The sequence below is a fragment of the Bacillus sp. 11C genome (assembly GCF_055486375.1).
The window spans coordinates 1-57,671 of sequence record NZ_JBUPVZ010000001.1; the positions used below are offsets into that span (position 1 = coordinate 1).

A 57,671-nucleotide genomic window follows, 5' to 3' on the forward strand; every position below is an offset into this window, starting at 1 on the left:
TCTAATGTCGGATAACAACGATCCGTTTTCAAACTTGAAGGTGTTTTTTATTTGTCTCATTTTATGGGGTCAGTCCCCAGTGTGCAAAGCTTCTTTTTTATTTGCCTGTAAATGAATCCGGCTGCTCTTTCCGGTATCCGTAATGAAACAGCAATTCTTCCACAATCCGGCGGGAAGCCTCTCCATCGCCATACGGATTAGAAGCGTAGGACATTTTCTTGTACTCATCATCATCAGTTAACAGCTGTTTTGCCAGCTGATAAATGTTTTCTTCATCCGTCCCTGCAAGTTTCAGCGTTCCTGCTTCCACTCCTTCAGGGCGTTCCGTCGTATCGCGCAGCACAAGCACCGGTTTCCCGAGAGAAGGTGCTTCCTCCTGAACGCCGCCCGAATCTGTCAAAATGAAATGTGATTTTGCCGCAAAGTTATGGAAATCAATGACTTCTAAAGGGTCTATCAGATGTACTCTGTCAGAATCGCCAAAATGCTTCTGAGCCGCTTCCCGGACAACAGGATTCAGGTGCACAGGATAAACGACTTGTACATCGTTAAATTCCTCAACAATTCTGCGGATAGCCTTGAACATGTTTTCCATTGGCTCGCCCAGATTTTCCCGGCGATGCGCGGTCAGCAGAATCATTTTATCCTCGCCCACCTGATCGAGGACAGGATGTGAATAGCCGTCCCTCACCGTTGTGCGGAGTGCGTCAATCGCTGTATTGCCCGTTACAAAAATCGCGTCTGCTTTTTTATTTTCTTTTAATAAATTCTCTTTCGCCCGGCCTGTCGGCGCAAAATGCAAATCAGCAATCGCCCCTGTCATCTGGCGGTTGAGCTCTTCCGGAAACGGGGAATACTTATTCCCTGTACGGAGTCCGGCCTCCACATGGCCGACAGCAATTTGATGATAAAAAGCGGCAAGGCTTCCGGCAAAGGTCGTTGTCGTATCACCATGGACAAGCACAATATCAGGCTTGATGTCTTTGAACAGTTCATCCAATTTCACAAGCGCGTTGGACGTAATCTCTGCCAGTGTCTGCCGCTCCTTCATGATATTCAAATCGAAATCAGGCTTGATGTGAAACGCATCTAAAACCTGATCGAGCATCTGTCTATGCTGGGCAGTGACCGTCACATAGGAGTCTATTTCAGGATATTTTCTCAATTCAAGTACAAGCGGTGCCATCTTTATCGCTTCAGGCCTGGTCCCGAAGACGGTCATGACTTTTAGTTTTTTCATATTTGTCACCTTGTTTCTTTGTTTAACGGGCTGTCAGATAAAATTTTGATTGGTCTGATTGTATATATAGATCTACTTTCTTCTTTATTTTAAAGCACCATAGCTTTTTTTCAATATTTTTACTGCAAAAGTATACACTGACATCCTTTTTTGGAACCAATGTCGTCTTATATGAGTTAATGGATAAAACGATATTGGTGTTGTGTAAATGAGCAGGGGCAAATTTTTGTTCAACAAGATTCCGGTCTATCTGGATCACTGTGCCATCAGCGGAACTAATTTGTTTTTTAATTGGAATTAAAAACTCTTGGTTATTGAATTCCAGCAATAATAAAGACTGATTTGGGAAAAACAATTGGCTTCCAGGGAATACGAGCGTTAGATCCCCATCAGAATCACTCGTTCTGATTTCGACTTTCAAATCTTCCTGTTCTCTGATATCGACTGACAGATTATCGTATGTTTTTGTAAAATAAGGCCTTGCGCTAAAAGCATATTTTCCGTTATTCCCAATATATTTAGCATGCTTTGGATAGGGATATTTTTCTCTGCTGCTGCCAATTCGGGCGCGTTTTTTATATCCGTCAATCTCTGATTCAATAAAGAAGTCCCAAACACCCATATCTTCTTCATGAACTGCCAAATCAGTAAACTTCGTGAGAAATTCAAATTCGCCGTCCTTGGCATACAACGGAGAAATGATTTTTTCAGTTTTTCTAGCACGATGCACCCAGATGCCAGATAAAGTTTGCATATCTTGATGCTCTGGTTTTAAAGCCGAGTGGGTAACCGTTCCTTTTAATAATAAAGTGTTGTTCTTCATTTGAAATTCGCTCACGTAATGACTGATTTTGTTTCTGTCATCAATGATCCGTTCGTTCTCTGTTAAATGATACCGTATAAGGCTTGGGTAGTTTGCTATGATATGACCATTTTGAATAGACGTAAATTGAGTCATATTTTCTTTATCAGCTTCAAATTGCTTCAAACCCTTTAGATCATTACGACGTACAAAATATAATTTTAGCCGTGTATGAGAATGAACAAGTCTGTCAATTTCGCGCGGAATATTTCGTTCAACAAAATGATGAAGCTCTGTCATCCAATCTTGTTGTTCCTGCTCATCTTCTATTGTTACAGTAAAGTCCGTTGTTCTGGAAAAGTCAAAATGGCGATTTAAAAACTTGGCCATAAACTGTTTTTTGCCGGTATGGGATAGACGGCTCTCACAAATCATATTTATGATTACCTTCATAGCACCGTAGTAGCTTTGAGGCGCCACATATGCAAAGGTCATGTGCTCGCCGTCATGCTGTACAGCGTAGTAATAATCATAGTCGGCCAAGACAGAAATTTTGTCCGCTTCTAAATAAGCTTTCATGACAAACACCTGGTCCTCTGTGGCCTGTATATTTGAAGGAAAATATATGTCATGTTTTCTAAGCAGTGAAACTTTAAAAAGTTTTGTCGGGCCAATTGAGTAGACAAGCGGAGATTTAACAAGATCGGCCTCAGGTTTTGTTTCTTTAAAAATAGCTTGCGGAACCGCTCTGCCGTTTACACCGACCATTTTTCCAAGCACAATATCTGAATCGTGCTGCTGTGCAAATTGATACATTCTTTCAAACGCTTCAATTCCTAAATAATCATCGGAATCAATAAAAAAAATGTATTCACCATGGGCAGCACATATGGCTTGGTTTCTTGGTTCGCCTGGCCCTCCCGAGTTTTTCTTGCGTTCAATAACCGATATATTAGAATACTGTTCACTGTATTTTTTCAATATGGAAACCGTGGCATCCTGAGAACAATCATCTACACAAATAATTTCATACTCATGATTCGGCATGGTTTGTTGAACCAGACTATCCAGACAGCGGGAGATAAACTGTTCTGAGTTGTATGTGGGTACTGCTGCCGTAATTTTCAACCTGACACCTCTATCCTTATCCGCTTCTATTTCTTCACAAAAGCTCATATAATGAACAAACATGGTATAAAAATGTACTATCTCGTCATCTCAAATACTTCTTCCCATCTTTCAAACAATCGGTCTTCACTATATTCTGTATTCATTAAGTTCTTTGCATTTTTTCCATATTGAATGGCTTTCTCAGGGTTGTCGTACAAATAAATAATACTCTCAGCAAGCATTTCAATATGATCAGGCTCTACAAGCATGCCCGTTTCGTGTTCTTTTATGAGCTCTCTTGGGCTGTATTTCACATCAAAACTGATAACCGGGGTTGCGCATGAAAACGATTCACAAATAGCAAGGCTAAACCCCTCAAATTTTGATGTTAATAACGTCGCAAGCGCCTGCTGATAAAACGGAGCAGGATTTGCGATATAACCTTTTAAATGTACATTATCCAGCTTAAGATCATTGATCAATTGCTGGTATTGCTCGTGGCCGGGACCGCTGCCATAAATATTAAGGACAATTTCAGGGCGCGATTTTTTTACAATTTCCATTGCTTTTATAACCTTATCGATCCCTTTTTCCTCATGATATCTAGCCACCATGACAAATTCGTTTTTCTTTTTTTCATACGTTTTTAGCTTTTCAAGCCTTCTTGGAGCATGGGGAATAACAAAAATATTTTGGTCCGACTCAAAATCTTTCATAATATCTTCTTTTTGTTCATTCGTTAATACGATCAGCCCGTCATAATCTTTAATATGTTCCATCGCGTATTGATGATTTTTTCGGACATTGCTGCCTAACATATAGGGATAATCTAAATGATTTGAATGAACACAGTAATATCGTTTTGCCAATCCATCACGCATTTCATTTACTTTTGAAGCACTTCCGACACCATCACAGATGATAATCGGGTCCATTTCTTTTTCACATAGCTTCTCAAGCCAATGTGTATGAAACTTGTGCCTGTTTTTGAAAAATACAGCTTCTTTTTCCTCTCGTTCAAACAGCATAACTCCCTGACTGGCTCCCGTATTAAAATGGTACCATTCTGTTAAATAACAAAAACCGTCCGGTGCTGTGTAGTGAATTTGATTGATTTTTCCGCTTCTCGTATCGAATAACACCGTTTTATTTACATAATCGCCATGAAAGAATTCACGCTTTGTCATCTGCATATTTTCATTGAAATGATCTACATATAAAAGGTTACTCGATTCATCCCACTTCTTCTTTTTCATATATAAACCATTCTTGAAGTATTCCGTCTCTAATTTTTCCTCATTATGATAAACAGCATATGGTTCTTCAAAGCGATTGCGATTTTGTTCAGAATAGCTTTGCTGTGCATCTCCGACTTTTATATGCTTATGCTGGTTTTTATAGTCGTCATAAATATTGAGGATATTTACATCAGCATGCAGTCTTCCAGCGTTCTTCAGCTGTTTCTCAATCTGATCATAATTCTCTTTATAATCAAGTGTGACCAAATCGATTTTATGGCCGCGCTCCGCAAATGTAAAAGATCTTGACATCATAGAACTTGTAATGCCGCCTTTTTCAATGTCTATTTCATATATTAGTGAAAAGATCCTTCTCATTTTCAAGCTCCTTCTTCTGGTAAAACTTTCTCGCCTATTTTTTCACAAACAGCCGCTTCATTAATTTTCTCCGAAATCCCTCGGCTGTATGAACACACAAATGATTTTTTTCTTCTGCCAAAGTAATTTGCCAGCCTGAAATACTTTGTTCTGTTGTTGGAATTTCCTTCGGATCGGTTACTCGTACACTCGATGCAAAGAAGCTATTATCCCACTCAGAACAGAGATACAAATCTATCGTAGACAGCTGATCTAATACAGAATGAACATGAAGTGTGCCGCTTACAGTAAATATCAGCTCTTCCTCGCTGTTTACATTTGCGTTAAACGTAATTTCAGTGCCGCTCTTCTTATTTTTTAATTTCCAATACATTTTATGACGGCCAACAGAATGGGCAGGAACTTCGCCTTTAAATTCGACCTTGGCTGACAAATATAAGTCGGATTTTGATTGCCACTCTGCAGCTAACAGTTTAACATGCATATCTTTCAATTGATTATGAAAAGGCACCTGATCAATGAGTTTGTCCACAAAGCCTTTCCAGGTAAATGAGCCTTCAGAAACGTTATAAATAGTTGTGCGAGGCCCCGTTTTTTCAATTGTGTCATGATACCTCTTCAAAGAAGGAACCACGAAAGCATGAAGGCAGCTTATTTCCTTTTCAGGATTGTCCAATACCTCATTCGTCTCTATAAAACCTAAATACATAGAAGAATATTCAGCAGAAAGAGACTTCAATGTTTTATATACGCCCACTTCTGAGGTTAAGAATAAATATTCCGTCTCTTTTATCAAGCGGCTCAGAAATTCATAATAGAGTTCATTTTCTGAGTACAACACTTTGACTATATTGTCTTTTTCGTCAAAAATAATAATTTTTTCAGTTGTTCCGTTATTCTTATACCATTTGGTCATATAACAGGTGCCGTCTTTTCTTAAATAAAGATGCTGTTTCGGTTTGTTCGTTTCCAAGTCCATGTATATTAAGCTGTGTACATAGCCGAATAAATCGTATTCTTCCCTTTTAAACCTTTGCCTGTTTTCATTAAAGTAATCAATGACAGCAAGTTCTCCTGTTGCTGTAAACCTTTGATATTTGATATAACGTCCATTGTCGTAATAGCGGTAAATGGGCTTGTTCGGTTCTTGAATATATGTGAAACCTTCTTGTTCTATCGGATGCTTTATTTTAACTTTCTCAGGTTCTGGTCCTTTAAAGTAGCTGTACAAATTAATAACAGCAGCATCTTTAAAAGAAGAAGGCCCATTAGGCTCATGATGCAAAGTGACAATTTCCATTTGATAATTCCAAACAATTGTATTGATATTGAACTTTTTTGCAGTATGAAGTCCTGAACAAACATATGCTAATTGTGGGGTAGAAACTTTAGTCGTCATCTCTATTATTACCTTTCGAAAAAATTCGTACAGTTACAATTTCAGAACTACATTATATCATTTTTGCTGAGCTGTCTCTATACATGAAGAAGCGTCGTATCTCTGATACTTTTCGGTTCAGCGTAAAATGTTTTTTCTTCCTGTTGATGTTACTTTATAGTATTTCCTTGATATCAAAATCAATGAATTGACTCTTGTTTAATATTGGTTTTTCTTATATGATTAAATGTGTTTAACAGAATGAAAATAGGGTATTCATGAGAAAAGAAACTCAAACCTTTTAAATACTCAGCATTCAAAAAAGCTGAACCCTAAATCTGTTATTAAGGAAGGTGCTTTGACATTGAAAAAAGTACGTAAAGCCATCATCCCTGCCGCTGGTCTCGGAACGAGATTCTTGCCGGCAACGAAAGCAATGCCGAAAGAAATGCTCCCTATCGTTGATAAGCCTACCATTCAATACATAATCGAAGAAGCTGTCGAAGCTGGTATTGAGGATATTATTATCGTCACAGGTAAAAGCAAACGTGCGATTGAGGATCATTTTGATTACTCTCCTGAGCTCGAAAGAAACCTAGAGGAAAAAGGTAAAGTTGAGCTCCTTGAAAAAGTGAAAAAAGCTACGAATCTGGCTGATATCCACTATATCCGCCAAAAAGAGCCTAAGGGACTCGGGCACGCTGTCTGGTGCGCGCGTAACTTTATCGGTGATGAGCCGTTTGCGGTTCTGCTTGGAGACGATATTGTTCAAGCTGAAAAGCCTGGATTGCGCCAGTTAATGGATGAATACGAAAGAACGCTTTCCTCTATTATTGGTGTTCAGCAAGTGCCTGAAGAAGAAACACACCGCTACGGCATTATCGATCCGCTGACAAGCGAAGGCCGCCGTTATCAGGTGAAAAACTTCGTTGAGAAGCCGTCTAAGGGCACAGCTCCATCAAACCTTGCCATTTTAGGCCGTTACGTATTCACACCTGAGATCTTCATGTACTTAGAGGAGCAGCGGGTTGGAGCCGGCGGAGAAATCCAGCTGACAGACGCCATTCAAAAACTGAATGAAATTCAAAGAGTGTTTGCGTACGACTTTGAAGGCAAGCGTTATGATGTTGGTGAAAAGCTGGGCTTTATCACAACAACTCTTGAGTTTGCGATGCAGGATAAAGAGCTTCGCGATCAACTCGTTCCATTTATGGAAGGTTTACTAAACAAAGAAGAAATCTAAGCAAAAAGGCTATTGGACATTCATCCAATAGCCTTTTTTTATTTCGACATCAGTGTCAGCGTACGCTCTTCGTTATCAACTGCAAAAACCTGGTCATCTGTATTCACAAGAAAACGATTTTTGCTGCTGTCATACAATACATCACTATCACTTAAAGATAGTGACGCTGGAGTAACAGGAGAAATGTTGTGAAAGATAAGCTCAGAGGCTCTATCATTCTCCAGCACATAACTGATTTTTTCATAATCAAAATCCAGCGTTTTTCTGCCGTCAGCTGTATCTCCTTCAGTATATCCATTCAATTTCAATTGGATGTTGCTACTGCTGTCTCCCAGGAATTTCAGAAAGTATTCATAGGAAGATGCTGCATTTTGCGGGATATAAGGTGTAAAGGCAGCAGCCCGCAATTCAGCGTGTTTCACGTTTGTTGTCACAGCGCTCTTTTTCACAAAGTAAGACTGCCCGTCAAACTTAATTTTCGCTGCTTGTCTGCCTTTTGAATCTACCGTTACCTCGGTACCGAATGGCAATGTGACGCCCGCCTTATGCTTTAAATCCAGATCTTTATACAAGGACGCTTTTTCATCTGCGATAAACCCTTGCTTATTGACTGCTGTTAAGCGTTCCTCTGTCTTGCTCTTTGCATCGCCATGATGGTTCTTCGCTTCGTTTTGCGGAATAGCGCCAAACGAAACAATGGTACGAAGCGGGGTGTTAAAGAACATCGTTACCGCAGTAAAGACTGTCAGGATAGACAAAATAGTAATTTGAACTGTATTAGCCAGTGATTTCGGCTTTTTCTTCTTTTTGCGGAAACGGGCAAACACTTCAGGATCTTCTTTCTTCCGCTCTTCGGTTTGCTTTTTTTTATATGTTTCTTTTTCTTTTTTCGACAGCTTATTAAACCAGTCAATAAACGCTTTATACTCTTTGACAACCGTTTTTGTCTCATCAAACATACGAAGCTCGCCGTAGTGCATCCAAGCGACGCGGTCACACATCTTTTCAATCTGGCCGATGGAATGGCTGACAAAGAAAATGGTTTTTCCTTGCTTTTTAAACTCATTGATTCTGTCTACACACTTCTGATAAAACGTTTGGTCACCTACGGATAGCGCTTCGTCAATAATTAAAATGTCAGGGTCAATATGAACGGAAATCGCGAAACCGAGACGCGATTTCATACCGCTGGAATAGTTTTTAACCGGCTGATTAATAAAATCGCCAATCTCGGCAAATTCAACGATACTGTCATACATGTCATCAATTTCTTTATTCGTTAACCCCATCATCAAACACTTGAGCCGGACATTGTCCCGGCCCGTCAATTGATTATTTAAACCGGCCGCAATCGCAATCAGCGACGGCTGGCCGTTCATTTCAATTTCACCGCTGGTCGGCGGAATAATTTTAGCCAGCAGGTTAGACATGGTCGATTTTCCTGACCCGTTTATCCCTACAAAGCCGATTGTCTCTCCCTCATAAACGTCAAAGGAGACATTCCGCACAGCAAAAAAACCATTATCCTTAGCCGGAAAAAACAATCCTTTAATCTTGTCCGATTGTTTTTTATATAAATGATACTGCTTTGAAACATTTCGAAACGAAACTTTTAGTTTCATCGTACAATCTCCTTACGTATTAAAGAAAGTCAACAAACTTGTCTCTGAATTTCATATGCAGGACAGAACCTACTAACAATAAAAGGAAGGTGAACACCCAAAAATAAAGCGTGTATTTCATGTCTTGGAAGAACCATTGCCCGTCTAAAAATGTATTCCGGAACCCTTCTATCAGATAATAAATCGGGTTCAGCTTAAGCACTGGCAGAAGGTTCGGGTGATTTTTCCCAAGCTGCTCTGAAATATTCCAAAAAACCGGAAGTAAAAAGAACAACAATCTTGTTACAGATTGCAGCAAAAATTGATAGTCGCGTACCAGTACACTTATCGTCGAGTTAAACAAACTGAATGAAAACATAAAAATGATCATACAGGCTAAGTAGTAAATATATTGTATCCAATGTAAACTTGGATAAATTCCGTTAGTCAAAAGTACGATCAAAAAGATGCCCATCATCACAAAATAACTAAATAAATTTGAAGCTATCACAACAGAAGGCAGTGAACTGATCGGAAAATTCATCTTCGCGACCATATTAATCCGTTTAAACACACTGTTTGATCCATCAAGTATAGTTGGGCTAATAAAAAACCATGGAATCAAACCAGCCAGCATCCAAACAATAAAAGGCACTTCTCCGACACCCGTTAAAATTGGCTTACTGTTGCGAATCCCCATACCAAATACAAACCAGTACGCCAGCATTTGAATGAGAGGATTTAAAAACTGCCATAATACACCAAGATAATTCATCTGATACTGAGACTTTGTCTCATACGAAGCCAGACGCAAAATTAAAGGAAACGATGTCACTTGCTCTTTTACGATTCTTACTAATGCATTCATTATTTATCTTCCTTAGACTTAAATGATTTTTTGGATCTTTCGGTTAAAGAAATTTGAAAGCACCGGTGAATATTGTAACAGATAATAAGTTTTTTTTCACATCATAGCAGGTTTAAGGTCAGTAAAAAAATTCACATTTCATTTTCATTTAATTATAGCTATAGTAAACAAAAAAGTATTTCGAGATATTTGTCTCGAAATACTAACTACTGCTTTATTGTACCTCAATTTGAGAATAGACCTTTTTTAAAGGAGTTTTGTTTTTTTTGAATTCTTGCTCATGCAAAAGATTTTCCCACTTTGATCCTACAACTTCAAATGAGTATCTTTTCACATTTTCCTTAGCATTCCTACCCATTGATTTCCTCAAACTATCTTCTTTTATTATAGTAGTTAAAGATTCGGCTAGCTTGTCTACATCGTTTCTTTTGACTAATACCCCATCTTCACCATCTTTGATAATTTCAGCAGGACCAATACAAGAATAACTAACACAAGGAACCCCTACCGACATAGCTTCAATGATAACCATCCCAAATGATTCATTTCTTGAACTCAATGCATATATTGAGGAATTGGACATCTCCTTGATTATATTATCTGTTTTTGGCATTAAAAAAACATTATTATACAACTTCTTATCAAATATCATTTGACGTAATGAATCCTTCTCCACACCATCACCAAAAATCTTTAATTTCCATTCTGGATATTCTTGGGCCACTTTTTCAAATGCTTCAATCAATAGGTCAAACCCTTTTTCATGAACAAATCTCCCAGCAGCAATGACTGTTTTTTCGACAAGATTTGAGCTCTCTTTTGGCATGTGTGTTGCATTCTCTATTTTATATAAATCTGTGGAATGGTTATTTAGAAGGCGCTTATAATCATTAATCTCTGCATCAGTTAAACATGTTAGAGCATCCAGCTGTTTATAATACTTTCTGATTTTCGTTTGAATTGACTTTTCATACCCGCCAAAGTACTTATGCTCTTGGCCAATTTTAATGACATTACGATTAACAAATTTAGCAGCCAAGAAATTAAAAGATGGGATAGTCGTTATAAGTGCACCTTGATTAATTTCTGAAAGTTTTTTTAGAATTTTAAGATCTACAAATAAATTAAACATATGATATAGATCTTCATTTTTATCAATAAACACACTTGGTATCTTCATTAAAATTCTTTTAATGATTTTCTTGTATAAAGGAGTGTTTTTACCAAAGAGCTTTCCTCTTCTAGCATCAAATATTGGGTTTAGTTTAATCCTCTTGTCTATATCAAACATGGGTTTACCCCTAGTTCTTCTAACACTTATAATTTCAACATCATAGTTTTGGGCAGCTAAATAATTAGCTGTGTTGGCAACAGTCCTCACTGTACCACCCATGCCATAAATATTGTAAACCAAAAAAGTAATTTTCACTATATTTTCCTCCTTTCCTATTTAAGCATTTTTATTTGGTTATAAATACGTTCTGAATTTTGTTTATCCTGATACTTATAGAATTTCTTTGATTTCACTTTATATTTTTTCTCATACTTAAAATCATTTTCAATTTGCTTTTGAACGATTTCCAATAAGCTTTCATCTGTATAAGCTGTTTGACCGAATAGATCTGTTTTTAAATTTACATAAGACCCTCTGTAATGTAAATAGTCAGGTAAATCAAATTGATAGAAGACAACAGGCTTTTCCAGATAATTAAAATCAAAAGCTACGCTTGAATAATCCGTTATCATTAAAGAGCTTTCACTTACAAGACTTTTAACGCTCTCTTCTCCGACTTTTACTAATTTTATGTTTTTATGCAGATCTTTAAAATAATCACTATATTTTTTCTGCAGTTCTATATGCATAAAAAACTTCAATATAATATTCTTGTCTTCTAAAAGTTTATGCAATTTCTTATTATTTAAAAATCCACTGTAATTGAGATAGAATTCGGAACTTGCAAAGTCATCAATCCACTCTCTCCAAGTCGGAATAAGGAGTATTTGTTTGGAATTCACCATTTTACTGTTGTCAATCAATGTATCAAATCTCGATAGTCCTGTAACCATTATTTGATCTTTTTTAAAATTCATTTCCTTTACTAAAATGTGCTTTTCGTGATCAGATGAAACGACAAACTTTTTAATTTTACTGTTATATGATTTTCTATTAAAGCTCAATTTTTTCATTGCAATGATGCCATGCTGCAAATAGATGACTTCTTTTGGGTTTTCACTCATTTTATTATGAATGACACTGGGAATAACATCTCTTATACCATGACTTACAATTAAATATTTACTTAAATGATAAAATACGAGATGTTTAAAGCTGTCATAGGTTAAAATGTTTTTCGGATATTTCGAAATGTTATCAGGATTTTTATTATCTTCCTTACTTACATAATAGTATTTTTCTTGATTTTTATTTCGAACACAGTATTCAAAAAATGCAAACCCATTATCCTGCGCGACTTCTCCTAAATTCTCTCCAACAAACCACACTGGTTTATTAACAAAAGGTTTTAAAACTTTTGCAATTAGGCCTGCAATTAGAAACCTTATTTTTTCCGATTTCTTTTCAGTAGCCTTTATGTCTCTCATTTCTAGCTTTAAAAGAGCGTTTCTTTTATCAATAAAAGCAGACAAAAAGAGAGACTTATTAATTTTAATTGCACCAGATTTAAATGTTGACTTACTATTTATTAGTTTTAAATCTTTTATTTTTATTGATGACTCAACATACTTATTATTAATTAATAAACACAGACCGATATCGTATTGCATTTGTTTTTCCAAGCCATAACTTTCAACTTCGTTTTCACTTAATAAAAACACAAATTCTTTATAGTCTTGCTGCTCCCGTTCTAACGAAGGTTCAAGCAGAACAGAGCGGCTATTCTTATCTTTTAACTTCAAATATATTTTTTCGTATATCAAATTCTTTTTTTCAATAGCCAAATAAATTTCTATTTCTTTATTTTTGCTGATTATATCTGTGCATTCAGCGTTAATATATGAAGAAAAAACAAATGATAATTCATTTAATTGATTAAATTTGGGCTGTATTGAGAACGGTTTTATATCTTTAATTACAAACTCCGGATAAACATGAGATTGTGATTTGTCTAAAATATCGTCTAAGTTCGACTTCAGTTTTACAGCATATTCTTGATCCTTTACAAGAATTGAAATATAAAAATCAAAAATAAAATAATGATTCATTGCCTCTATATCTGTTTTCTTTATGTTAAGCCTGCTCTCAAAATGCCAACAAGAAGAAGTTTTTTCTAGGTTATTAATAAAATGAATTTTCTGCTCACTTTCATTAGCTAAAAAAACGTTTTTAATTTCAAATTCCTTATCTAAAACCTCTATAGAACCTTTAACTATTAAATCAACACCATCATGATGTATATAAGATATTTCTCCATAAATTGCTGAATCTTTTATTAGAACCGCTAAGTTGTTATCTAAAGTAGCATACATACGTGCTCTTTTTATGAATCCATTAGAATTGTAAATGGTTTTTGGCAGACTGATAAATTTACCCGTAGATTTATCATTTTCTGAATCAAATGATAATCTTTGACTTACTGTTAATCCATTTGTATCGAACTCTAGATAAACATCCCATATTCCATCAGTTTCAAAAAAGCGTTGTGTTAATAAAGGAACACTTACCTGTAAAAAGTCGTTATTATAATCTTTTTCCTGCAGACGAATTATGTGCTTATCTTCAGTTTTTCTATTGATAAAAACTAACTGTTTAATAAAAATCTGTTCGTCTTCATTTGGGGTAATTTCACAATTTAAATGAAGATCATTATTATCGATGCTTAAATGATGAATTTTAGTCTGAATTAACTGTTCATCAAATTTAGAAATGTGAATTAGCAATTCTTTATTTTGAGTCTGGAAAACATTATGAACAAAGAGTTGGCCATTTTCAGTAAACATCTCTTTTGTTTGTAATGCAGTATTAATATCAGTTTTTATTTTAACTGCAAACTGATATTTACCTACCTTAACTTCAGTATAAAAATACCAGTTCCCTTGATATAAAGGATAATCCTTCAGTGTTAAGGATATTTCAAAACTTGAGTCTTCTGAAAGTACTAAAGAGCTCTTCGGTATTATTAATTGTTCTTTTGTTGCTTCGTTTTCTAAATAACAATTTATGGATTTAACTGTGCTATTTAAAAACAAAAATGTATGAGATCCAATAAAAGTCGTGCAATTTGCTGACATTTGGACATTTTCTATTACAAAAGCCGATTCGGAAAGGCTTTTTTTATTTACGATTAAATTTCCATCCACTTGAGGAGCCAACTCTAGCACAGACCCGTCAATAACCAGTTTAAAAGTATCATTTAACTGATTTAGGATATCAATAAAAATTTCATCTCTATCTAAAATAAGCTTTAGTTTAAAAACTGTTTTATCAGAACAAGACTTAAGCTCATCTAATGGGATAACAACTTTCATAATGCCTTCATCGCTAAGTAAAGAGATGTTCGATAAGAGATCTATATGCCTGTTAGAAGTTGCAAGAACAACATTCTCTATCCTACTGAAAAAGTGATCATAAAAATCTTTTTTTTCACACTTCAGATCAAATAAGATATTTTCATTTTCAACTTTCACCTTTATTAAATATATGCCGTAGTCCATTAAGTCTCGCCTTTCTGTGCTTGCTGAATTATCTTTTATCCAAAAAGCTTTTTTACAACTCTCTTTGTTGACTCGCCTGCTTCTAAATAACAAAACTTGCTATGAAATTTCTGATATTTATCGTTAGTACTGTAAGCGAAATTTCCCACATCATCAACAGATTTAATAACTTCCTCTGTGGTCATCAATAACGGTCCAGGAGCTTCACTTTCAAAATTATAATAAAACCCTCTTAATTTATCTCTGTATATATCAATATCGGGAACAAAAAAGATAATAGGTTTCTTAAGTGACCCAAAATCAAAAAATACAGAAGAGTAATCAGTAATTAAGATATCTGAAACAAAATATAGTTCACGGATATCCTTATACATAGACAGGTCATATGCAAAATCTTCCAATCCCTCTAAATCAATAACATCAGCTACTAAATAATGCATACGAAGTATAACAACATATTCTTCACCTAGATGTTCTTTTAGTTTTCTCAAATTCAAATGTATATCGAACTTATAAGCGCCTTTTTTATGATATAAATTATCCCGCCAAGTAGGCGCATATAAAATTACTTTTTTATTTATATCTATACCAAGCTTTTGTTTTATATCATTTTTCTCGTCATTTGTTTTTGGCGAAAATAAATAATCATTTCTCGGATAACCAGTTTCTAAAATTTGTTTTTTAAATTGAAATGCTCGTTTAAAAATTTCAGTAGAATAGGCATTAGGAGAAATTAAAAAATCCCATTTGTCTGCTTCCTGCAGAAAATTCTGTTTATACTTTTCAGTTGTCGTTCCCGGCATGTGCACTTCGTCCATATCATTAGCAAGTTTTTTTAACGGAGTGCCGTGCCACGTTTGTATATACAGTGTGTTTTTGGGTTTTGGAATCCATAAAGGAAGCCGGCTGTTTGTAATCCAATATTTCGCTGTAGCCATGTACCAAGTCCACTTAAGAGAAAACCTTTTGATATATGGAGCATCGACGCCGTCTAACGCCGATAAATACCGCTTATCAATACTCCATATCAATTTATAATCATATTGATCTTTATTTTCCTGTAAATATTCGTAGATTGCTCGGGGGTTGCAGCTAAACTGTTTTCCAGAATAGCTTTCAAATAAAATTAGTTTGTTGTTTCTTGGCAGAAGAGCAAAAATCTTAAAAAGGACTGAATAGACCCTAATTAATGAACTTCTGCATTTTTTTAAAATAAAAGATTTCATCATGAACTCCTTAAAGAGTGAAAAATTTATATTTGCGCAAACAAGAAAAAAAGAAGCAACTGAAAATTACTTCAAGCCTCTTTTAGTTAGTGCTTCTATAAACTAGCCATGTCTTTTTTGATCTGGGTAGTTGAAATGCCTTCTGTTCTTGGAAGGTAAACGACCTCACAATAGTCCTTTAAGAAGTCAAACTTCCCTTCCCAGTCATCGCCGATGACAAATGTGTCGATTTTATACTTTTGAATATCTGAGATTTTTTGTTCCCAGTTTTTTTCGGGAATGACTTCGTTAACAAAATCGATCGTTTCTAAAATGAATTTTCGATGTTCAAATGAATGATGCGATTTTTTTTGTTTTTGAAGATTAAATTCATCTGTAGATAATCCTACAATTAAATAGTCACCCAGATCTCTCGCTCTTTCCAGCAGCTTCATATGTCCGTAGTGAAATAAATCAAATGTTCCGTACGTTATCACTTTCTTCATTAGATAACATCACCTTCCAAGCGTTTTCAACTGAGAGTAACAGAAAAAAACCAAAACCTTTAACAGATTGTTTATAATTTCGACATAATTTTCACGTACCTTTAATATTGAACAATAATAGCATAAGTTCCTATAAAAGTTAAGGCACTTTAAAAATGTCAATCACCAGCATTTTTTGGTATTACCGTTGTATTGATGTATAAAATTCACAGGACTAATGTCTCAACTATCCCCATTATAACAATTTTTCTTTTGCAGAAAAATTGATTCTTTTGTCACATTTTCAAGCGAAACGATTTTCTCTCTGCTGCGTCATTTATTCTGTACGCCCTCCCCATATTAATTCATCGTCAAAACGTGAAGGAATTGTAATGTGAATGTTAAAAGTTCCTAAAGATTTTTGTGGTAAGATAGAGTAAGATGTTTTCAGGCAAAGAGGCTTTAATGAAACTATACGAATGGCACGTGTTTTTTATAGACATATAGATGAAAAGGAGGGTTGGTTACGATGCAAACAAAACCCATTAATCAATTAGATTTTGTAGACGGTGAACTAACTTCATTTGTATCACATTTAGAAACGTCATACTTGGACCAAAATAGAGGTGCGTTCATCGTAACAGCGAATCCTGAAATCGGATTTGAAGCGATGCAGAATCCGCGTTATGAAGCGGTTCTTTCGTCTGCTGATTTTATTTTGCCGGATGGCATTGGTGTTGTGATGGTTTCGAAGTTAATCGGGAAGCCTCTTCAATCAAGAATTGCCGGTTATGATTTGTTTACGTCGCTGTTGGATAAAGCAAATCAAAAGAAAAAGCGGGTCTTCTTTTACGGTGCGGCTAAGCATGTCATTGCACAGACAATTGAGCGCGTCGAACGTGATTATCCAGGGATTGAAATTGCCGGATACTCTGACGGCTATGTGAAGGATCAACGTGAGGTGGCGGACCAGATTGCGGCCGCAAATCCAGATATGGTATTTGTCGCGTTAGGTTATCCTAATCAGGAGTTCTTTATCCATCAATACCGCCATTTATTCCCTCAGGCTGTTGCTGCAGGGCTGGGCGGAAGCTTTGATGTGTTCAGCGGCAATGTCAAAAGAGCGCCGTCATTTTTTATCCGTTTCCATCTTGAATGGATGTACAGGCTGATCACCAATCCTGCGCGCTGGAGAAGAATGCTGAGCATTCCTAAGTATGTTACAGCCGTGCTGAAGCATGAACGAGCTGCAGCAAAGCCGCAATATACGGGGCAGGTCAAAGATCAATCACGCCATCTGTAATCGGCCTTAAAGGAGCTATGGTATGTAATGAAATGCATGAATCTTTCGCTGAGCCCGAGGACAATCTGTGACAGCCCTTTTGAGCTGATGACAGATTGAAATCCTGGATTGCGTTATTTTATTATTTGTTCATCAAAACCATTGGCACATTGCTGTTGTGGGTCAAACCGGGCAATGAAGTGACGCTTCTGGTTTCCTTTCCAGATAATGCCCGTGCAATATTAAAGGAATACCAGAAGGGACACTTTTCATTTCCCATTCATGTGCTGCTGACCCAGCATGCCAAGTCGCTGGAAAAAGAATTTCCTTCGCTTACTGTTTCGGTTATTAACGAAAAACACCCGCTTCATATATGTAAAGCGGTCTTTTCTATGCTGAGCAGTAAGACTGTGATTGTTGATAACTATTTTATTTTGACGACCGTTCTGGCCAGCAGGCCTGAGATCGAGTGTATCCAAGTTTGGCATGCAAACGGAGCATTTAAGAGATTTGGGTTAAAGGACATCAACACACAGAACCGTTCGCGGTCTGATATAAGCCGTTTTCGCAAAGTGTATGCTTCATTTGACCGGATTGTCGTCGGTTCTGAACATATGGCTGACATATTCAAGGAATCTTTCGACATAAAAGGTGATCCATTTCTTCGGTTTGGTGTGCCTTTAACTGATGCTTACAATGAGACGCGGGAAAGCAGCAATGATCTTAAAAGCAAATATCATCTGCCAGCGGAGAAAAAAATTATACTGTATGCGCCGACCTTTAGGGACCGACAGTTCGAAAGTTTTTCTCTGCCGTTTTCAGAAAAGCAGCTGCAGCATGAATTAAAAGGAGAATATTTACTTGCGGTAAAACTTCATCCTGTTATGAAGCAATCTGCTGAATTACCTGAAGATAGTGCGTGTATAAAAGATGTGTCAGCTCTCCCTCTTGCAGACCTTTTGAAAATGAGCGATCTGTTAATATCGGATTATTCTTCTGTCCCTTTTGAATTCGCGCTGCTGGACAAACCCATTTTGTTTTATACGTATGATTTGGAGGCTTACAACAGAACCCGCGGTTTAATTCGGAATTATGCAGAGGTGATCCCCGGGGTTCCTTGCTGTGATTCTGGAATGCTCTTGGACCAGCTGAAAGATATGGACAAGCTCCAATCAGAAGTAGAGCGCTTTTCACGTGAATGGAATGAATACTCTAGAGGGAATGCCAGTAAACAGCTTTTAAGCTATATAAACGAGAAATTATACTGATCCCTATATATAATAGAGATGGGTATTGCAAATAATATGAAAACCTATAAAACATTATGAGTTGTAGTAAGGAAGGAGTCATTTTATGATTTATGCTGAGATTCTAGCCGGTGGAAAAGGTTCCCGCATGGGGAACGTCAATATGCCAAAACAGTTTTTGCCGTTAAATAAACGCCCTATTATCATTCATACGGTTGAAAAGTTTTTATTAAATGACCGTTTCGATAAGATTTTAATCGTTTCACCTAAAGAGTGGATTAACCATACAAAAGACATTTTAAAAAAATTCATCGGGCCTAATGATCGCCTGGTTGTCGTTGAAGGCGGCAGCGACCGTAATGAGTCTATTATGAGCGGCATCCGCTATATTGAAAAAGAATTCGGCATTCAGAATGATGACGTGATCATTACTCATGATTCTGTGCGTCCATTTCTGACTCATCGCATTATTGATGAAAATATTGATGCGGTTCTTCAATACGGTGCGGTCGATACTGTGATCTCTGCCATTGATACGATTATTGCTTCAGAAGACCAGGAATTCATTTCTGATATCCCTGTCCGCGATAACATGTACCAAGGGCAAACCCCGCAAAGCTTTCGGATCAGCAAATTGGTCGAGCTTTATAACAAGCTGTCAGATGAACAAAAAGCTGTCCTGACTGACGCATGTAAGATCTGTTCGTTAGCAGGTGAAAAAGTGAAGCTGGTCCGCGGTGAAGTCTTTAATATTAAAGTAACGACACCATATGACTTAAAAGTGGCTAATGCCATTTTACAGGAGCGAATTTCACAATGATTAATCAAACGTATCGTTTAGTTTCTGCCCGACAATTTGAAGTGACGTATAAAGATAAAGTTGTCCACTCAGATAAGGTCGTCATCCGGCCCACCCATTTATCCATCTGTGCTGCCGACCAGCGCTATTATACTGGTTCACGCGGCAAAGAAGCCATGGATAAAAAACTGCCGATGGCTCTCATCCATGAAGGAATCGGAAAAGTCATGTTTGATCCGACTGGCACATTTAAAGTCGGAACCCGGGTTGTTATGGTGCCGAATACACCGGTTGAAGAGCATGAGGTCATTGCGGAGAATTACCTGCGTTCTAGCAGGTTCCGTTCAAGCGGCTATGATGGATTTATGCAGGATTATATGTTCATGGCGCCGGATCGGCTCGTTGAACTTCCGGACAGCATTAATCCGCATGTCGCAGCTTTTACAGAGCTTATTACGATTGCAGTTCATGCGCTTTCCCGCTTTGAGCGTATGGCGCATAAGAAGCGTGACACATTCGGTGTATGGGGAGACGGAAATCTCGGATTTATCATGACGCTTCTTCTGAAGAAAAAATATCCGGACAGCAAAGTGTTTATTTTCGGAAAAACGCCTTACAAGCTTGATCATTTTTCTTTTGTTGACGCAGCATATCAAATTAACGACATTCCTGAGGATGTCAAAATCGACCATGCCTTTGAATGTGTAGGCGGACGCGGCAGTGAAAGCGCAATTGATCAGATCATTGCCCAAGTTCATCCCGAAGCGTGTGTAGCGCTCTTAGGCGTGTCAGAATACCCTGTTGAAATTGAAACGAGAATGGTGCTTGAAAAAGGAATTACGCTGATCGGCAGCAGCCGCAGCGGACGCGAGGATTTTGCCCGTACTGTCGACTTTTTAGCTCAATACCCTGAAGTCGTTGATTATTTAGAAACATTAGTAGGCGGACGCTTCCCAGTACGCAGTATTGAGGAAATTACTAACGCGTTTGAAGCAGATTTGACTTCATCTTGGGGAAAAACTGTTATTGAATGGGACATTTAAACAGTGAAAACATTCCTTACACGAGTCGTAAAAGGAGTATTCAGCACCTCTTATAAACTATTGAGCGCCTTATTGCCAGTACAGCACAACAAAGTTGTCATCGCTTCCTATCGTGAAGATCATTTAAGTGATAATTTTAAAGGTGTTTATGAAAAGCTGAAGCAAGATCCGTCTCTTCGCATCACCCTGCTTTTCCGCAAGATGGATAAGGGGCTGATCGGACGAGCTGCATATTTGCTTCATCTTTTCAGCTCGTTATATCACCTTGCCACATGTCGTGTGCTTTTGTTAGATGATTATTATTTTCCTTTGTATGTTGTGCCAAAACGCAAGGAAACTGTCGCCATCCAGCTTTGGCATGCTTGCGGTGCGTTTAAAAAATTCGGCTACAGCATTGCGGACAAGCCGTTCGGTCCTTCTTCTGATTACCTGAAGATTGTTCCCGTGCATTCTAACTATGATTATGCTGTTGTCAGTGCACCTGATGCCGTGCCGCATTTTGCCGAAGCTTTTCAAATGGAGCAAAAGCAGATTTTGCCGCTTGGCATTCCAAGAACGGATTACTTTTATCATAAGGATCATATTCGCCATGTACTGGATGAGTTTCATAGGGTTTATCCGGCACTTAAGCATAAGAAAAAGCTTTTGTATGCTCCTACTTTTAGAGGCAGCGGACATCATCAAGAGGGTGACGCTACCCCGCTTGATCTGCTACAATTAAAATCGGCGCTAAACCATAAAGATTATGTCGTGATGCTCCATCTTCATCCGTATATGCGCAAGCATGCGCACACGGAAGAGGATGATTTTGTGCTGGATTTAACCGATTCGTACTCTTTGTACGATTTGATGGCAATCTCCGATGGGCTGATAACCGATTATTCTTCAGTCATTTTCGAATACAGCCTGCTGAAACGTCCGATGTATTTTTACTGCCCGGATTTAGAAGACTACTTGGAAGAACGTGATTTCTACTATCCGTTTGAATCGTTTGTTCCCGGGCCGATTTCGAAAGATGTTCCATCGCTTGTACACGATATCGAGAGTGATCACGAGGCTGATACGAAGCGGATTGAGGCTTTTTCGCAAACATTTATTACCCATCAGGACGGCAAATCTTCAGAGCGAGTAGCCGATTTTATTTCATCATTTTTAACATCTGGTGCCGATTAGGAGAAAGTGAGGTACAAAGTGAAGCTGGCCAGAAAGATTAAGAACAGACTTTTCAGATCAAAAAAGAGAACGAAAACAGAAGATACATCTGTCATTGTCCATTCGACAGATAACAGGGTCTTTTCTCTTTTCGATAAAACCAAGCGAATTGAAGAAAACCAGCAAGTCCCTGTCAGAAAAATTTCTGAGTTTTCTTGGAATGGATCAATTCTTAAAATTGCGGGTTATATGTACATCAAGGGCCTGCCTCTTCAAAAAGAGGATCAGGTTCGAAAACGTTTATTATTGGTGAACAACGGTGTTTTATTTACAGCTGTTTCACTGCGGGATGTTCCGGTAGATCAGCTGTCAATTGATACTTCAAATGTGCCTGGGGGCTATAAGTGGGCAGGATTTTCACAGCAGATTAACTTTTCTAAGCTGATGAATGACAAGCCGCTTCCGCAGGGCGAGTATAAGCTGTTTCTAGAAATTGAAGCTGTAGATGACCAAAATGTAAAACATCAGGAAGTGCATACGGTCGGAAACGTCAGCAATTTCCTCTCTAATGATGTATATGCCACAAAAATGGAATTTCATTCTGCTAAAAAGCTGATGAAATTCAATTTAATTGTTAACTATGATGAGGGCGAAAAGACGATTAACTTGTCTTGCAACAAGCTGCAGGAAATTGATCCGAGCCTTTTGGAGCTGGATACTGGAAAAGAAGCGAACCGCTTATTGCGCAAGCTGAATACGAGCATATTCCATTTTGCTTATGATGTGTTCCGTCTGCTTCCGATTAAGTCAAATAAGATCGTCTTTGCTTCTGACAGCCGGCTTGATTTGACAGGAAACTTCGAATTTGTTTATGAAGAACTACTGAAGCGCGAAGAAAACTTTGATTTCAAGTTTTTCTTAAAGAGCAGCATTCGGGATAGAAAAAGCCTGTCTGAACTGATGTCTATGGCTTATCATTTTGCGACAAGCAAAATCATTTTTATAGATGATTTTTATCCGATTATTTATCCGCTAAAAATCCGTAAAAACGCGGACCTTGTCCAATTGTGGCATGCTGTCGGCGCCTTTAAGACATTCGGCTACAGTCGAATCGGGCTTCCGGGAGGACCGTCGCCGCATTCGAAAAACCATAGAAACTACACGAAAGTTATTGTCAGCTCTGAAAATATCCGAAAGCATTATGCAGAGGGCTTCGGCGTAGATATAGAGAACGTCATCGCTACTGGCGTACCGCGAACAGACTTTTTCTTTGATGAAGCGAAGAAGGCATTTGTAAAAGAACGTCTTTATACGGAATATCCGTTTCTGAAGGACAAGAAGGTCATTCTTTTTGCACCAACCTTCCGCGGAAACGGTCAGCAATCAGCCCATTACCCTTTTGAAGTGCTGGATTTTGACCGTCTGTATCATGAGTTAAAGGATGAATATATCTTCTTATTCAAAATTCATCCATTCGTTCGTAACGATGCCAATATCCCTTATCAGTACAGCGATTTCTTTTATGATTTCTCTTCTTTCAGGGAAATTAACGAGCTATTGCTAGTTACAGATGTTCTGATTACGGATTACTCTTCTGTATGCTTTGAGTATGCTTTATTAAATAAACCGATGATCTTCTTCAGCTATGATGTAGATGATTATATTCGCAAACGTGATTTTTATTACGATTACTTTGACTTTATTCCTGGTCCGCTTGCGAAAACGTCTGAGCAAATGATTTCGATCATTAAGGAAGAGAAGTATAACTTTGAGCAAATTGATTCATTTGTTCATTATTTCTTCGACGATCTTGACGGAAAAGCAAGTGAACGTGTGATCGATCAAATTGTCTTTCCTCAGGAAGAGGAGCCGTTAGACGATAAAGTCCTTAAAAGATAAAATGAAAACCACCTTTTGCGTCTGCAAAAGGTGGTTTTTTTATTGGTATTCCGGAACATCAAAGTAAAGCGTATAACCGTCCAGCAATGAATAAAGGCTGTACATGCGGTTTACTTGTTTGTACGCCCAGCCGATGTCGGTTGCGTATTGGTGTGCCGCTGTGGCTGACCATCTCATTTTGTATAGTGTGTCCTGGTTGTAGGCTGTGTTGTGAATATATGAAGAGCCTATGAATTTGGCCCCGCCGATAATGGCCGCTTCTGGTGTGAACCAGCCCTGCTCGTACGCATACTTGGCGCCGTAGTAATTCGGATTTCTGTCGTATGCGCCTATTCCGTACATGTTATATACAGTTTTTCCGTTATAAGTTAAGCCATTGGCTAAATCGGATGTTCCGTTTCCTGTTTCAAGAAGAGCGTGTGAGATTAAATAGAGCTCGTTGATGCCGTATTGTTTGGCGGCATCGATAAATGCCTTTGCTTTCCCTGTCAGAACGCCTTTACCCGCAAGCACTTTCTGATTGACTTCAGTGATGCTGAGCCCGGCTGCCTGTGACAGCTTAAGAAATTGGAAATAGTATTTGCTGTCTCTGGAAAAGTTATTCGGATCCACGTATTGAACCACTTCATCACTGCTTGCGTTTCGCCAGCCCAAATTGATTTTGGCCCAGCCGTTTGTCTGGCCGATGATTTTCACCTTATCGCCTTTTTTAAATTGGCCGATTACGTTCGTCGGGATGACTGCCGGCGTTGACCGGATATTCAGTACGTCAGCTGTGACTGTTGAAGTTGCTGTATGAATATAAGTGAGCGATACGTAAGCCGCCCCGTCTGTTTGCGGGCTTACTGTCATTTGTTTTTGGACCATATCACGAAGCGAGAGATTGTAATTTGTTTTCATGATTTGCGGCCCGTTTTTGATTTTTACGATAGATGATGTCCATCCGTATAATTGTTTCAGCTTCGCTGCTGCCGTAGCAGCTGCATCGTTACCTGTGAACTGTTCGTTTAAGCTGATTTTATAAAGGCGATTGGTCTTGGTTGTGTAATTCGGGCTTAAGCTTTGGGCTTTCAGATAGGTTACCCCATTGTTCAATGCTGTTTTGCTGCTGATCTGGGCTGTTACGATTTTGTATTGTGTATATGCCGTCTCGCCTGTTTTTGCTGTTGTGCCGGCGGCATTATTTTGTTTGAAAAACGCTAAAACACGGTCAATATCTTCTTTGCTGATGATGGCTTCAGTTATCATTTGATAGCTGCTCGCTGCGGTCTTACCGGTTTTCTGGCTTGTTGCTGATATGTGATTCGATTGAAAGAATGTAAGTGCTTGATTGGCTTTGGCTGTACCAAGCAGAGATTCAGTTGTGATTGTAAACGTGTTAGCAATTTGTTTTTTGATTGTTTTCGCAGATGCACTCAGCTGATGTTTTTTTAATATGTTCAAGCCCTTTGTCACTTTTGCTTGATCTGATGTTTCTTCTGAGATGAGCTGATATTGGTTTTCTGCTGTTGTTCCAGTTGCTTTTTTCGCTGCCTTTACTTTATTCTGAACAAAAAAGGCTGCGGCTTTGTTTGCCTGCTTCTCGCCTAAAATTTTTGCTGTCGTTATTTGATAGGCTGGAGATGTTGTCGTTTTTTTGATGCTGGATGATGTGCAGCGCCACTTTTTCTTTTTAAAGAAGGTGTCCACTTTTTGTAGCTGCTGTTTCGTTAAACCCTTCATATTCACAATATATGATGTGCTTTTGCCAACCTTTTGATAGCTGCCGGATACGCCGGTGTTTTTCTTGATTTGGCTAATGGCATCCTTGACTGTATTCAGCCCTTTGAAATAAGCTGATTGGACATTGTATGTCTCAGCAGTTGTTTTTTGATTGATTGGCTTGTAGCTTCCTGTAATACCCGTGGTTTGTTTCAATTGAGTTAATAGATTTTTGGCATTCGCTTCACCTGATACGGCGGCTGTAGTGAATGTATAATAGGCTTGTCCTTTCACCGTTTCTTTTAATGAAGCCTTAAGCCCCGATTCCTTTTGGAAGGCATTTTTGATCTGCTCTGCTTTGCTGTCTCCAACGATTGCGCCTGACTGAATGGTTGTCACAGACACCGTATGTGAGACGGGCTGATACGAGCTTTTAATTCCCGTTTGCTTAGCCAGACTCTGGATAAGCGCCTTCACTTTTGTCTCATCAGGGATTTCTGATGTTATGACGTTCACATAGGGCTGGGCTGTTCCGGATGCTTTTACAGTGCCAGACACTCCCGTCTCTTGTTTAAGCTTGGCCAGCAATGTGTTTGCCTGCTTTTCACCCGAAATGGCGCCAGAGGTGATGGTGACATACGGCTGTTTGCTTCCGACAGGACTTGACGTGCCTGAAATCGCTGTCTGTTTGGCGAGTCCACTCAGTATTGCTTTCGCTTCTGCTTCGCTATGAATGCCAGCAGCGGAAATTTGGTAGGTCGTTGTTGTGCCTGAAGCCTGATAAGAAGCATCCCAGCCAGTGTCTTTTTCCAGCTTGGCGGCTGCCTGTGCGGCTTGGCTTTCTGTACTGAACGTTTTAGCCGGTTCTACCTCATATATCGAGTAGTCCTTATAGGCAGCAGCCTGTGCGGCAGAACCGGATATGGAAAAAAAGGCAAGGGACGCGGCGGACAGAAGCATCGGTGCGATTAATCTCTTTTTCATTCCTTCTCCTCTTTCATATTCAATGAGTATATAAAACTAGTTTATTTATCGGCGCGCGTACACTTCATTTACAGGTGAATCCCTTCCATTTTTTCATAAAAAAAAACTTAATCTCGAAGTGAGATTAAGTTTACATATGAGACACGATCAGTGTACAAGTTCCTTTAATAGTAAAATCGGGCATTTGAGCGGGCAAGATCAAGTGATCGCCTTTTTTAAGCGGACATGTTTCGTCTTCATACATCAGCAAACCGCTTCCTTCAATCACGCTGCAAAGCAAGAAGGCTTCATCCTGAGACAGCTCAGCCTCGCCATTTATGTCCCATTTATATACCGAAAAATATTCCCCTTGGACAAACGTTTTAATAGTAATTCCTTTTCTTGATTCGGTCGATTCATCTATATACCCGTCCACATGAGGAACTGTGGCCGCATTGACCGCTTTGGCAAAATGAAGCTCTCTCTGACTCCCGTTGTGATCAAGCCGGTCATAGTCGTACACCCGGTATGTGGCATCTGAATTTTGCTGTGTTTCTAACACCAGTGCCCCTTTACACAATGCGTGCAGCGTTCCGCTCGGCACATAATAGAAATCACCAGGTTTAATTTTGATTCTTCGCAGCAGGCCTTCCCAGTCACCGCTGTTGATCATTGTGACAAGTTCTGTTTTTGAGCGGGCCGTATGCCCATAAATAATCTCCGCGTTTTCTTTACAGTCAATGATGTACCAGCATTCCGTCTTGCCGAGTTCTCCCTCTTCGTTTTCTCCGGCATAATAATCATCAGGGTGAACTTTTATCGACATATCTTCCTTCACGTCCAGGAGTTTTGTCAGAAGCGGAAATCGGTCCCCCTCCACGCCGCCGAATACTTCACGGTGCTCTTCCCAAAGCTCGATCAATGTCTTTCCTCTATACGGGCCATTCGCTACAGTGCTCGGTCCTTTTGGATGACCGGAAATGGCCCAGCATTCCCCCGTCGTTTCGGAAGGAATACCGTATCCAAATATATCTCGTAAAGCGGTGCCGCCCCAGATTTTTTCTTTAAAAACAGGCGTTAGAAAAATCGGTGATTGCGTCATGATCCGTACCCCTCCCCTGTAAATAGCTGATCATTATTTTCCCGGTGCGCCCCCCTTACAAACGCCCGTATAAGCTGTCTTATTCCTAAGACAACATATGTATAAAGCATCATCTTTTGACAACCCCTTTAAGAAAACGCTTCCTTTATATTATATCACGTCGAAAAGAAGCTTTGTTTCAGCCTTTTCCTTGAGAAGAATAATTCTCCTTTTTTGATACAAATTAATAAAAACCGTCAATCTGTTTACGAAGGAGAAAAACTATGCACATCGACTCTGATCTCCAGAACAACTTAGATGCACTGAAAAAAAAATGGGGACAAAACGACGATATGATGTTTTATTCATTTGCTTTTGGAGACAGCAGACGGAAGGCGTGTTTACTGTATATTGACGGTCTGACAGAGAATAAAATGCTGGCGCAATACGTCATTTCTCCTTTACAAAGAGAGGCGTTAGCCCATAAGGAAGGCTCGATTGAAGACCTATCCGCCTTTTTTTTCGGTTTTCACCATAGCGTTGTCTCTGAAATGAAAGAAATAGAACAGCTCGTTTTTACAGGCCATGCCGTTTTGCTCGCTGATGGCTATCACGGAGGATTAGCTTTTGACACGAAAACATTAAAAACACGCAGTCTTGAAGAGCCCTCCTCCGAAATCGTGGAACGCGGTGCGAAAATAGGATTTATTGAAAAGCTGCGGACAAACACAGCGCTTTTGCGTGAACGGACAAGTGATCCTAACCTCGTCATAAAGGAAATGATACTCGGAAAAAGGACGAAAAAGAAAATCGCTGTCGCTTATATTCAAGATATTGCTCCTGATTATGTCGTCAAGGAAGTGTTTAAAAGGCTGAACTCAGTCAAAATCGATGATCTGCCGGAATCGGGCACACTTGAACAGCTGATTGAAGATGAACCGTTTTCGATATTTCCCACAATATTAAGCACTGAACGGCCTGATCGGACAGAAGCTGCTCTATTAGAAGGACGGGTAGCCATATTGGTAGATGGCACCCCGTTCGCTTTGATTGTGCCGGCTACGGTTGATGAATTCATTCATTCGCCCGATGATTACAGCCAGCGCTGGATTCCGATGTCACTTATACGCCTTCTTCGGTATTCCAGCGTTCTGATCACCATTTATTTGCCCGGTCTGTATATATCTCTCGTTTCTTTCCACACTGGGCTGTTGCCGACCCGAATGGCGATCTCCATTGCAGGCAGCAGGCTTAATGTGCCATTCCCGCCTTTTGTAGAAGCTTTTTTTATGATCTTTACGATCGAGCTGATCAGAGAAGCCGGGTTGAGACTGCCAAAGCCGATCGGTCAGACAATTGGCCTTATCGGCGGAGTTGTCATCGGACAGGCGGCTGTTCAGGCGCAAATCGTCAGCGCCCTTATGGTCATTGTCGTTTCTGTCACAGCACTGGCATCTTTTACCGTTCCTTCATACGCCTATAACTTTCCCCTGCGGCTGATACGCATTGCTGCAATGATAAGTGCAGCAGTACTTGGCATGTATGGCGTCGTTATGGTTTTCCTGTTTGTGATCGGCCACTTGATGCGCCTGAAAAGCTTCGGGCAAGATTACATCATTCCGATCATGGCACAGCCCGGACAGGATTTGAAGGACACCGTCATCCGTATTCCCACGAAGTTTTTTAAAAGAAGACCGACACGAAACGATCCCGAAGATAACATCAGACAAAGGTGATGGCTATGAAAAAATCAGAGCATAAACTGACTTTTATGCAGACGCTTATTATGATAAGCAGCACACTGATCGGTGCCGGGGTCCTAACCCTTCCCCGCTCAGCTGCTGAAACCGGCAGTCCAAGCGGATGGATTATGATCCTGCTGCAGGGCGTTATTTTTATTATGATCGCTCTGCTTTTTTTACCTTTCCTTCAAAAAAACAGCGGAAAAACTCTTTTCAAGCTCAACAGCATCACGGCTGGAAAATTCATCGGCCCACTATTGAATTTGTTTATCTGTCTATATTTCATTGGGATTGTTTGCTATCAAGCACGGATTTTGGGAGAGGTCGTCGGATTCTTTCTGTTGAAAAATACGCCAATGTCAGTTGTCGTTTTTATATTTCTCGCAGTTGCCATCTATCATGTGGGCGGAGGCGTTTATCCCATTGCAAAGGTATACGCTTATATTTTTCCTATGACTCTTATTATTTTTATGATGCTCCTGTTGTTCAGCTTTCGCTTATTTCAGCTTGATTTTATCCGGCCTGTTTTTGAAGGAGGCTATCAAAGTTTTTTCTCTTTATTCCCAAAGACGCTTTTATATTTCTCAGGATTTGAAATCATATTTTATCTCATCCCGTTTATGAGAGATCCGAAGCAAGCGAAAAAGGCTGTCGCTTTGGGCATCGCGACTTCCACAGTGTTCTACAGCATTACGTTGTTCATTGTAATCGGCTGTATGACTGTGGCAGAGGCAAAAACAGTGACTTGGCCGACCATTTCCCTCATTCACGCATTAGAGGTTCCGGGTATTTTTATTGAACGATTCGATCTGTTTTTACAGCTGACCTGGACAGCCCAGCAATTTGCCTGTATGCTCGGATCCTTCAAAGGCGCCCATATTGGATTAACAGAAATTTTTCATCTGAAAAATAAAAACAATCCATGGCTCTTGGCTGCAATGCTGGCTGGGACGTTTTTCGTAACGATGTATCCCAAGGACCTGAATGAGGTATTTTATTATGGGACACTTCTCGGATATATTTTTTTATTTGTGATTACAATCCCATTCTTCACCTGGTTTTTAAGCTGGGTACAGAAAAAACTGGGGAGGGGGCAGCTTGGATGAAGATCATAACAAAACTCGCAGTCATGTTTCTGATGCTGCAGGTTCTCTCGGGATGCTGGGATGTCAAAAATATTGAGAAATTATCCTTCGCAAGAGGACTGGCAATCGATGAGACAGATGATCATCAGTATAAATTAACATACCAAAACCTTCTTCCCCAAAGTGAAGACAGCCAAGCATCCGGAAAACCCGAATTTGTTCATGTGACATCCCACGGGAAAACCATTCTGGAAGCAGTCAGTGATGTATCTGTCAAGGACCCTCCTATTTATAGCGATCATTTAAAAGTGATTCTTTTGGGAGAAAAACTGATGAGGAATCAAAACATAGATCAAGTCTTTAACCATTTTATTCGGGATGACGAGCTGCGGCGAAGCAGCTTTTTGATGGCAGCCAGAGGGAAAGCGGCTGATATCTTTACAAAAGGAAGCCCCAGCCAGCAGCAGCCAATGCCCACCGAAAAACTGATTGATTTGACAACTCATAGAGGATATAACGGTAAGATTATGAGGCCGCTTCGCATCGGCAGGGCTTCTATCTATAGCCAAAATGGCTACAGTTTTCTCATTCAAGCCGTGAAAAACCAAAAGGGAAAAGCAACGTATGACGGGGCGGGCATTATCAAAAGCGGCAGCAATAAACTCGTTGGATTTCTTTCACCAAATGAAACACAAACGCTGACGTGGGTCGTGGGGACGATTCAAGGCGGCATTATGCCGACGACAGTTAAAGGACATCCGATTACGTTTGAGATAAAAAAGTCAAAAACGAAAATTAAACCGTCCGTTGAAAACGGCAAGCCAGTCTTTCGAATTTCTGTCAAAACAAAGGGCATCCTGACAGAAGACCAAAACCCGAATGAAAACTCCTTTAGTAAGAGCTATTTGAGCAGGCTGGAGAACATTTTTGAGAAAAAGCTTGAACGCGATATAAAGAAGGTCATGGATAAACTGCAGCATGAGTATAAAACCGATCCGGTCTTTTTATCCGAGCACATTCGGGTTCAATACCCAGAATACTGGCATAAAGTAAAAGGACATTGGGATGAGCTATTTTCAGAGGCTGATTTTAAATACAATATTTCTTTCAAAATCACTAACTTCGGCACAGTAGGAAAGTGAGTAATCAAAAGGGTGCGCATAATCGCGCACCCTTTTTTATGTTTCGGCCGTCTGCTGTTTTCCAGCCGATCCTCCCTGTCCGTTTTTGTCCCGTAAATCCTGCTCAATTTCTTCAAGGCTTTTCCCCTTCGTCTCTGTCACTTTAAACCAGACAAACAAGAACGCCATGATGCCGATCGCGGCATAGATCAGAAATAAATAACTGATGCCGATTGCCTCCATTAATATTGGATAGGTTAGTGAAACAATCAGTGTCCCAACGTGCAGCATCAAGGTAGATACCCCAGTGCCGATTCCTCTGACATGGAGCGGAAACAATTCAGGAAGCATCACCCAGACAACCGGTCCCCAGCTGACCGCAAATACAACGATAAACACGCCTAAACAAATGACTGTCGTCCATGAGGCAGCCGCGGTGTTATCGAAAAAGAGATTCACCAGAGCGAGAACGATCAAGCTGATCACCATCCCGGCATTCCCGAATAGCAATAGCGGCTTTCTTCCGATCTTGTCGATGATTTTTATCGCTACTAATGTCATGAGCACATTGACTGTGCCGATTCCGACCGTTCCTAAAATCGAAGCGGAGTTTCCGAATCCGACGTTTGTAAAGGTCTTTGGCGCATAATAGATGATCGTATTCGTTCCGATAAATTGCTGCAAAAACGCCAGTCCCAAGCCGGCAATCAGGGCGGGGCGAACCCATGGATCGAACAGCTCCTTCAGACCGCCTTCATCCTGCTTTTCCGCCTCTTGAATATCATGTATTTCCTGATCAATATCTTTTGTGCCACGCAATTTTTCAAGAATCTTTTTCGCTTTGCCTTCTTCGCCATTCGTAAACAGCCAGCGCGGGCTCTCCGGCATGAACAAAATGCCAATAAGCAGGAGCAAAGACGGCACAGCAGCCAATCCAAGCATCCAGCGCCACGCTTCGGCATCGGCAAATATGTAATTGACAATGTAAGAAAGCAGAATGCCGACCGTGATCATCAGCTGATTCAGCGATGACAGCGCCCCGCGCTTATGCTTTGGCGCCAGTTCAGATAAATAGAGCGGCACGATCGTCGTCGAAGTCCCCACTGCAAGTCCTAATACCATGCGAAACAGCACCATGACTCCCGTATTCGGGGCGAGTGCCACACCCAGACCGCCTATACAAAACAGCAGCGCGGCCGCCATAATCGCTTTTTTTCTTCCGAAACGGTCAGTCAGCTTACCGGCCGTTCCTGAACCTAATATCGCCCCAACCAATAAAGAGCTGACAACAAGCCCTTCTGTAAAGGCATTCAATCCTAAATCCTTTTTCATAAATAAAATAGCGCCGGAAATCACTCCGGTGTCATAACCGTATAACGCGCCTCCAAGAGCGCCGAAAAAATAAAGCCATATATTCGACTGCTTTTTCATAACAATGACTCCCTTTCTCCATTCAGCTTCAATGACATTGTTGCGAAGTTTATTAGAAATCTTTTAGCCTCTTTTTCCTGCCATTAAACCTTTTCGTTCTTGCAGACCTCTAAGTTTCCAATCATTTACTTGCATTTTTTCCAACGTCACCGAAACATTTTATCTGCTAGAGCGTCCAATATAAGGTGATTCATCACATTTAAAATATCAACTTTCAAGAAAAGGAACTTATAAATATAGGAATATTTATCGAAAAATGTCTTTTGAAGAGTTGTCCCATGGCAAAATAAATGGTACTCTTCAAATATTAAAGAAACGAGAGGGTATTGATATGGAAGAACGAACACACCGCAGAAAGAAAAAGAGACGACTTAGAAAATGGGTGAAAATCGTTGCCGGTTTGATGGCTTTTCTAGTTATTGCGGCAGGATCTGTCGGCGCCTATGCTTATGTCAAGCTGAACAATGCGTCAAAACAAGCGCATATTGATTTGAATGAGAATGGTCAATCCGTTAAACGTATTAAAGAATTTGACCCGAAAAAAGATTCTTTTACTGTACTGCTTCTCGGTATCGATGCCAGAGATGCAAATGGCGAGACAGTTAATGATGCCCGGAGTGACGCCAATGTATTGGTTACGTTTAACCGAAAAAACAAAACAGCTACAATGTTGAGCATCCCTAGAGACTCCTATGTAAATATTCCCGGTTATGGCTATGATAAATTTACTCATGCTCATGCGTATGGAGGTGTAAAACTCACAGCCAAAACAGTGGAAGATCTGTTGGATATTCCAGTAGATTATGTAGTAGAAAGTAACTTTGATGCCTTTAAAGATGTTGTTGATGAGTTAAATGGTGTGAGAGTAGATATAAAAAGTGAAAAAGTTGCGAATCAAATCAAAAAAGATACAAAAGGGAAAGTTGTCTTAAAAACCGGTGTTCAAACTCTTGATGGTGAAGAGGCACTTGCATATGTAAGAACGCGAAAAGCCGATACAGATTTTCAACGTGGCCAAAGACAAATGGAAGTATTAAATGCAATTATTAAAAAATCCAAGTCCCTAAGCTCTATTCCAGCCTACGATGATATTGTTGATAGTCTAGGGGAAAATTTAAAGATGAATTTATCTTTAAATGATGCCATCGGTTTATTTCCTTTTATAACATCTTTAAAATCAATTGATACTGAACAGCTTACGGGATCAGACACGTACCTCTATAGCTCACGTGAGGGTAAAAAACTGTATTATTTGCAGCTTGATAACGAAAAACTTGAAGAAGTTAAAACTGAACTAAAGGATGCCCTAAATAACTGATTTGAACGGAATGGCAAAGGTCATTCCGTTTTTTTTGCCCATTTTTGTTGAAAATGATCAAAGTAACGTTTAGCCTGATAGATATGGTTAATGTTTCGCAGGAAAGCTGAACATACTACTCGAAGCAGCTTCATTTTTAAGGAGGTACCCTACATATGAAATGTATTGCGATTGATTTAGACGGAACATTACTGAATAAGGAAAGCGTCATTTCTGCTGAAAACAGAGCGGCGATCAAGCGGGCCATTGATGCGGGCATCCTCGTCACCATTTGCACGGGAAGAGCAACGTTTGATGTAAAAGCGCTGCTGGAAGATCTGGATATCCCTATCATTGCGGCAAATGGCGGTACGGTTCATGACAAAGGCTACCGCCTGATCAGCCGGACATTAATGGATCAGGAGGCCGGTAAGGCGATCGCTGAATACTTACTGTCAAAAAACATTTACTTTGAGGTATATACAGATGACCATCTGCTTTCTCCTTTTGACGGCGAGGATAAGCTGCATGCGGAGCTTGATATTCTAAAGAGCGCAAATCCAAGCGAAAAGACCGATGAATTGTGGCAAGGAGCCATGACTCAGTTCAAGCAGTTTGGCATTAAACGGATCCCTCATATCGAATCGGTTTTTGACGGCAGCGAAAACATTTATAAGCTTCTTTGCTTCTCCTTTGATATGGACAAGCTGAAACAAGCGAAGGAAGAGCTGAAGCATCATAAAAAACTGGCACAAACCTCTTCTGGAAAACATATTATCGAAATCCTGCCGGCCTCTTCAGGAAAAGGACGCGCGCTGACAGAGCTGGCTGAAATATACGGGATTGAAACACAGGATATCTATGTGATCGGCGACAGTCCGAACGATTTGTCCATGTTTGAAGTCGCCGGACACCGTATCGCTATGGAAAACGCGATCGATGAATTAAAAGAAAAAAGCACCTTCGTCACAAAAAGCAATGACGAAAATGGTGTGGCTTACTTTATTGACCAGCTGCTTTCCGGCCAATATGCATAAAGAAAAGACTCCAGAGATTCTGGAGTCTTTGTCCTGTTATTGCACCCGTATGCTTCCCGCATATTTATCTTTCCAATACGTGCTCGTGTTCATATTGGTGATGGTCACGCCGTTTGATAATGTGACATGAACAACTTGTCCGTTTCCGATATAGATGGCGGGATTTAAGCTTGTTGATTGGAAGAACACAATGTCTCCCGGTTTCAGATCCGCCTTCTCAATCATACTTCCGGCTTTGAACTGGCTTGTTGCGAATCGAGGCAGGGAAATACCGGCTGCTTTCTGGTATACATACTGGAGAAATCCGGCTGTATCAAATCCTGTCTCTGGAGAAACTCCGCCCTTTTTGTAGGGAACTTCTCCGACATAAAGCGTTGCCTCGGACACAATCGGATTTTCTTTCGTGATTGCCAGATTGTCAAATCGGCGAATGCCTGTCATCTTCGATATCCAATAATCCTCTGACAAGTAGGAAATGGTTACTTTTTCTGACCGGCTTGCCTGAATAAATCTTCCTCTGCCAGCATAAATGCCTGCATGTGAAATTCCCGTTTTATACGTATTGCTGAAATAGACGACATCACCCGGCTGTATGTTCTGAGGGGCTACCTTCTCGCCCACTGCCCACTGCTGTTCGGCTGATCGCGGCAGATAAATGCCGAGTGCCTGTTGAAACACATATTGCACGAGTCCTGAGCAATCAAAGCCCTCTGACGGTGTGCTTCCGCCAAATACATATGGAATGCCGATATATTTCTCGGCCTCCTGAACGACAGGGACATCAGCAGTTGCCGGATCGGCTGCGATTCGTTTCGCACCGATATAAGACCCGCTCCAATAGCTGCTCGTTTTGTAATTGGTGATGATAACCCCTTTTGATTGCGTACTGTGAATCATTTGGCCGTCTCCAATGTAAAGAGCAACGTGTGTCGGAGCAGTTCCGTTGCTTCCCTCTTTCTTGAAAAACAAAACATCGCCCGGCTGCAGATTTTCCGGTTTTACGGCCGTTCCGACTTTATACTGGTCGTTCACAGATCTCGGCAGATGAATATCAGCCTTACTGAAAACATATTGAATCAACCCCGAAGGATCGAATCCCTCTTCCGGCGTTTCGCCGCCGTATTTATACTGATATCCAAGCAGTTTTTTCGCTTCGCTGATCATCAGTTCAGATGACGTATCAGCCTCCGCAATCTCCGCTTTTGTGATAATTGAACCCAAAAAACAAATGATAACCGCCACAAGCAAAAACTTCTTCCAGTTTGCCAGTGTGTTCACTTTTATTATCTCCTCCTCTATTTGCAGTTTTAACATCGGTATTTTTTTGAATATGTTAAGAGACTTTTTGATATTTTTACAGAATGAATATGCTGGGCAAATAAAAAGAGAATGCCTCATGAGACACTCTCTTTTTTGAATTATTTAGTGGCGTTTGCCGGTTCTTCCTGCTGTTGGATTTTGTGCATTTCCGTATCAATTTTCTGCTTTTCCTGATCTGTCAGATGATCATTGAATTTAAAAGCTGACATAAACATGAATACGATAGCTACGGCAACAAACGGCCAGATAACTTTGACAAATTTCATTTTTATCACTCCTATTATTTAGATTTTAGTTTGTCGCTATGATCAACATCAAACGTCAATTTTCCGTCTTCTACTTTCCATGCGAAATTAGAATCTTTCGTGAGTTCGCGAATAATCGTTTTTTGTTTAAGGCTTCCTTTTTTCACCGGTGCAGGCGTCGCTTCATGGATATCAATCGGCATCACTTCAAAGCGGCCTGTTCCGTTTTTCTTCAGGTGATACTGAACCAGTGCACTGTCTCTCGTCCTCGTCCAACCCTGATCAAAGACAAAGTTTCCGAGGCTGTAGAAAATCACGGTTCCGTTATAAACTTCAATCGGTTCTAAGACGTGCGGGTGATGGCCTACAATGATATCAGCTCCCGCATCAGACATAGCTCGTGCAAGCTGGCGCTGACGGTCGTTTGGATCGTTGTCATACTCTTGTCCCCAGTGTGACTGCACAACGACGATGTCTGCATGTTTTTTCGCTTCTGAAATCATAGGGATAAAGATTTCAGGATCTGCGGGCAGTACGCCCGGCGTATTCTTTTTAGCCGCGAAGCCTTTTCCAGACACGTCGGTAAAGCCGAGCGTCGCAATGGTTACTCCATTGACTTCCTGGTACGAGATATTCTTCTTCGCATCGCTTAAGCTGTATCCTGCTCCAACGATATCAAGGTTTTGCTCCGCAAATTCTCCTAGTGTATCTTTCATGCCCTGAGCGCCGTAATCCATTGCGTGGTTGTTTGCGCTGTTGAGAACCGTAAAGTTCATATCCTTCAAGACTTTCACTGATTCCTTATTCGTCTGCAAATGAATTTCTTTTTCTGCTTGTTTGTAATTCTTTTTATAGGTTACCGGATTTTCAAAGTTTCCGGCTACATAATCAGAGGCTTTAAAGAGCGGTTCAACATACTGAAAAATACTGTCTGCCCCTTTTTGATCCGTTACTTTTTCAACATAGCGCCCCATCATAATATCCCCGACAAATGAGGCTGAGAGAACGTCGTCAGAATACGTTTTGACTTTCGGCGTTTCTGCTTTTCCCGCCCACATAAACGCGAACATAAGTACAAAAACGATCGGAATGGCAATAAATACGTGCTTATTGGTTTTCTTTTTTTGCTGTTTTGTCAGCTTCAGCAGCTTTTCATGAAAGCTCAGTTCTTTTTTCATCGTTTGACACACCTTACATTAAATTAAGTAGTAAACAAACATGATAGCAAAGGTCGCTCCGCTCAATAGCAGCGTGCTTCCGAACGTAATCGTTAATCCTTGTTTCTGAATGGTATTGGCAATTAAACCTGGCACGATGATACCGATTCCTCGAAATTCCGCGATTTCAAATGGTACAATCGGGTATAGAAAATCAAACGCGATTTTCAGGACGATCCCTGTTATCAGCATGGCAGCGAATTTTCTGCGTCCGTACAAAATCATAAATTTCGATAAACCGTATTTCACAATCACATAAGTGAGCAGGCTCACTAGCAAAACGAGTAATATAAAGACCGGCTGATTAAACACAAGTCCTAAATATCCCGGTACAACAAGTCCTGCCGGCACAATCCCTGTTTTTTCCGCAAAAATTAAACTGAGTAGTACACCTAAAATGAGTGCGATGTATAAATCTGATCCGAACATGTCTGCATTTCCTCCTAGCTTACGAGCTGCTTAACCTTGTATTCGTGGATTTTTTCAATTAAAGGCTCTGCGGCGCCATGAATATTGCCGACGCCATATATGACACGGTTGTGCATTCTTTTCTTTAACAATTCCATAATTTCTTCTGTAGACTTGTACTCTAAATCATGCAATTTGTCTGCAGGAATTTTGCCTTCTTCATAGGCTTTTACGATTGGCTCTGTTGTTTCACCGATTAAGATCAGTTCACTTGCCTCAATATAAGGCAATACGTCATTTGCGAATTGCTGTGTCCGATCGACACGGTCTGCCCGGCAGTTCATAATAATGATTGGATCATCAGTTGGGTAACCGATTTCTTTTACACGTTTCCATATATTCAAAGTAGAAGAAGCGTCGTTTGCGGCAAACCCATTAACAAAGTGCCCAGGCTTGCTCGGACTGATCAGCGGGAGAATTCTCATTGCTCCCGGATCTGGCGGCGCATTCAACATTCCTTTAAACGCTGTTTCTTCGTCAATGCCGAGTGCTTGAGCCACACCCAGTGCCAGTGAAGCATTATCAGGGAATACCATGTATTCAAATTTACGCAAATATTCATCTGTAATTTTTGAGTTATCAGCAATGATGACTTTTGTGTTTCGTTCTTTTGCTTTTTGTTTAAAGAACTCGGTATATTCACTATCTGTAATGACAAGATGGCCATTATAAGGAATAGTAGCAGTAAACGCTTCCGCAATTTCATCGAGCGTCGGCCCCATGACATCCATATGGTCTTCTAAAACGTTGACAATCACGCCGATATTGGCTTGCAGCAGTTCGTCCTGAAAGATAATCTGATAATCCGGGTTAACCGCCATGCATTCACTTACAATAGCGTTGGCCCCTCTTTCTACTGTTTCTTTCATGACTTCTTTTTGTTCACCGATATTCGGCCCCTGAGGTTTCCGTTTGATCGGCTTTTCCTCCGGAGTATCCCAGTAAATCATTCTTGCGTCCGTTCCTGTCGTTTTCCCGACAGTTTTGTAACCGGCTTCTATTAATATTCCGGTTGTCAGCCTTGTCACAGTGGACTTTCCTCTGATGCCGTTAATATTCACTCGAACAGGGAGGGCATCAATGTTTTTCTGATGTCGTCGTTTTTCTAATATTCCGATGACCAGTATGACAGCACAGGCTATAATGAGTAACCACATTGCTTTTCGACATCTCCTTCTATATTGTTGTAAATTCATTCATCAGTATATAGAATCACTATGAATTCTCAATCGGCATTATGTAGCATAATCTTCCCTAACCCACTAAGCCAAACTTCTCTTTTGAAAGAGATTTTGTACCTACAAACTGCTTTCTAAATTTGGAAAACGGCAGGACTTACATCTTAGCTTTTTTTAAAAAAAGCAAAAGAAATGCGCTTTTATTTCTCTTCTCATATCCTTCTGGACGTATAGTCTCACCTTGGTATTTGTATTTAATATGCATTTCAAATCAATCTTTTTTTCAGCCCGTGATATCAAGCTTTTCCCGCTATCATGCGTGTTTCCGGTTCTTATGAACACAAAATACGTTTTCCCTGTTTCTTAAGGACAAGGTCATCATGTCATCCTTTCTGCATGGAAGAGGCAATATGAGGCCTATTCCAAAAAGACTATTGGGGTCATCAATGAAAATGTTAAATATACGAGTCCGAATTCTCTAACATAATTAAACATTTTCTGGGCGGATAGTCTTTTCTATTTCTCCTCATGTACAGGTCTAAACGCACGACTTTGAAACAATTTTAATAAAACTTAATATTTGTTCATGAAATCTTCATCCAGAATTGCGAAGATTTTGTCAAAAAAAGAGTAAAAAACTTAAATTTCTCATTTATATATAAGTTACAATAGATTTTCTTTCGATATTTTTATTGCCAACCTCGGATGGCTCATGATAATCTATCTATGTAAACGGTTACACAAACAAGGAGGAGCTGTTTTGGCTACAATTAAAGATGTTGCCGGAGCGGCGGGCGTTTCTGTTGCGACGGTTTCCCGCGTCCTAAATGACAGCGGCTATGTACACGAAGAAACGCGAACGCTCGTCATAGCGGCGATGGAGCGGCTGAACTATTACCCAAATGAAGTCGCCCGATCTCTTTACAAAAGAGAATCCCGGCTGATCGGGCTTTTGCTCCCGGATATCACAAACCCTTTCTTCCCCCAGCTTGCCCGCGGTGCTGAGGATGAATTGAACAGGGAAGGCTATCGCCTTATTTTCGGTAACAGTGACGAGGAATTGAAAAAAGAACTTGAGTACCTTCAAACCTTTAAGCAAAATCATGTCGCAGGCATTATTGCCGCAACGAATTACCCGGACCTTGAGGAATACAACGGCATGAATCACCCAGTCGTTTTTCTGGACAGAACACCTGAAGGCGCTCCTTCTGTGTCCAGTGACGGCCGCACCGGGGGAAAATTAGCGGCCGAAGCCATCATTCACGGAAAAAGCCAGCGCATTACGCTCTTGAGAGGCCCCGCTCACCTGCCGACCGCTCAAGATCGCTTTCACGGCGCTTTAGAGATCTTAAAGCAGGCTGAAGTTGATTTTCAGGTCATCGAGACGGCTTCATTTTCTTTCAAGGATGCGCAATCGATGGCGAAGGAGCTGTTTGCCGCTTATCCAGAGACAGACGGTGTGATAGCGAGTAATGATATTCAAGCCGCTGCGGTATTACATGAAGCTTTGCGGCGCGGAAGAAAGGTGCCGGAAGATATTCAAATTATCGGCTATGATGACATTCCGCAAAGCGAGCTGCTGTTCCCGCCCCTGTCTACAATTAAACAGCCCGCATATGATATGGGAAAAGAAGCGGCCAAACTGCTTTTGCGTATCATCAAAAAACAGCCCCTGACAGAAACGGCAATTCAAATGTCCGTCACCTATATAAGAAGAAAGACGACAAGAAAGGAAGATCACGATGCGTAATATTTGTGTAATTGGTAGCTGTTCTATGGATTTAGTTGTCACCTCGGACAAACGCCCAAAAGCCGGTGAAACAGTACTTGGCACGTCGTTTCAGACTGTGCCGGGCGGTAAAGGAGCCAATCAGGCCGTTGCTGCTGCCAGACTTGGGGCTCACGTGTTTATGGTCGGTAAGGTCGGAGATGATCATTATGGCACAGCCATTTTGGATAATTTAAAAGCAAACGGCGTTCGCACCGACTATATGGAACCGGTTACACACAAAGATAGCGGTACCGCCCACATAGTGCTTGCCGAAGGTGATAACAGCATTGTTGTCGTCAAAGGTGCGAATGATGATATCACTCCATCGTATGCGATAGACGCGCTTGAACAAATTGAAGTTGATATGGTCCTGATTCAGCAGGAAATCCCCGAGGAAACGGTTGATGAAGTGTGCAGATACTGCCATTCTCTCGATATCCCGATTATGCTCAACCCGGCACCGGCCCGACCGCTGAGACAGGAAACAATTGACCATGCCACCTATCTCACGCCGAATGAACACGAGGCGTCAATATTGTTCCCCGGGCTTACCGTTTCTGAAGCCTTGGCGCTGTATCCGGCAAAGCTCTTTATTACGGAAGGAAAACAGGGCGTCCGTTATTCAGCCGGAAGCAAAGAGCAGCTTATCCCTTCCTTCCCCGTTGAGCCCATTGATACAACCGGAGCCGGTGATACGTTTAACGCAGCCTTCGCCGTGGCTCTGGCAGAGGGAAAAGACATTGAAGCCGCATTGCGATTTGCCAATCGCGCCGCTTCCCTTTCTGTCTGTTCCTTCGGTGCCCAAGGCGGAATGCCGACAAGAAAAGAAGTAGAGGAGCTGTTGTCATGAAAAAACACGGAATACTGAACAGCCACCTTGCCAAGCTTTTAGCCGACCTTGGCCACACTGATCAAATTGTCATCGCAGATGCGGGGTTGCCTGTTCCTGACGGCGTTTTGAAAATTGACCTTTCACTGAAGCCGGGTCTTCCGGCTTTTCAAGATACCGCGGCGGTGCTCGCAGAAGAAATGGCGGTCGAAAAAGTTATTGCTGCATCTGAAATAAAAACCGCTAATCAGGAGATTGCCAGATTTCTAGAGAACCTTTTTTCTGAACAGGAGATTGAATACCTTTCTCACGAGGAGTTTAAGCAGCTGACAAAAGAAGCAAAAGCCATTATAAGAACAGGCGAATTCACACCATATGCCAACTGCATCCTGCAGGCGGGTGTGCTTTTCTAGAAAGGAGGGTGGAACATGCAGATTGAAATGAAAGACATTCATAAAGCATTCGGAAAAAACCAAGTACTGTCAGGCGTTTCCTTTCAGCTCGTGCCCGGCGAGGTTCACGCATTAATGGGAGAGAACGGCGCCGGCAAGTCCACGCTTATGAACATTCTGACAGGCCTGCATAAATCGGATCAAGGGCAAATCCGCATAAACGGAAACGAAATGTATTTTTCCAATCCGAAAGAAGCGGAACAGCATGGAATAGCCTTTATCCATCAGGAATTGAATATCTGGCCGGAAATGACCGTTCTTGAGAATCTATTTATCGGAAAAGAGATAGCCTCCAAGCTGGGCGTTTTACAAACAAGAAAAATGAAAGCGCTAGCAAAAGAGCAATTTGACAAACTGTCTGTCTCTCTTTCTCTTGATCAAGAAGCTGGCGAGTGTTCCGTCGGACAGCAGCAAATGGTCGAAATCGCAAAAGCACTCATGACAAATGCCGAGGTGATCATTATGGATGAGCCTACCGCTGCTTTGACGGAACGGGAAATCAGCAAACTCTTTGAGGTCATTACAGCGTTAAAAAAGAACGGCGTATCCATCGTGTACATTTCGCATCGCATGGAAGAAATCTTTGCGATTTGCGACAGAATCACCATCATGCGTGACGGAAAAACGGTAGATACAACAAACATCTCTGAAACCGATTTTGATGAAGTCGTCAAAAAAATGGTTGGACGCGAGCTGACTGAACGATATCCAAAACGGGCTCCTTCACTCGGTGACAATATATTCGAGGTGAAAAACGCCTCCGTAAAAGGACGTTTTGAAGATGTCAGCTTTTATGTTCGTTCCGGTGAGATCGTCGGTATTTCCGGATTGATGGGGGCCGGCCGGACAGAAATCATGAGAGCGCTATTCGGCGTTGACAGGCTGGACTCGGGTGAGATATGGATCGCTGGAAAAAAGACGGTCATTAAGAACCCGCAGGATGCGGTGAAAAAAGGGCTCGGCTTTATTACAGAGAACCGCAAAGATGAAGGGCTGCTGCTCGACACCTCAATTCGCGAGAATATTGCCCTGCCCAATCTGTCCAGTTTTTCTCCTAAGGGCCTCATTGATCACAAGCGGGAAGCTGAATTTGTCGATCTTTTAATCAAACGCCTGACCATCAAAACGGCAACACCGGAAACGCACGCACGCCATTTATCAGGAGGCAACCAGCAAAAAGTGGTGATTGCCAAGTGGATCGGGATCGGACCGAAAGTGCTCATCTTGGATGAGCCGACCAGAGGTGTGGATGTTGGCGCGAAACGGGAGATTTATTCGCTGATGAATGAGCTGACTGAGCGCGGCGTCGCCATCATTATGGTGTCATCAGAGCTGCCGGAAATTCTCGGGATGAGCGATCGCGTTATCGTTGTCCATGAAGGCAGAATCAGCGGAGAAATCCACGCGCAGGAAGCAACACAAGAACGAATTATGACACTTGCCACGGGAGGGCGGTAATATGAAAACGGAACAGCTGCAAACAGAACAAAAACGGATTCACTTCGATGGAGTCATGCAAAAACTCGGCCCGTTTCTCGGTTTATTTATTCTCGTTATCATTGTATCTATTTTAAATCCCAGCTTTCTTGAACCGCTGAATATTTTAAACCTGCTTCGCCAGGTCGCCATTAACGGATTAATCGCGTTCGGCATGACTTTTGTGATTTTAACAGGCGGCATTGACCTTTCTGTCGGCGCTATTCTTGCCCTGTCCAGCGCTTTAGTCGCGGGGATGATTGTATCCGGTGTCGATCCAGTTCTTGCGATCATTCTCGGCTGTATCATTGGTGCCGTACTCGGCATGATCAACGGACTATTGATCACAAAAGGAAAAATGGCGCCCTTTATCGCCACGCTTGCGACCATGACTGTGTTTCGCGGGCTGACGCTTGTGTATACAGACGGAAACCCGATTACCGGACTTGGCACAAACTACGCTTTTCAACTGTTCGGACGCGGTTATTTTTTAGGCATCCCTGTACCGGCCATTACAATGGTTCTCGCCTTTGTCATCCTTTGGGTTCTTCTTCATAAAACACCGTTCGGACGCCGAACGTACGCAATTGGAGGCAATGAAAAAGCCGCGCTCATTTCGGGCATTAAAGTAACACGCGTGAAAGTAATGATCTATTCATTAGCCGGGCTTTTATCCGCCCTTGCCGGCGCCATATTGACCTCCCGTCTGCATTCAGCACAGCCGACTGCCGGAGAATCGTATGAACTGGATGCAATCGCGGCGGTCGTCTTAGGCGGGACCAGCCTCTCCGGCGGCCGCGGGCGCATTATCGGCACATTCATCGGAGTGCTGATTATCGGCACACTGAATAACGGGCTCAACCTGCTTGGTGTCTCATCGTTTTATCAGCTGGTTGTCAAAGGGATTGTCATCTTAATTGCGGTATTATTAGACCGCAAAAAGTCAGCATAGGAGGGTTTTTTATATGAAAAAGGCTGTATCCGTCATTTTAACGTTATCATTGTTTTTATTAACTGCCTGTTCGCTTGAACCTCCCCATTGGGCAAAGCCGGCAAACTCGGGGAACAAAAAGGAATTCACCATCGGTTTATCCGTCTCGACACTTAATAATCCCTTTTTTGTCTCATTAAAAAAGGGCATCGAAAAAGAAGCTGAAAAACGGGGAATGAAAATCATCATTGTCGATGCACAAAATGATTCATCGAAACAGACGAGTGATGTGGAAGATTTAATTCAGCAAGGTGTCGATGCATTGTTAATCAATCCGACTGATTCTTCGGCGATCTCAACGGCAGTAGAATATGCAAATTCAGTCGATGTACCCGTCGTAACAATCGATCGTTCCGCGGAACAAGGAAAAGTAGAAACCCTCGTTGCTTCCGATAATGTAAAAGGCGGTGAAATGGCCGCGGAATTTATCGCCGACAAGCTTGGAAAAGGTGCAAAGGTGGCAGAACTTGAAGGCGTGCCCGGCGCTTCTGCCACACGGGAACGCGGTTCAGGATTTCATAACATTGCAGATCAAAAGCTCGACATTGTCACAAAACAATCAGCTGACTTTGACCGCACCAAAGGCCTGACTGTCATGGAAAACCTGCTGCAGGGACATCCGGAAATCCAAGCTGTTTTTGCTCACAATGATGAAATGGCGCTCGGGGCTCTCGAGGCAATTAACAGCTCGGGAAAAGATATTGTAGTGATCGGTTTTGACGGCAATAAAGATGCACTCGCTTCGATTAAAGATGGAAAGCTCTCAGCCACTGTCGCTCAGCAGCCTGACTTGATCGGTAAACTGGCTACAGAAGCGGCAGATGATATTTTACACGGAAAAAAGGTGGAAAAAATGATATCCGCGCCTCTCAAACTTGAAACACAAAAATAATTGCCGCGGACCAGATCTTTATCTGGTCCTTTTTCATGTTTAGGAATCTGTGAAAACGTGAATAGCGAAATATAGATTGAATTATTTCTCTACGTGAGGAGAGGAAGAAATGAACAAAACGACAAAAGTATTATCAACTCTCGCACTTGCAGCTGGAATGACTGCGGCTTCTGCAGGGGGCACAAGCACGATCCATGCACAACAGCCAGAAACAACTGTAAGCATTGATGATTTATACAGCTATCCGATTGATTCTTATTTGGTGTCAACAGAGGCTCTAAATGTCAGAACGAAGCCTTCCGCATCAAGCCATAAATCAGCCATACTGCACTTGGGCGACAGCTTAAAGCTGATTTCCTTCGCAAACGCTGACTGGGCAAAGGTTCATTATAAAAACGGCAAAACAGGCTTTGTTTCCACTCATTACATTGTAAAAGCAGCTACAACAGTAAAAACGAAAATAAAAACGATAGTATATACATCCGCTGAAGGAAAAAGCATCAAGACTCTTCCGGCAGACACAAGCGTTTCTTTTTTAGGCTGGAGTAAAACGAAAAAAGGCGGTTTTGATTTTAATTGGGTATTCGTTGATTACGGCGGTGCGACAGGCTATATGAAAACAAAGGACTTACACATGACAAAATAACTGAAAGGGATTCCGTTTTTCCTGCGGAATCCCTTTTTTCTTCGCAGATCAAGGATTGATTTGTCACATTCCCAAGATATTTCTCAGGAAATATTGTCGTATGCCGTATGGAAATCATACATGATCATCGGTATTTTTGTTCACGCTAAAAGATGGAGGTGTAAGTATGGATCAATTTGAAGCAGCATATGAAACGTATAAAGACCGGCAAACAACCGCGGAGCAGCAAGCTGTTCCATCTGGAAAAGAAGAAATTATTGCAGTCAGAAGAAATGAGGAAGACAATATAATCGCAGTAAAAACGGACACAGGAAGAGAGCTCGACTATCCCTCTGCGCTGTCAGAAGCAAAAGCGGGAAAACTCGCTCATGTTGATGTCTTCCATAAATACGGACGAGACATATTGCGAAGTGAACCGGATGGTATAAGAGAAAACAACCTGTCCGAGCTGCCGGATTTTTAATTTTAAAAGAGCCCTGTCGCACGCTGGACAGGGCTTTCTTTTAAGCAAAAGGCTGTTGGATGTATTCGGCTAACCGTTTTGCACTGAGGGAAATATCCTCTCCGTTTGCATATTTCACGCCATAGAACACATATGGCGGCAGATATTTCATGCCGATTAGATTGCTTGTGGCCTGAAACGGTTTCAATAGCTCACTGATTGAGTAATGATTTGCTCCGCCCGCTTGATATTTTTCCGCTTCGCTCCCCGTTGATACAGCTAGCATCAGCTCTTTGCCATGCAGGGCTTTTCCTTCTGAACCAAAGGCCCAGCCGAAAGTCAGCACAAGATCCTGCCATTTTTTTAAGAGCGGCGGAGAACTGTACCAATAAAGCGGAAATTGGAAAACAATCCGGTCGTATTCCTCGCACATCTGCTGCTCCTTCGCAACATCTATCGCTTCATCCGGATATTCCTTATAAAGCTCCCGTACTGTGATATTGTCATGTTTACTCAATTCCTCTGCCCATGCCTTATTAACAACCGAGGTTTCCATATGAGGATGAACTGCCAAAACCAATATTTTCATTAGACCACACCTTTACCGTTTTGACGTTATTTTATCTAAAATCAGGAAAAGAGCCAAATAAAAAGAAAGCCCTGTACAAAGAGGCTTTCTTTTTTCTGTTATTCTGGGCTTCCTTCAGTTGTTTCAATATCTTTAGCAAAATCAGGGTTATCCAGATTCGCATTAAAGAAATCCGCTGTATTCGGAAGTCTCAGGTTCATGTTCATTTTTTGTGAAATCGTAACCGTGCAATCCTCAAGCACATAGTCAAAAACGTGTCCGCCTGAATTTCGTCCTTCGTCAATGAAGTGCAGGTGATAGCCAGAAACGGCGATTCCATTTGCATAAGCTGGTGTCAGGAAACCTACGATTGTTCCTCTCACATTGTCGAAGTTGAAAATCGGCTGCGTTTTGACCGCTTCAACCATCGGCACGTAAGGTTTTTCTTGCAATTCTACCGTTCTTGTCTGCACTTTTTTAAACAATCCGTCAATGCGGATCGCGTAAAATAAGTTTTTGCTTGGCAGAATGCTGTTGATCTCTTTTTCAAATTCTTCACGTGTCATTTTCGCATCAATTTTGTGCGTTATGTCCGGTGTAAAGAACGTAAATGAACAGAACGGAGAACGGTCCCCGTTTTGGACCGGTGTCGCAGTTCCGTCTGAACGGAGACGGTAAAATTCGCCGTCAAACCCAATCAGCTCTCCGTCAAGCTTGTTAAAGGTTCCGATACCGAAGTCTCCGTATTTTGGGATCTCTGACAGTTCAAAATCCCCGTCATATACCCCGTCTAATAGAGAAGTCATTGTTGATACTTGATAAATCTGGCTCACAGGCTGCTCTTTTTGGCCGCGGCTGAGCACTTGTATGTTGCTTTCGCGTTTCATAATTCCCTTCACTCCTTTTGTTTAGTGCTGTATCAAACAGTGTCGTGATGCGCAGAGTGCTAGAGAGCTTTCATTTTCAAGAGTTCCCCGAATTCTTTCGGAAGCTTGTCACTTGCTAAATTAATGTTATCACTGTAGTCAACCGGGACATCAATGATGACAGGACCCTCTGCGTTCATACCTTGACGCAGAACATCTGCCAGCTGGTCTGGTGATTCTACGCGCAAGCCAGTTGCTCCGAAGCTTTCCGCATATTTCACGATATCGATATTTCCGAAATCGACCGCAGATGTACGGTTATATTTTTTCAATTGCTGGAATGCAACCATGTCATATGTGCTGTCGTTCCATACAATGTGTACAATTGGCGCTTTTAAACGAACTGCTGTCTCTAATTCCATCGCTGAGAATAAGAAACCGCCGTCACCAGAGACGGATACCACTTTTTCTCCCGGTTTCACCAATGAGGCGCCGATTGCCCAAGGAAGTGCAACGCCGAGTGTTTGCATACCGTTACTGATCATTAATGTTAACGGCTCGTAGCTGCGGAAATAACGTGACATCCAAATCGCGTGTGAACCAATATCGCAAGTCACTGTCACATGATCATCGACTGCGTTTCGCAATTCTTTTACGATTTCAAGAGGATGCACTCTGTCTGATTTCCAATCTGCAGGAACCTGCTCACCCTCATGCATATATTGTTTTAAATCAGACAGGATTTTCTGCTCACGTTCAGCAAACTCCACTTTCACAGCATCGTGTTCGATGTGATTAATTGTAGATGGAATATCTCCGATCAATTCAAGCTCCGGCTGGTAAGCATGATCAATGTCAGCCAGTATTTCATCTAAATGGATAATCGTCCGGTCACCATTGACATTCCAGAATTTCGGATCGTATTCAATTGGGTCATAACCGATTGTCAGAACAACATCAGCCTGTTCAATCAGTAAATCGCCAGGCTGGTTGTGGAACAAGCCGATACGGCCAAAATACTGATCCTCTAAGTCTCTTGTAAGAGTCCCTGCTGCTTGATATGTTTCGACGAATGGAAGCTGAACTTTTTTCAAAAGCTTGCGGACTGCTTTAATCGCTTCCGGTCTTCCGCCCTTCATGCCGACTAAAACGACAGGAAGTTTCGCTGTTTGTATTTTTGCAATGGCCGCACTGATTGCATCATCTGCTGCAGGACCAAGTTTTGGCGCTGCGACAGCACGCACGCTTTTTGTGTTTGTGACTTCATTCACAACATCTTGCGGAAAGCTCACAAAAGCGGCTCCAGCCTGACCTGCTGACGCTATCCTAAATGCATTTGTAACAGCTTCCGGTATATTTTTCACATCTTGTACTTCTACACTGTATTTTGTAATCGGCTGAAACAGCGCCGCATTATCCAAAGATTGATGTGTCCGTTTTAAACGATCGGCACGGATCACGTTCCCAGCAAGCGCAACGACAGGGTCACCTTCAGTGTTGGCTGTCAGCAGTCCTGTTGCCAAGTTAGAAGCGCCTGGTCCCGATGTGACTAACACAACTCCCGGTTTTCCAGTTAAACGGCCGACTGCTTGCGCCATAAATGCTGCATTTTGTTCGTGCCGCGCAACGATAATTTCTGGCCCTTTATCTTGTAAAGCGTCAAATACCGCATCAATTTTTGCACCTGGAATGCCAAATACATGTGTGACACCTTGCTCCGCTAAGCAATCAACAACAAGCTCCGCCCCTCTGTTTTTCACAAGGGATTTTTGTTCTTTTGTTGCTTTTGTCAACACCCTCACTCCTTATTATGCATTTTAAACATTAAATTTTAAATATTTCTTGTGATACGTTTCACTATACACTCTTTGGAAATTGACCTCCAATATCGATTCGCCTTATGATTAATATGTATTGCGAATTATTAACCTAAGGAAAGGAATGCATATGAATGGAGCTTCGCCATCTTCAATACTTTATCGCAGTAGCCGAAGAGCTTCATTTCGGAAAAGCTGCGCTTCGGCTGAACATGACACAGCCTCCTCTCAGCCAGCAGATCAAACAGCTGGAAAAAGAAGTCGGGGTGACGCTTCTCAAGAGGACAAAAAGATTTGTGGAGCTTACCGCAGCAGGAGAAATATTTTTAAATCACTGTCGTACTGCATTGATGCAAATTGATCAAGCGATTGAACTGGCCCAGCGAACGGCTCGCGGCGAGCACGGCCATCTCGTCATTGGTTTTGTCGGATCAGCTACATATGAATTTTTGCCGCCGATCATCCGGGAATACCGTAAAAAATTCCCCTCTGTGAAAATTGAACTGAAAGAGATCGCTTCTTACAGGCAGCAGGAGGAATTGCTCAAGGGACATATCGACATCGGGATTCTCCATCCGCCGTTAGAGCATCCGGAGCTGCAAATTGAGACAACCCAGAGCAGTCCATGCATCCTCGCATTGCCAAAACAGCATCCGCTTGCATTAAAAGAATCAATCGACATTACAGACTTGGAAAATGAACCGATCATTACCCTTTCCAAAGAAGCGTGGCCAACGTTATATACCGACTTTATTCAGCTCTGTGAAAACGCGGGTTTTGTGCCGAATATCGTTCAGGAAGCGACAGAATATCAAATGGTGATCGGACTGGTGACAGCGGGCATCGGCATTACCATTGTCCCATCCTCGGCCAGACGGCTGTTTAACCTTGACGTCACATATCGAAGCGTTGATCATTTTCAGCTTAAAGCAGAATGGATCATCGCATATCGCAAAGACAGTCAAAACCCTGTACTGGGACAATTTGTGGATATATGCAAATCGTTAAATGAATGGAAATAAAAAAAGGCGCTCCGTTCTCCGGAATCCGCCCGTTTATCGTCAGGATAAAAAATCAAGCTCACTTTTGAGGTAATCAGCTCGTTTTATAATATATTCACATATCACATTTGGCTCTCGGTCAAAACGTTCAATATCGTTCTTTTTATATGGGTCCATCAGGACAAACGGCCTAATCTGTTCATGCATCTCCATTATTTTCGGTTTCATATACTCTATTGTAAAAAGAGAGTGGAGCGTTTTTTCTAACAAGTGCCTGTAGGACCTGCGAAAATCGGGTTCATCCAAAATCCGGGCGGTTAGTGTATTAAATCCTTGAATTCTTACGTAATCGGCAGCCATCCGCTCTCCATGGATATCCCTGCCCCAGGTCGCATCATAATCCCAAGGAATCACCTCAAATAATCCGGTTTCACTGTTTCTGTACAACGAGTAGTTGTGGACAAACCCGTCATAGTTTGAGGTGAATACAATGCCGGCGAGCCAGCGCAAATACTTATCGATATCCACATGCCTTGTCACTTCTGATTTAAATTGAGCTTTAGGGACAGTATTAATTTTAAAGATCATATCCTGCAAATAAAAGTCGTCTTCCTCAGTCCCTGTCTTCTTTTCATATCCAAGCTCAAGTGACGTCTTCGTCTCCCTTTCCAAATCGCTCATCAACGAGAAATTAGCGTCATCATCAACCGCGTAAAAAACCGCCCCGTCCGCCAGCTTCCTTTTCGCTAAATAAAACTCATCGACGGATTCAAGTTCAAGATAAACCCCTTCATTTTTCCCATTCACTTTTAAAAACACAAACTCCGCCTTTGGTGACAGCGTCCCCAGCTCTGAGAAAAAATCCAGAGACAATTTGTTTCTCATCATGGAAGGATCTTTATACTCCGCATTCAAATGAATCTCTCGTGCACCGCGGAATGTTTTCGGCTGATAAAAAGAAACATGGTATGACTTCTTTTTGAAGTCTCTGATATGTGATCCCCGGTAAGCAATGTCAATATCCAGCCTTTTTTGATTTACTTTCATTACAGCCGGCACCGGTTCATCGTCCCATATATCTTTTTTTAATTCACGCAAATCTTTTGGATGAACAAACAGCTGATAAAGCGGTAAATGAGATTGGTTCTTCATCCATAAACCCCCTTACAAATTTTAGGCTTTTATTTTTGTGAGATCTCAGCGGAACACTTATACACTTTTTAAATCCGTGCGTACTATGTGGGTAGTAAGGATCTTCATCCTTAACATCATTTTTAAAAAGGAGGATTTCGAATTGGGCCACTATTCCCATTCTGACATCAAAGAAGCGGTGAAATCCGCAAAAAAAGAAGGTTTAAAAGACTATTTATACCAAGAGCCTCATGGAAAAAAGCGCAGCCATAAAAAGTCGTGCCGCTCTCACAAAAAATCTCGCAGCCACAAAAAATCGTACTGCTCTCACAAGAAATCTCGCAGCCACAAAAAATCGTATTGCTCTCACAAGAAATCTCGCAGCCACAAAAAATCGTATTGTTCTCACAAGAAATCTCGCAGCCACAAAAAATCGTACTGCTCTCACAAGAGATCACGCAGCCATAAAAAATCGTACTGCTCTCACAAGAGATCACGCAGCTACAAAAAGTCATACGGTTCTCACAAGAGAAAATCTCGCAGCTACAAAAAGTCATACTGTTCTCACAAAAGAAAATCTCGCAGCTACAAAAAGTCACATCGGACACACAAAAAACCATATTGTTCCGATAAGAAAAAATCTCACAAAAAACACTACAAAAAACCGCACCACCACCATCGCCACAAAAAAGACGATGATTATCACAGCAAAAAAGAATTCTGGAAAGACGGCAATTGCTGGGTAGTCAAAAAGAAATACAAATAAATTTAAAATTTTATCAATCCATAGGCTGCCGGCAGACGTACGGAGCCTATTTTTCGATTTCCCCTGTATTAGATATATGTCATGACATAAGATATGCAACCCTCATCATTTGGTTTCCTTGAAACCATTTCGTTATAATCAAAGTATCCTAACGATAAAGGAAGTTGTTGCTATGTACATATTTCAAGCTGATCAGCTTAGTGCCAAAGACACATACAAGCTATTGTCAGGTACCGTCATCCCCCGCCCCATTGCCTTTGTAACCACACTTTCTTCAAGCGGAGCGATAAATGCCGCGCCTTTTAGCTTTTATAACGTTGTCAGCTCAGATCCTCCGCTTCTCAGTATTTCTGTTAACCGAGCGGGAGGACGCCAAAAAGATACAGCCCGAAACGTGGTGGAGAACGGAGAATTTGTCGTACATGTCAGTGATGAAGCCATCATTGAAGACATCAATGAAACGGCGGCAAGCTTAGGGCCGGACGAAAGCGAACTCACCCGCACCTCGCTTCATCCTGTCGAAAGCAAAGCTGTTTCGGTTCCAGGCATTAAGGAAGCCCGCATTCGCTTTGAATGCACATTAGAGCAGCATATGACGTTCGACAATGATCAAGGCGTGACCACAGCTGATCTGCTCATCGGCAGAGTCGTCTGCTTCCACCTCGATGAAAAGGTGTATGATGCAAAAAAGGGATATGTTTTGACAGATGAATTAAAGCCTGCCTCAAGATTGGCGGGCAACCACTATGCGAAGCTCGGCGAAGAATTTACGCTGGTTCGTCCCAGTTGATCAAAAGGACTATTTAAATAGAAGAAACTAGTCAAAAAGACCTCGTGATCACAAGTGTTGCCTATGAAAAGAACACCCGGAGAAAACCGGGTGTTCTTTTATGAAACATTTTTCCTTTTCCTTCGTATAAAAGGTTGATTAGGAGGGATTTATATGTCAGGCACTCATTTTTTGATTGTGATACTGGTCGCAGCTTTTATCAATACTGTTTTTTATGTCTATGCCCGAAAAAAACTAGGCATCTCTAAACCGCCTTGGTGGTATAAACCTGTAAATAGCACACAAGGGCTGGTGGAAGTCGTCTTGCTCATTTTATTAGGGTTTTCTTTATTACGCTTTCCTCCAGAGATTATGCTTATTTTCTATCTATTCGTGATAAATGGTTTCCGTACATTTATGGAATGGAAATATGAGTGTGAAAATAAACAATACGTACACTACTTATTTAGTACTTTCCTTTCTCTAGTCATTTTTATTTATATTTGTATTTTCATCTAATACCTCAAACCCCCACAGCCGCTCCATCCCCCCGCGGGTCGGCTCCGCCTTGGAGGAAACCTTCCTCATCTACTTTGATTGCTGCCGCATGCCCCATCAGCGGATCATAGTCACCGACAATCTCCACGAGATGCCCGCTGCCTTTCAGCTTTTCGATGGTTTCCTCTGAGAATCTGCCCTCGACTCTGAGACCTTCATATTCCTCTCCCCACGTTCTGCCCCATACCCAGCGCGGTTCGCTGATTGCCTGCTGCGGATGCATTCCGTAGTCCAGCATTCGGGTAATCATGGCCGTCTGGGTTTGCGGCTGGCCTTCTCCACCTTGTGTGCCGTACAGGATTTTCGGTTTCCCGTCTTTGCAGGCCATAGCCGGCATCAGGGTATGGAAGCTGCGCTTTCTCGGTTCAAGCGTATTGACATGATCTTGATCCAATGAGAAAAATGACCCGCGATTTTGCAGTAATATGCCTGTATCACCAGCAGTGACAGCCGAGCCAAATTCAAAGTACAGGCTTTGAATGAATGACACTGCATTGCCATCCGCATCGATGACGGCCGCATATGCAGTGTCACTTCCCACTGGCCTGCTTTCTGCCGGTTCTGCCAGATAACCGATTTCTTCCGCCAATTGTTTTGCATACTTTTTGTCCAAAAGCTTTTCAAGCGGAATGTCAGCAAACGCCGGATCAGTCAGGACCGCATTTCGATCTAGGAAACTCTTTTTCAGCGCCTCCACTAGCACATGATAATACTCAAAAGAGCCGTGCTCAATTTTGTGGAAATCATAGTTTTCCAAAATGTTCAGCGTCAATAAACCGGTAAATCCCTGAGAATTCGGCGGCGCCTGGTACATGCTGTACCCTCGGTAATCACTTGATACAGGCTCCGCCCACTCGCCCCGGTGCGCTTTAAAATCATCCAGTGTCATGCAGCTGCCGTTTTGCTGTAAATACGAGACAATTCGCTGAGCGATATCTCCTTCATAAAATGCGCTTCTTCCTTTTTCGGCAAGCATGTTCAAACTGTCTGCAAGTTCTTTTTGCACAAACCGCTCTCCCGGGACAGGCGCTTTGCCGCTTCTTGTGAAGATGTCGGCCGTGTAAGGCACGGAAGCCAGCAGTTCAAGATTTGTTTCTGTGTGACGGCACTGATCAGTTGATACTGGAAACCCATTTTGGGCATAGTCTCGTGCGGGTTCCAGCACATCCGCAAGAGACATATGTCCGTACTCCTTCAGTATCGCATCCCAGCTATCAACCATCCCCGGAACGGTAATGGCACTATCGATCCCCCGCAGCGGAATCGCGTTTTTTCCCTTATAAACATCTCTCGTCACATTTTTCCCTGAACGGCCGCTGCCATTGTAGACTCTTACCGCCTTTGTTTCCTGGTGAAAGATCAGCCAAAAGGAATCCCCGCCAAGCCCTGTCATATGCGGATACACAACTGACAGACAAGCACTTACAGCCACAGCGGCATCAAACGCGTTACCTCCCTTGTCCAGTATGCGATTTCCAGCTTGAGAAGCAAGATAATGCGGGCTGACGACCATTTGCTTTGTACCGATGACAGATTTGTTCATCACAAGTCCCCTTTTTCAAGAGATTTTCTTTAGTATAGGAAGCCTGATTTTCAACATCTACTGATACGGCAGAAAAACTGACGAACTTTCTCCTTATCGAAAACAAAAAGATTCCTTTTCATTCATTTTGAAAATAAATTAAAGAATCTTCATTCGAAACGTAACTTTCATGATAAAATGAAGTCTAAAAGGCAACGAAAGCAGGTGGAGCAATTGAGTCATGAATATCAAATCCCCAACCTTGTTCTTGATGAGATCGACAAACAAATTCTCACCATTTTACACGAGGAAGGCAGAATATCTTATACGGATCTTGGCAAAAGAGTTGATTTATCACGGGTCGCCGTACAGGCTCGTATCAACCAATTAATCGAAGCCGGTGTTATTGAAAAATTCACCGCTGTCATCAATCCCGCTAAAATCGGCATTCATGTATCCGTGTTTTTCAATGTCGAGGTCGAGCCGCAGTTTTTAGAAGAGGTCGCTCTTAAGCTTGAGGAAGAGCCTGCGGTCACCAGCCTTTATCACATGACAGGCCCGAGCAAGCTGCATATGCACGGGATCTTTGCCAACGATCAAGAAATGGAAGAGTTTTTAACAAAACGGCTGTATCCGCTGCGAGGCGTCGTCAGCGTTGATTGCCAGATGCTGATCAAACGATACAAAAGCCGTATGGGAATGAAGCTGTAAAAGGAGAGAAACGAATGAAAAACCATCCTTATCGGGATATGACAGCCGCAATGGTGCGTACCGGAATTTTAGGGTTCGGGGGCGGACCTTCCGTGATTCCGCTGATCCGCCATGAAGCGGTCAATAAATATAAATGGATTGACGATGATGAGTTCGGAGAAATATTAGCGATCGCTAATGCGCTTCCCGGACCGATTGCCACAAAAATGGCTGCGTATTTGGGCTTCAAGCTAAAAGGCACATTAGGCGCGATTGTCGCAACCCTGGCCCATATTCTGCCTACTTGTCTTGCTATGGTGGGCTTGTTTGCCGCTGTAAATGTCTTAAGCCATTCAGCAGTTGTTGCCGGCATGATTGGTGCTGTAACACCGGTCATTGCGGTAATGCTCGGTATCATGGCATACGAGTTTGGCCAAAAAGCGCTTAAAGGTTTCGGCTGGGTTACAGGCATCCTGTTTTTTATCATTGCTTTTATCGGCCTGCAAACGCTACAGATCAATCCGGGCCTTGTCATTATCATTTTCCTAGCGTACGGAGCGTTTCATTTTAAATTAAAAGACAAAATCACAAATAAACATTCAAAAGATAAAGGAATGTCGGCCTCATGATTATGATTTATTTATTTATGGCGTTTTTTATCGCAAACGTACTCGGGTATGGCGGCGGGCCTGCGTCTATCCCGCTGATGTTTGAAGAAGTTGTCAACAGATACAGCTGGCTTTCAAACGACCAATTCTCAAATATGCTCGCGCTTGCGAACGCATTGCCGGGACCGATCGCAACCAAAATCGCCGCCTATGTCGGGTACAGCGCCGGCGGGTGGCCCGGCTTTCTGGTTGCGCTGATCGCAACCATCGTACCGTCGGCGCTCGCATTGATCGTCCTGCTGCGCATCATTCAGCGCTTCCGCCAATCACCCGTCATCAAGGGCATGAC

At 41.5% G+C, this 57,671-nt stretch carries 50 protein-coding genes (1 of these 50 running past the window's edge); 27 read left to right on the forward strand and 23 right to left on the reverse strand.

All coding sequences use genetic code 11. The features are described from left to right. Window positions 1-97: 97 nt before the first annotated feature. Genes wecB through ACY3LV_RS00020 form a run of 4 tightly spaced genes read right to left on the reverse strand, consistent with a single transcriptional unit; the run spans window position 98 to window position 6,167 of the window. The gene (wecB, locus tag ACY3LV_RS00005) at window positions 98-1,240 is read right to left on the reverse strand and encodes a non-hydrolyzing UDP-N-acetylglucosamine 2-epimerase (protein WP_333560998.1); all 1,143 of its coding nucleotides are present in this window, start codon (window positions 1,238-1,240) and stop codon (window positions 98-100) included. Window positions 1,241-1,262: 22 nt separating this feature from the next. Then, complete coding sequence (locus ACY3LV_RS00010) at window positions 1,263-3,218, reverse strand: glycosyltransferase (RefSeq protein WP_333560999.1); 1,956 nt, start codon at window positions 3,216-3,218, stop codon at window positions 1,263-1,265. A gap of 29 nt (window positions 3,219-3,247) precedes the next feature. Then, window positions 3,248-4,768 (reverse strand): glycosyltransferase, encoded by a 1,521-nt coding sequence (locus ACY3LV_RS00015; protein ID WP_333561000.1) that lies wholly within the window; start codon window positions 4,766-4,768, stop codon window positions 3,248-3,250. A 34-nt stretch (window positions 4,769-4,802) separates the two neighbouring features. Further along, a complete protein-coding gene (locus ACY3LV_RS00020) occupies window positions 4,803-6,167 on the reverse strand; it encodes an alpha-glucosyltransferase N-terminal domain-containing protein (RefSeq protein WP_333561001.1) in 1,365 nt (454 codons plus the stop codon). Between the two features lie 343 nt (window positions 6,168-6,510). Here ACY3LV_RS00020 and galU point away from each other — a divergent pair, with 343 nt between their 5' ends. Then, window positions 6,511-7,389, forward strand: a complete 879-nt coding sequence (gene galU / locus ACY3LV_RS00025; protein WP_333561002.1) for a UTP--glucose-1-phosphate uridylyltransferase GalU — start codon at window positions 6,511-6,513, stop codon at window positions 7,387-7,389. Between the two features lie 38 nt (window positions 7,390-7,427). Here the strand turns inward: galU and tagH are convergent, their stop codons facing one another. The 6 genes from tagH to tagD all read right to left on the reverse strand — a co-directional run bounded on the left by tagH (window position 7,428) and on the right by tagD (window position 16,240). Next, window positions 7,428-9,011 carry a teichoic acids export ABC transporter ATP-binding subunit TagH gene (tagH, locus tag ACY3LV_RS00030; protein WP_464863154.1) on the reverse strand — a complete coding sequence of 528 codons (1,584 nt, stop codon included), beginning with the start codon at window positions 9,009-9,011 and terminating at the stop codon, window positions 7,428-7,430. A gap of 19 nt (window positions 9,012-9,030) precedes the next feature. Continuing rightward, entirely contained in the window at window positions 9,031-9,858 is an 828-nt protein-coding gene (tagG, locus tag ACY3LV_RS00035) for a teichoic acids export ABC transporter permease subunit TagG (protein ID WP_333561004.1), read from the reverse strand. A gap of 214 nt (window positions 9,859-10,072) precedes the next feature. Then, the gene (locus tag ACY3LV_RS00040) at window positions 10,073-11,287 is read right to left on the reverse strand and encodes a glycosyltransferase family 4 protein (protein WP_333561005.1); all 1,215 of its coding nucleotides are present in this window, start codon (window positions 11,285-11,287) and stop codon (window positions 10,073-10,075) included. A 17-nt stretch (window positions 11,288-11,304) separates the two neighbouring features. Next, window positions 11,305-14,529 carry a CDP-glycerol glycerophosphotransferase family protein gene (locus ACY3LV_RS00045; protein ID WP_464863155.1) on the reverse strand — a complete coding sequence of 1,075 codons (3,225 nt, stop codon included), beginning with the start codon at window positions 14,527-14,529 and terminating at the stop codon, window positions 11,305-11,307. Between the two features lie 35 nt (window positions 14,530-14,564). Next, complete coding sequence (locus tag ACY3LV_RS00050; RefSeq protein ID WP_333561007.1) at window positions 14,565-15,755, reverse strand: CDP-glycerol glycerophosphotransferase family protein; 1,191 nt, start codon at window positions 15,753-15,755, stop codon at window positions 14,565-14,567. Between the two features lie 95 nt (window positions 15,756-15,850). Next, on the reverse strand, window positions 15,851-16,240 hold the full coding sequence (tagD, locus tag ACY3LV_RS00055; RefSeq protein WP_333561008.1) for a glycerol-3-phosphate cytidylyltransferase: 390 nt from the start codon (window positions 16,238-16,240) through the stop codon (window positions 15,851-15,853). 508 nt (window positions 16,241-16,748) lie between these two features. Between tagD and ACY3LV_RS00060 the strand changes: the two genes are divergently transcribed. From ACY3LV_RS00060 to ACY3LV_RS00085, 6 genes are all read left to right on the forward strand, one after another. Then, window positions 16,749-17,522: a WecB/TagA/CpsF family glycosyltransferase gene (locus ACY3LV_RS00060; protein WP_087991720.1), complete on the forward strand. Its 774-nt coding sequence runs from the start codon at window positions 16,749-16,751 to the stop codon at window positions 17,520-17,522. Window positions 17,523-17,617: 95 nt separating this feature from the next. Beyond that, the gene (locus ACY3LV_RS00065) at window positions 17,618-18,769 is read left to right on the forward strand and encodes a CDP-glycerol glycerophosphotransferase family protein (protein ID WP_464863156.1); all 1,152 of its coding nucleotides are present in this window, start codon (window positions 17,618-17,620) and stop codon (window positions 18,767-18,769) included. Between the two features lie 85 nt (window positions 18,770-18,854). Continuing rightward, on the forward strand, window positions 18,855-19,568 hold the full coding sequence (locus ACY3LV_RS00070) for an IspD/TarI family cytidylyltransferase (protein WP_464863157.1): 714 nt from the start codon (window positions 18,855-18,857) through the stop codon (window positions 19,566-19,568). Further along, on the forward strand, window positions 19,565-20,590 hold the full coding sequence (locus ACY3LV_RS00075) for a ribitol-5-phosphate dehydrogenase (RefSeq protein ID WP_087991723.1): 1,026 nt from the start codon (window positions 19,565-19,567) through the stop codon (window positions 20,588-20,590). The genes ACY3LV_RS00070 and ACY3LV_RS00075 overlap by 4 nt, the downstream gene beginning before the upstream one ends. A 3-nt stretch (window positions 20,591-20,593) precedes the next feature. Further along, window positions 20,594-21,763, forward strand: a complete 1,170-nt coding sequence (locus tag ACY3LV_RS00080) for a CDP-glycerol glycerophosphotransferase family protein (protein WP_333561011.1) — start codon at window positions 20,594-20,596, stop codon at window positions 21,761-21,763. An 18-nt stretch (window positions 21,764-21,781) separates the two neighbouring features. Further along, complete coding sequence (locus tag ACY3LV_RS00085) at window positions 21,782-23,641, forward strand: CDP-glycerol glycerophosphotransferase family protein (RefSeq protein ID WP_333561012.1); 1,860 nt, start codon at window positions 21,782-21,784, stop codon at window positions 23,639-23,641. A 39-nt stretch (window positions 23,642-23,680) separates the two neighbouring features. On the opposite strand, the gene ACY3LV_RS00090 is transcribed toward ACY3LV_RS00085, so the two are convergent. Together ACY3LV_RS00090 and manA are read right to left on the reverse strand one after the other, a co-directional pair. After that, window positions 23,681-26,326: an N-acetylglucosaminidase gene (locus tag ACY3LV_RS00090; protein WP_333561013.1), complete on the reverse strand. Its 2,646-nt coding sequence runs from the start codon at window positions 26,324-26,326 to the stop codon at window positions 23,681-23,683. Window positions 26,327-26,456: 130 nt separating this feature from the next. Continuing rightward, window positions 26,457-27,407: a mannose-6-phosphate isomerase, class I gene (manA, locus tag ACY3LV_RS00095; protein ID WP_464863158.1), complete on the reverse strand. Its 951-nt coding sequence runs from the start codon at window positions 27,405-27,407 to the stop codon at window positions 26,457-26,459. Window positions 27,408-27,670: 263 nt separating this feature from the next. Between manA and ACY3LV_RS00100 the strand changes: the two genes are divergently transcribed. The 3 genes from ACY3LV_RS00100 to ACY3LV_RS00110 are packed head-to-tail and all read left to right on the forward strand — an operon-like array spanning window position 27,671 to window position 31,355. Then, on the forward strand, window positions 27,671-29,122 hold the full coding sequence (locus ACY3LV_RS00100) for a spore germination protein (RefSeq protein ID WP_333561015.1): 1,452 nt from the start codon (window positions 27,671-27,673) through the stop codon (window positions 29,120-29,122). A 5-nt stretch (window positions 29,123-29,127) separates the two neighbouring features. After that, window positions 29,128-30,234, forward strand: coding sequence for a spore germination protein (locus ACY3LV_RS00105; RefSeq protein WP_464863159.1), 1,107 nt, complete (start codon window positions 29,128-29,130; stop codon window positions 30,232-30,234). After that, complete coding sequence (locus tag ACY3LV_RS00110) at window positions 30,231-31,355, forward strand: Ger(x)C family spore germination protein (RefSeq protein WP_333561017.1); 1,125 nt, start codon at window positions 30,231-30,233, stop codon at window positions 31,353-31,355. The genes ACY3LV_RS00105 and ACY3LV_RS00110 overlap by 4 nt, the downstream gene beginning before the upstream one ends. A gap of 36 nt (window positions 31,356-31,391) precedes the next feature. On the opposite strand, the gene ACY3LV_RS00115 is transcribed toward ACY3LV_RS00110, so the two are convergent. After that, window positions 31,392-32,771, reverse strand: coding sequence for a sugar porter family MFS transporter (locus ACY3LV_RS00115; protein ID WP_464863345.1), 1,380 nt, complete (start codon window positions 32,769-32,771; stop codon window positions 31,392-31,394). A 325-nt stretch (window positions 32,772-33,096) separates the two neighbouring features. Here ACY3LV_RS00115 and ACY3LV_RS00120 point away from each other — a divergent pair, with 325 nt between their 5' ends. Both ACY3LV_RS00120 and ywtE read left to right on the forward strand, forming a co-directional pair. Next, a complete protein-coding gene (locus ACY3LV_RS00120) occupies window positions 33,097-34,083 on the forward strand; it encodes an LCP family protein (protein WP_333561112.1) in 987 nt (328 codons plus the stop codon). A gap of 155 nt (window positions 34,084-34,238) precedes the next feature. Beyond that, the gene (gene ywtE / locus ACY3LV_RS00125) at window positions 34,239-35,099 is read left to right on the forward strand and encodes a 5-amino-6-(5-phospho-D-ribitylamino)uracil phosphatase YwtE (protein ID WP_464863160.1); all 861 of its coding nucleotides are present in this window, start codon (window positions 34,239-34,241) and stop codon (window positions 35,097-35,099) included. Window positions 35,100-35,135: 36 nt separating this feature from the next. Here the strand turns inward: ywtE and ACY3LV_RS00130 are convergent, their stop codons facing one another. From ACY3LV_RS00130 to pgsB, 5 genes are all read right to left on the reverse strand, one after another. Continuing rightward, entirely contained in the window at window positions 35,136-36,377 is a 1,242-nt protein-coding gene (locus ACY3LV_RS00130; protein WP_464863161.1) for a C40 family peptidase, read from the reverse strand. 140 nt (window positions 36,378-36,517) lie between these two features. After that, a complete protein-coding gene (gene edmS, locus ACY3LV_RS00135) occupies window positions 36,518-36,685 on the reverse strand; it encodes an extrachromosomal elements maintenance protein EdmS (protein ID WP_148962595.1) in 168 nt (55 codons plus the stop codon). A 14-nt stretch (window positions 36,686-36,699) separates the two neighbouring features. Further along, window positions 36,700-37,842: a capsular polyglutamate synthetase PgsA gene (pgsA, locus tag ACY3LV_RS00140; protein ID WP_148962594.1), complete on the reverse strand. Its 1,143-nt coding sequence runs from the start codon at window positions 37,840-37,842 to the stop codon at window positions 36,700-36,702. Window positions 37,843-37,860: 18 nt separating this feature from the next. Then, a complete protein-coding gene (gene pgsC, locus ACY3LV_RS00145; RefSeq protein ID WP_003227889.1) occupies window positions 37,861-38,310 on the reverse strand; it encodes a poly-gamma-glutamate biosynthesis protein PgsC in 450 nt (149 codons plus the stop codon). A gap of 14 nt (window positions 38,311-38,324) precedes the next feature. Further along, entirely contained in the window at window positions 38,325-39,506 is a 1,182-nt protein-coding gene (pgsB, locus tag ACY3LV_RS00150) for a poly-gamma-glutamate synthase PgsB (protein ID WP_087991735.1), read from the reverse strand. 781 nt (window positions 39,507-40,287) lie between these two features. Here pgsB and ACY3LV_RS00155 point away from each other — a divergent pair. The 8 genes from ACY3LV_RS00155 to ACY3LV_RS00190 all read left to right on the forward strand — a co-directional run bounded on the left by ACY3LV_RS00155 (window position 40,288) and on the right by ACY3LV_RS00190 (window position 47,047). Then, complete coding sequence (locus ACY3LV_RS00155; protein WP_333561020.1) at window positions 40,288-41,277, forward strand: LacI family DNA-binding transcriptional regulator; 990 nt, start codon at window positions 40,288-40,290, stop codon at window positions 41,275-41,277. Beyond that, the gene (rbsK, locus tag ACY3LV_RS00160) at window positions 41,270-42,148 is read left to right on the forward strand and encodes a ribokinase (protein ID WP_333561021.1); all 879 of its coding nucleotides are present in this window, start codon (window positions 41,270-41,272) and stop codon (window positions 42,146-42,148) included. The genes ACY3LV_RS00155 and rbsK overlap by 8 nt, the downstream gene beginning before the upstream one ends. Continuing rightward, on the forward strand, window positions 42,145-42,540 hold the full coding sequence (rbsD, locus tag ACY3LV_RS00165) for a D-ribose pyranase (RefSeq protein WP_333561022.1): 396 nt from the start codon (window positions 42,145-42,147) through the stop codon (window positions 42,538-42,540). The genes rbsK and rbsD overlap by 4 nt, the downstream gene beginning before the upstream one ends. 15 nt (window positions 42,541-42,555) lie before the next feature. Beyond that, window positions 42,556-44,037, forward strand: a complete 1,482-nt coding sequence (gene rbsA / locus ACY3LV_RS00170; protein ID WP_148962590.1) for a ribose ABC transporter ATP-binding protein RbsA — start codon at window positions 42,556-42,558, stop codon at window positions 44,035-44,037. Window position 44,038: 1 nt separating this feature from the next. Then, complete coding sequence (rbsC, locus tag ACY3LV_RS00175) at window positions 44,039-45,007, forward strand: ribose ABC transporter permease RbsC (RefSeq protein WP_148962589.1); 969 nt, start codon at window positions 44,039-44,041, stop codon at window positions 45,005-45,007. A gap of 13 nt (window positions 45,008-45,020) precedes the next feature. After that, window positions 45,021-45,938: a ribose ABC transporter substrate-binding protein RbsB gene (gene rbsB, locus ACY3LV_RS00180; protein WP_333561023.1), complete on the forward strand. Its 918-nt coding sequence runs from the start codon at window positions 45,021-45,023 to the stop codon at window positions 45,936-45,938. 109 nt (window positions 45,939-46,047) lie between these two features. Then, a complete protein-coding gene (locus ACY3LV_RS00185) occupies window positions 46,048-46,584 on the forward strand; it encodes an SH3 domain-containing protein (RefSeq protein WP_333561024.1) in 537 nt (178 codons plus the stop codon). A gap of 166 nt (window positions 46,585-46,750) precedes the next feature. Next, window positions 46,751-47,047 (forward strand): DUF3892 domain-containing protein, encoded by a 297-nt coding sequence (locus ACY3LV_RS00190; RefSeq protein WP_333561025.1) that lies wholly within the window; start codon window positions 46,751-46,753, stop codon window positions 47,045-47,047. Between the two features lie 40 nt (window positions 47,048-47,087). Here ACY3LV_RS00190 and ACY3LV_RS00195 read toward each other — a convergent pair whose 3' ends face one another. The 3 genes from ACY3LV_RS00195 to alsS form a co-directional block, all read right to left on the reverse strand. Then, window positions 47,088-47,615, reverse strand: a complete 528-nt coding sequence (locus ACY3LV_RS00195) for an NAD(P)H-dependent oxidoreductase (RefSeq protein WP_148962585.1) — start codon at window positions 47,613-47,615, stop codon at window positions 47,088-47,090. Window positions 47,616-47,713: 98 nt separating this feature from the next. Next, entirely contained in the window at window positions 47,714-48,481 is a 768-nt protein-coding gene (gene budA, locus ACY3LV_RS00200; RefSeq protein WP_202327938.1) for an acetolactate decarboxylase, read from the reverse strand. A gap of 59 nt (window positions 48,482-48,540) precedes the next feature. Beyond that, window positions 48,541-50,253: an acetolactate synthase AlsS gene (gene alsS / locus ACY3LV_RS00205; RefSeq protein ID WP_087991746.1), complete on the reverse strand. Its 1,713-nt coding sequence runs from the start codon at window positions 50,251-50,253 to the stop codon at window positions 48,541-48,543. Window positions 50,254-50,411: 158 nt separating this feature from the next. Between alsS and alsR the strand changes: the two genes are divergently transcribed. Continuing rightward, a complete protein-coding gene (alsR, locus tag ACY3LV_RS00210) occupies window positions 50,412-51,299 on the forward strand; it encodes an acetoin biosynthesis transcriptional regulator AlsR (protein ID WP_148962583.1) in 888 nt (295 codons plus the stop codon). 39 nt (window positions 51,300-51,338) lie between these two features. On the opposite strand, the gene cotH is transcribed toward alsR, so the two are convergent. Further along, window positions 51,339-52,430 carry a spore coat protein CotH gene (cotH, locus tag ACY3LV_RS00215; RefSeq protein WP_333561026.1) on the reverse strand — a complete coding sequence of 364 codons (1,092 nt, stop codon included), beginning with the start codon at window positions 52,428-52,430 and terminating at the stop codon, window positions 51,339-51,341. Window positions 52,431-52,572: 142 nt separating this feature from the next. On the opposite strand from cotH, the gene cotG reads away from it, so the two are divergent. The 3 genes from cotG (at window position 52,573) to ACY3LV_RS00230 (ending at window position 54,463) form a co-directional block, all read left to right on the forward strand. Next, the gene (gene cotG / locus ACY3LV_RS00220; protein WP_464863162.1) at window positions 52,573-53,175 is read left to right on the forward strand and encodes a spore coat protein CotG; all 603 of its coding nucleotides are present in this window, start codon (window positions 52,573-52,575) and stop codon (window positions 53,173-53,175) included. Window positions 53,176-53,347: 172 nt separating this feature from the next. After that, window positions 53,348-53,965 (forward strand): flavin reductase family protein, encoded by a 618-nt coding sequence (locus tag ACY3LV_RS00225; protein WP_333561028.1) that lies wholly within the window; start codon window positions 53,348-53,350, stop codon window positions 53,963-53,965. A gap of 153 nt (window positions 53,966-54,118) precedes the next feature. After that, a complete protein-coding gene (locus tag ACY3LV_RS00230; protein WP_333561029.1) occupies window positions 54,119-54,463 on the forward strand; it encodes a DUF4181 domain-containing protein in 345 nt (114 codons plus the stop codon). A gap of 4 nt (window positions 54,464-54,467) precedes the next feature. On the opposite strand, the gene ggt is transcribed toward ACY3LV_RS00230, so the two are convergent. Continuing rightward, window positions 54,468-56,045, reverse strand: coding sequence for a gamma-glutamyltransferase (gene ggt / locus ACY3LV_RS00235; protein WP_333561030.1), 1,578 nt, complete (start codon window positions 56,043-56,045; stop codon window positions 54,468-54,470). 213 nt (window positions 56,046-56,258) lie between these two features. On the opposite strand from ggt, the gene chrS reads away from it, so the two are divergent. The 3 genes in view from chrS to chrA are tightly spaced (at most 14 nt apart) and all read left to right on the forward strand, a layout consistent with a single transcriptional unit that may run on beyond the window. Beyond that, window positions 56,259-56,735, forward strand: a complete 477-nt coding sequence (gene chrS, locus ACY3LV_RS00240) for a chromate efflux transcriptional regulator ChrS (protein ID WP_003235604.1) — start codon at window positions 56,259-56,261, stop codon at window positions 56,733-56,735. A 14-nt stretch (window positions 56,736-56,749) separates the two neighbouring features. Beyond that, entirely contained in the window at window positions 56,750-57,343 is a 594-nt protein-coding gene (gene chrB / locus ACY3LV_RS00245) for a chromate efflux transporter subunit ChrB (protein ID WP_003221733.1), read from the forward strand. Next, a protein-coding gene (gene chrA, locus ACY3LV_RS00250) for a chromate resistance efflux protein ChrA (RefSeq protein WP_148962577.1) crosses the window boundary here: on the forward strand, window positions 57,340-57,671 show its 5' portion. Its footprint extends 205 nt past the window's final position; only the first 332 of its 537 coding nucleotides appear in the window; its start codon is at window positions 57,340-57,342; its stop codon lies off the right edge, out of view. The genes chrB and chrA overlap by 4 nt, the downstream gene beginning before the upstream one ends.

Excerpts from the sequence above, each read along its gene's own strand:
- budA (WP_202327938.1), bottom strand. The coding sequence starts at position 48,481 with ATGAAACGCGAAAGCAACATACAAGTGCTCAGCCGCGGCCAAAAAGAG.
- ACY3LV_RS00020 (WP_333561001.1), bottom strand. The coding sequence starts at position 6,167 with ATGACGACTAAAGTTTCTACCCCACAATTAGCATATGTTTGTTCAGGA.
- tagG (WP_333561004.1), bottom strand. The coding sequence starts at position 9,858 with ATGAATGCATTAGTAAGAATCGTAAAAGAGCAAGTGACATCGTTTCCT.
- ggt (WP_333561030.1), bottom strand. The coding sequence starts at position 56,045 with ATGAACAAATCTGTCATCGGTACAAAGCAAATGGTCGTCAGCCCGCAT.
- manA (WP_464863158.1), bottom strand. The coding sequence starts at position 27,407 with ATGACGCAATCACCGATTTTTCTAACGCCTGTTTTTAAAGAAAAAATC.
- ACY3LV_RS00120 (WP_333561112.1), top strand. The coding sequence starts at position 33,097 with ATGGAAGAACGAACACACCGCAGAAAGAAAAAGAGACGACTTAGAAAA.
- rbsB (WP_333561023.1), top strand. The coding sequence starts at position 45,021 with ATGAAAAAGGCTGTATCCGTCATTTTAACGTTATCATTGTTTTTATTA.
- edmS (WP_148962595.1), bottom strand. The coding sequence starts at position 36,685 with ATGAAATTTGTCAAAGTTATCTGGCCGTTTGTTGCCGTAGCTATCGTA.
- ACY3LV_RS00070 (WP_464863157.1), top strand. The coding sequence starts at position 18,855 with ATGATTTATGCTGAGATTCTAGCCGGTGGAAAAGGTTCCCGCATGGGG.
- rbsC (WP_148962589.1), top strand. The coding sequence starts at position 44,039 with ATGAAAACGGAACAGCTGCAAACAGAACAAAAACGGATTCACTTCGAT.
- cotH (WP_333561026.1), bottom strand. The coding sequence starts at position 52,430 with ATGAAGAACCAATCTCATTTACCGCTTTATCAGCTGTTTGTTCATCCA.
- ywtE (WP_464863160.1), top strand. The coding sequence starts at position 34,239 with ATGAAATGTATTGCGATTGATTTAGACGGAACATTACTGAATAAGGAA.
- tagD (WP_333561008.1), bottom strand. The coding sequence starts at position 16,240 with ATGAAGAAAGTGATAACGTACGGAACATTTGATTTATTTCACTACGGA.
- ACY3LV_RS00010 (WP_333560999.1), bottom strand. The coding sequence starts at position 3,218 with ATGAGCTTTTGTGAAGAAATAGAAGCGGATAAGGATAGAGGTGTCAGG.
- ACY3LV_RS00185 (WP_333561024.1), top strand. The coding sequence starts at position 46,048 with ATGAACAAAACGACAAAAGTATTATCAACTCTCGCACTTGCAGCTGGA.
- ACY3LV_RS00090 (WP_333561013.1), bottom strand. The coding sequence starts at position 26,326 with ATGAAAAAGAGATTAATCGCACCGATGCTTCTGTCCGCCGCGTCCCTT.
- pgsB (WP_087991735.1), bottom strand. The coding sequence starts at position 39,506 with ATGTGGTTACTCATTATAGCCTGTGCTGTCATACTGGTCATCGGAATA.
- pgsA (WP_148962594.1), bottom strand. The coding sequence starts at position 37,842 with ATGAAAAAAGAACTGAGCTTTCATGAAAAGCTGCTGAAGCTGACAAAA.
- wecB (WP_333560998.1), bottom strand. The coding sequence starts at position 1,240 with ATGAAAAAACTAAAAGTCATGACCGTCTTCGGGACCAGGCCTGAAGCG.
- pgsC (WP_003227889.1), bottom strand. The coding sequence starts at position 38,310 with ATGTTCGGATCAGATTTATACATCGCACTCATTTTAGGTGTACTACTC.
- ACY3LV_RS00105 (WP_464863159.1), top strand. The coding sequence starts at position 29,128 with ATGAAAAAATCAGAGCATAAACTGACTTTTATGCAGACGCTTATTATG.
- ACY3LV_RS00195 (WP_148962585.1), bottom strand. The coding sequence starts at position 47,615 with ATGAAAATATTGGTTTTGGCAGTTCATCCTCATATGGAAACCTCGGTT.
- ACY3LV_RS00045 (WP_464863155.1), bottom strand. The coding sequence starts at position 14,529 with ATGGACTACGGCATATATTTAATAAAGGTGAAAGTTGAAAATGAAAAT.
- alsR (WP_148962583.1), top strand. The coding sequence starts at position 50,412 with ATGGAGCTTCGCCATCTTCAATACTTTATCGCAGTAGCCGAAGAGCTT.
- ACY3LV_RS00225 (WP_333561028.1), top strand. The coding sequence starts at position 53,348 with ATGTACATATTTCAAGCTGATCAGCTTAGTGCCAAAGACACATACAAG.
- chrB (WP_003221733.1), top strand. The coding sequence starts at position 56,750 with ATGAAAAACCATCCTTATCGGGATATGACAGCCGCAATGGTGCGTACC.
- ACY3LV_RS00100 (WP_333561015.1), top strand. The coding sequence starts at position 27,671 with ATGCACATCGACTCTGATCTCCAGAACAACTTAGATGCACTGAAAAAA.
- rbsK (WP_333561021.1), top strand. The coding sequence starts at position 41,270 with ATGCGTAATATTTGTGTAATTGGTAGCTGTTCTATGGATTTAGTTGTC.
- ACY3LV_RS00060 (WP_087991720.1), top strand. The coding sequence starts at position 16,749 with ATGCAAACAAAACCCATTAATCAATTAGATTTTGTAGACGGTGAACTA.
- ACY3LV_RS00190 (WP_333561025.1), top strand. The coding sequence starts at position 46,751 with ATGGATCAATTTGAAGCAGCATATGAAACGTATAAAGACCGGCAAACA.
- rbsA (WP_148962590.1), top strand. The coding sequence starts at position 42,556 with ATGCAGATTGAAATGAAAGACATTCATAAAGCATTCGGAAAAAACCAA.
- tagH (WP_464863154.1), bottom strand. The coding sequence starts at position 9,011 with ATGAAACTAAAAGTTTCGTTTCGAAATGTTTCAAAGCAGTATCATTTA.
- ACY3LV_RS00230 (WP_333561029.1), top strand. The coding sequence starts at position 54,119 with ATGTCAGGCACTCATTTTTTGATTGTGATACTGGTCGCAGCTTTTATC.
- ACY3LV_RS00075 (WP_087991723.1), top strand. The coding sequence starts at position 19,565 with ATGATTAATCAAACGTATCGTTTAGTTTCTGCCCGACAATTTGAAGTG.
- ACY3LV_RS00015 (WP_333561000.1), bottom strand. The coding sequence starts at position 4,768 with ATGAGAAGGATCTTTTCACTAATATATGAAATAGACATTGAAAAAGGC.
- rbsD (WP_333561022.1), top strand. The coding sequence starts at position 42,145 with ATGAAAAAACACGGAATACTGAACAGCCACCTTGCCAAGCTTTTAGCC.
- ACY3LV_RS00050 (WP_333561007.1), bottom strand. The coding sequence starts at position 15,755 with ATGAAATCTTTTATTTTAAAAAAATGCAGAAGTTCATTAATTAGGGTC.
- ACY3LV_RS00110 (WP_333561017.1), top strand. The coding sequence starts at position 30,231 with ATGAAGATCATAACAAAACTCGCAGTCATGTTTCTGATGCTGCAGGTT.